Annotated in this window: 35 protein-coding genes; 27 read left to right on the forward strand and 8 right to left on the reverse strand. The window is 63.1% G+C overall.

Translation table 11 applies throughout. The features are described 5' to 3' along the window. The 3 genes from V7116_RS11825 to V7116_RS11835 form a co-directional block, all read left to right on the forward strand. On the forward strand, window positions 1-807 hold an 807-nt coding region (locus V7116_RS11825), incomplete at its 5' end, for a hypothetical protein (RefSeq protein ID WP_324392134.1). 358 nt (window positions 808-1165) lie between these two features. Beyond that, on the forward strand, window positions 1166-3022 hold the full coding sequence (locus tag V7116_RS11830) for an ABC transporter ATP-binding protein (protein ID WP_324392135.1): 1857 nt from the start codon (window positions 1166-1168) through the stop codon (window positions 3020-3022). Window positions 3023-3035: 13 nt separating this feature from the next. Further along, window positions 3036-4856 (forward strand): ABC transporter ATP-binding protein, encoded by a 1821-nt coding sequence (locus V7116_RS11835; protein ID WP_324392136.1) that lies wholly within the window; start codon window positions 3036-3038, stop codon window positions 4854-4856. Window positions 4857-4923: 67 nt separating this feature from the next. Here V7116_RS11835 and V7116_RS11840 read toward each other — a convergent pair whose 3' ends face one another. The 3 genes from V7116_RS11840 to V7116_RS11850 all read right to left on the reverse strand — a co-directional run bounded on the left by V7116_RS11840 (window position 4924) and on the right by V7116_RS11850 (window position 7382). Next, on the reverse strand, window positions 4924-5568 hold the full coding sequence (locus V7116_RS11840) for a hypothetical protein (protein ID WP_324392137.1): 645 nt from the start codon (window positions 5566-5568) through the stop codon (window positions 4924-4926). 53 nt (window positions 5569-5621) lie between these two features. Continuing rightward, window positions 5622-6587 carry an ROK family protein gene (locus tag V7116_RS11845; protein ID WP_324392138.1) on the reverse strand — a complete coding sequence of 322 codons (966 nt, stop codon included), beginning with the start codon at window positions 6585-6587 and terminating at the stop codon, window positions 5622-5624. Window positions 6588-6749: 162 nt separating this feature from the next. Then, window positions 6750-7382 (reverse strand): MerR family transcriptional regulator, encoded by a 633-nt coding sequence (locus V7116_RS11850; RefSeq protein WP_324392139.1) that lies wholly within the window; start codon window positions 7380-7382, stop codon window positions 6750-6752. Between the two features lie 347 nt (window positions 7383-7729). On the opposite strand from V7116_RS11850, the gene V7116_RS11855 reads away from it, so the two are divergent. The 4 genes from V7116_RS11855 (at window position 7730) to chaB (ending at window position 11840) form a co-directional block, all read left to right on the forward strand. Next, entirely contained in the window at window positions 7730-9742 is a 2013-nt protein-coding gene (locus V7116_RS11855) for a chloride channel protein (protein WP_324392167.1), read from the forward strand. Between the two features lie 217 nt (window positions 9743-9959). Continuing rightward, window positions 9960-10646 carry an HAD family hydrolase gene (locus V7116_RS11860; protein WP_324392140.1) on the forward strand — a complete coding sequence of 229 codons (687 nt, stop codon included), beginning with the start codon at window positions 9960-9962 and terminating at the stop codon, window positions 10644-10646. 46 nt (window positions 10647-10692) lie between these two features. Continuing rightward, on the forward strand, window positions 10693-11538 hold the full coding sequence (locus V7116_RS11865) for a YgaP-like transmembrane domain (protein WP_324392141.1): 846 nt from the start codon (window positions 10693-10695) through the stop codon (window positions 11536-11538). Window positions 11539-11609: 71 nt separating this feature from the next. Further along, a complete protein-coding gene (gene chaB, locus V7116_RS11870; RefSeq protein WP_324392142.1) occupies window positions 11610-11840 on the forward strand; it encodes a putative cation transport regulator ChaB in 231 nt (76 codons plus the stop codon). A gap of 67 nt (window positions 11841-11907) precedes the next feature. On the opposite strand, the gene V7116_RS11875 is transcribed toward chaB, so the two are convergent. Continuing rightward, entirely contained in the window at window positions 11908-12717 is an 810-nt protein-coding gene (locus tag V7116_RS11875; RefSeq protein ID WP_324392143.1) for an oxygenase MpaB family protein, read from the reverse strand. A gap of 32 nt (window positions 12718-12749) precedes the next feature. Next, window positions 12750-13151, reverse strand: coding sequence for a hypothetical protein (locus V7116_RS11880; RefSeq protein WP_324392144.1), 402 nt, complete (start codon window positions 13149-13151; stop codon window positions 12750-12752). 163 nt (window positions 13152-13314) lie between these two features. Here V7116_RS11880 and V7116_RS11885 point away from each other — a divergent pair, with 163 nt between their 5' ends. The 10 genes from V7116_RS11885 (at window position 13315) to V7116_RS11930 (ending at window position 29421) form a co-directional block, all read left to right on the forward strand. After that, on the forward strand, window positions 13315-14214 hold the full coding sequence (locus V7116_RS11885) for an aldo/keto reductase (protein ID WP_324392145.1): 900 nt from the start codon (window positions 13315-13317) through the stop codon (window positions 14212-14214). Window positions 14215-14350: 136 nt separating this feature from the next. Further along, window positions 14351-15091 (forward strand): SDR family NAD(P)-dependent oxidoreductase, encoded by a 741-nt coding sequence (locus V7116_RS11890; protein ID WP_324392146.1) that lies wholly within the window; start codon window positions 14351-14353, stop codon window positions 15089-15091. Between the two features lie 159 nt (window positions 15092-15250). Continuing rightward, window positions 15251-17665 (forward strand): GH36-type glycosyl hydrolase domain-containing protein, encoded by a 2415-nt coding sequence (locus V7116_RS11895; RefSeq protein ID WP_324392147.1) that lies wholly within the window; start codon window positions 15251-15253, stop codon window positions 17663-17665. 533 nt (window positions 17666-18198) lie between these two features. Then, window positions 18199-19215 carry a LacI family DNA-binding transcriptional regulator gene (locus tag V7116_RS11900; protein ID WP_324392148.1) on the forward strand — a complete coding sequence of 339 codons (1017 nt, stop codon included), beginning with the start codon at window positions 18199-18201 and terminating at the stop codon, window positions 19213-19215. A gap of 126 nt (window positions 19216-19341) precedes the next feature. After that, window positions 19342-20784, forward strand: coding sequence for an ABC transporter substrate-binding protein (locus V7116_RS11905; protein WP_324392149.1), 1443 nt, complete (start codon window positions 19342-19344; stop codon window positions 20782-20784). A 124-nt stretch (window positions 20785-20908) separates the two neighbouring features. Beyond that, entirely contained in the window at window positions 20909-21979 is a 1071-nt protein-coding gene (locus tag V7116_RS11910) for a carbohydrate ABC transporter permease (protein ID WP_324392150.1), read from the forward strand. A gap of 1 nt (window position 21980) precedes the next feature. Beyond that, a complete protein-coding gene (locus V7116_RS11915; protein WP_324392151.1) occupies window positions 21981-23453 on the forward strand; it encodes a carbohydrate ABC transporter permease in 1473 nt (490 codons plus the stop codon). After that, window positions 23453-25345, forward strand: a complete 1893-nt coding sequence (locus tag V7116_RS11920; protein ID WP_324392152.1) for a glycosyl hydrolase family 8 — start codon at window positions 23453-23455, stop codon at window positions 25343-25345. Before V7116_RS11915 ends, V7116_RS11920 begins: the two co-directional genes overlap by 1 nt. Before the next feature lie 134 nt (window positions 25346-25479). Further along, window positions 25480-27927: a GH36-type glycosyl hydrolase domain-containing protein gene (locus V7116_RS11925; RefSeq protein ID WP_324392153.1), complete on the forward strand. Its 2448-nt coding sequence runs from the start codon at window positions 25480-25482 to the stop codon at window positions 27925-27927. Between the two features lie 321 nt (window positions 27928-28248). Continuing rightward, window positions 28249-29421 (forward strand): flavin-containing monooxygenase, encoded by a 1173-nt coding sequence (locus V7116_RS11930; protein ID WP_324392154.1) that lies wholly within the window; start codon window positions 28249-28251, stop codon window positions 29419-29421. A 76-nt stretch (window positions 29422-29497) separates the two neighbouring features. On the opposite strand, the gene uvsE is transcribed toward V7116_RS11930, so the two are convergent. Both uvsE and V7116_RS11940 read right to left on the reverse strand, forming a co-directional pair. Next, window positions 29498-30391, reverse strand: a complete 894-nt coding sequence (uvsE, locus tag V7116_RS11935) for a UV DNA damage repair endonuclease UvsE (protein ID WP_324392155.1) — start codon at window positions 30389-30391, stop codon at window positions 29498-29500. A 374-nt stretch (window positions 30392-30765) separates the two neighbouring features. Then, a complete protein-coding gene (locus V7116_RS11940; protein ID WP_324392156.1) occupies window positions 30766-32055 on the reverse strand; it encodes a matrixin family metalloprotease in 1290 nt (429 codons plus the stop codon). A gap of 304 nt (window positions 32056-32359) precedes the next feature. On the opposite strand from V7116_RS11940, the gene V7116_RS11945 reads away from it, so the two are divergent. From V7116_RS11945 to V7116_RS11980, 8 genes are all read left to right on the forward strand, one after another. After that, on the forward strand, window positions 32360-33178 hold the full coding sequence (locus V7116_RS11945; RefSeq protein WP_324392157.1) for an MBL fold metallo-hydrolase: 819 nt from the start codon (window positions 32360-32362) through the stop codon (window positions 33176-33178). Between the two features lie 16 nt (window positions 33179-33194). Continuing rightward, a complete protein-coding gene (locus V7116_RS11950) occupies window positions 33195-33947 on the forward strand; it encodes a Mut7-C RNAse domain-containing protein (RefSeq protein WP_324392158.1) in 753 nt (250 codons plus the stop codon). Window positions 33948-34072: 125 nt separating this feature from the next. Further along, window positions 34073-34600: a DUF2867 domain-containing protein gene (locus V7116_RS11955; RefSeq protein WP_324392159.1), complete on the forward strand. Its 528-nt coding sequence runs from the start codon at window positions 34073-34075 to the stop codon at window positions 34598-34600. A 177-nt stretch (window positions 34601-34777) separates the two neighbouring features. Further along, a complete protein-coding gene (locus V7116_RS11960) occupies window positions 34778-34978 on the forward strand; it encodes a hypothetical protein (protein ID WP_324392160.1) in 201 nt (66 codons plus the stop codon). A gap of 33 nt (window positions 34979-35011) precedes the next feature. Beyond that, window positions 35012-35950, forward strand: a complete 939-nt coding sequence (locus V7116_RS11965) for a phytoene/squalene synthase family protein (RefSeq protein WP_119069490.1) — start codon at window positions 35012-35014, stop codon at window positions 35948-35950. Window positions 35951-35968: 18 nt separating this feature from the next. Continuing rightward, complete coding sequence (locus V7116_RS11970) at window positions 35969-37144, forward strand: lycopene cyclase family protein (protein WP_324392161.1); 1176 nt, start codon at window positions 35969-35971, stop codon at window positions 37142-37144. A 222-nt stretch (window positions 37145-37366) separates the two neighbouring features. Continuing rightward, complete coding sequence (locus V7116_RS11975; RefSeq protein ID WP_324392162.1) at window positions 37367-38902, forward strand: phytoene desaturase family protein; 1536 nt, start codon at window positions 37367-37369, stop codon at window positions 38900-38902. 147 nt (window positions 38903-39049) lie between these two features. Further along, a complete protein-coding gene (locus tag V7116_RS11980; RefSeq protein ID WP_324392163.1) occupies window positions 39050-41050 on the forward strand; it encodes a WD40 repeat domain-containing protein in 2001 nt (666 codons plus the stop codon). Window positions 41051-41185: 135 nt separating this feature from the next. Here V7116_RS11980 and rbsK read toward each other — a convergent pair whose 3' ends face one another. Continuing rightward, a complete protein-coding gene (rbsK, locus tag V7116_RS11985) occupies window positions 41186-42100 on the reverse strand; it encodes a ribokinase (protein WP_324392164.1) in 915 nt (304 codons plus the stop codon). Window positions 42101-42267: 167 nt separating this feature from the next. Here rbsK and panB point away from each other — a divergent pair, with 167 nt between their 5' ends. Both panB and V7116_RS11995 read left to right on the forward strand, forming a co-directional pair. Then, window positions 42268-43125, forward strand: coding sequence for a 3-methyl-2-oxobutanoate hydroxymethyltransferase (gene panB / locus V7116_RS11990; RefSeq protein ID WP_324392165.1), 858 nt, complete (start codon window positions 42268-42270; stop codon window positions 43123-43125). Between the two features lie 6 nt (window positions 43126-43131). Beyond that, a partial coding sequence (locus tag V7116_RS11995; RefSeq protein ID WP_324392166.1) for a ketopantoate reductase family protein occupies window positions 43132-43560 on the forward strand: 429 nt, incomplete at its 3' end.

Raw genomic sequence — 43560 nt, forward strand, 5'->3', positions numbered from 1 at the left:
CCGGAACCTACCGAGCCGGAGCCGCCCGTCGCGCAAACCCGTCCTTCCGATCAAACCGATCTGCGCGAGCGCATCGTGATCAGCGCCTATGGGCTGGCCGCACACGCGGGCCTCAGCGCCGTGGCGCTGGGAGCCCTGCCGCCCGGCATCATGTGGGGCACCGCCGGAAGCGGGCTGATCCTGATCGCGATCTACCTCGTCGTGCAGTATTCGCTGTTCCCCGAAGTGCGCCACAAACGCCGCCTGCTGCTGCGCCGCATCCGCCTGCGTCTGGACCGGACCGTCGCGGGCCAGCAGTTGTACTGGAACGCCATCGCCCGCAAGCGCGTCGAGGGCGAAGAACAGCAGCAGCTTGCGCGGCTGAACCAGAATCTGAACTACTACATCGAAGTGGAGCTGCGGCGCTACCCGGTCGCCTACCACGAGATCCCCGGCCTGGACCGTACGCTCGAACAGCGGCTGCGGTCGGCAGGCGTGATCTCGGCGGCGGACGTGACGTACTGGCGCGTGGAGCAGGTCCCCGGCATCGACGACGTGCGCGCCGAGGCGCTGGTCCGCTGGCGGCAGCAGCTCGAAAATCGCCTGAAGACGCAGAAGCTTCAGCCGCTCGTCTCGTGGCAGACCTCACAGCGAGCCGCGCTGCAAAACGTCTATGGGCACAAGCGCCGCACGCTGGCCGCGCGTGAAGCCAGCTTCCAGCAGCGCCGCGCCTACGCCGACAGCGACCTGTCGCGCATCCACGACGAGCTGATCAGCTACGGTGATGTGAACTTCCGCACCTATTTGCGCTGGGTGTTTTCCGGCTGAGGCCGCGTAGGATTACCTTTGTTCTTGGCATTCGCTAACCGCTGATCCCAGCTCGTCAAACTTTTAGGACTTTTTTACCAATCCACTGTTTACGCCCCTATGCAATTCCGCTATACTGTGAAGGCTCACCACACCTCACTGGTGGATAGAGGAGTTAATGCTTCGTGACTGAGTTACTCGCCTGAATTCACCCGCGGTCGGCCTCGTGCCCTCCGCCCCCCGAATCCGCTGCACCCTGATTGCGCGGCTCTGCCGGGCCATGTCTGCCCGGGTCCACCCTTTCGTTTCACCTTTTGACATTCGAACGTCTGTTCGATAAACTCTCTAGATGCGGCATCATCATTAGGAGTGACGCGCGATGAGTGTTTCCGCCTCCCCCTCGAAGAGCGAGTTCTCGGTTGAGAACACCTACCGCTACGACCTCTCTTCTGCGTCTCGCTGGATCTTTTCGCATGTCTGGCGCTATAAGTGGCTGTTCATCGGGGCCATGCTGTGCAGCATCATCGACTTCGCGGCCTATTCGCAGTCGCCGGTGCTGATCGGCAAGGTCGCCGGGGCGCTGCTGGAGTCTGACGCGAGCAGCAAGCTCGTGGCGCTCTCGCTGGGCGTGCTGGCCGCACAGCTTATCAGCAGCATCGCGTTCGGCGCGGGCAGCCTGCTCACGGAGACGACCGCGCAGCGCATGGAAGCCGATGCCCGCCACGAGCTGTACATCAGCCTGCTGGGCAAGAGCCAGACCTTTCACAACCGGCAGCGTGTGGGCGACATCATGGCGCGCGCCACGGACGACGTGCGCCAGCTCAACGGCATGGTCAGCCCCGGCTTCCGCTTCATCTATGAAACGGTGATCGGCATCATCGTGCCGCTGATCTACATCGCCACGCTGCGGCTGGAACTGCTGTTCGTTCCGGCGCTGTTCATCATGAGTTACGTCGTGTTGGCGCGGCGCTATATGAAGCAGTTGAACCCCGTCATGCACGCGCAGCGCGAAGCCTATGGCACGCTCAACGCCAGCGCGGAAGAGACCATTTCGGGCATCGAGATCGTCAAAGCCAGCGTGCAGGAAGCCTTCGAGCGGATGCGCTTCCGCCGCAACGCGCAGGCCTACCGCGACTACTTCGTGGCGCAGGGCAAGATCGAAGCGCGCTACCTGCCGCTGCTGGTCTACGGCATCGCGCTGGGCGGCGTCTTCCTGCACAGCATGCTGATGTACCGCCGGGGCGACCTGGACATCGCGGGCATCATCGCCGTGATGGGGCTGATGAACGTGCTGCGCTTCCCCACGCTGTCGTCGCTGTGGTCGTTCTCCCTGGTGCAGCTTGGCCTGACCAGCGCCCGGCGCATCATCAACATCGTCAAGGCCGAGACGGAACTGGACGAGAACTCCGGCGGCTTCGGCAAACCGGTCGAGGGCGACATCGTGTTCGACAACGTCTCGTTCGCGTACCAGTCCAGCAGCGAAGACTGCGACGAGTGCGAAGCGGCTGTGATCGAGAACATCTCGTTCCACATCAAGCCCGGCCAGACGGTCGCCATCGTCGGCCAGACGGGATCGGGCAAGAGCACGCTGGCGCAGCTCATCAATCGCACCTATGACGTGACCGAAGGCCGCGTGTTGATCGACGGCGTGGACGTGCGCGAGTGGGATCTGGACGCGCTGCGCTCGCAGATCTCGAAGATCGAGCAGGACGTGTTCCTGTTCTCGCGCTCCGTCGCGGAGAACATCGCGTTCGGCGCTCCCGGCACGCCCATCGAGCAGATCCAGCAGGCCGCGAAGGAAGCCCAGGCGCACGACTTCATCATGTCCTTCACGGACGGCTACGACACGAAGATCGGCGAGCGCGGCACGATGCTGTCCGGCGGGCAGCGCCAGCGCATCGCCCTGGCGCGCGCCTTCCTGAGCAACCCGCGCATCCTGATCCTGGATGACAGCACGAGCGCCATCGACAGCGCCACCGAAGACGAGATCCAGAAGGCTATTCGCCGCGCGCAGCAGGGCCGGACGACCCTGCTGATCACCCATCGCCTGTCCCAGATTCGCTGGGCCGACCTGATCCTGGTGCTCGACCACGGGCGGCTGGTCGCGGCGGGCTCTCACGAGTCGCTGCTGCGCACGTCGCCCGACTACCGGCGCATCTTCGCGCGTTACGACGTCGAACTGCCGCCGCTGGAAACCGCCGAGCCTGAGATCGCCTATTCATCTCAAGATGCCTAGGAGATAACCGCCGATGGGCTTCATTATGGATGGCCTCGACGCCGAGGCCTACGACCGCAGTTACAGTGACGGGGTGCTGGTCAAGCGCATCGTCAGCTACTTCCGCCCCGAAGCAACGCGTATGTCGGTGGCGGCGGTGATGATCGTGCTCACGTCGTTGTTCGACGCGCTGCTGCCGATCTATATCTCGCGCTCGATTGACGAGATCCAGCGCGATTCTTCCACGGAGACCCTGCTGCGCATCGGGGCCGTGATCACGGCGCTGGCCGCGCTGGGCTGGGGATTCAACGCCATGCGGCGCTGGCTGGCATCGGTGGCGGTGGGTAACGTGGTGCTCAACATGCGCGCGGACGCCTTCGACGCGGTGCTCAAGCGCGACCTGTCGTTTTACGACAGCTACCCGTCGGGCAAGATCGTCAGCCGCGTCACATCCGACACGCAGGCATTCACGCAGGTCGTCACGCTGACGATGGAACTGCTCAGCCAGATCCTGCTGATCGTCGTGCTGATCGGCTACCTGTTCACGGTAGACACGACGCTCACGCTGATCACGGTGCTACTGGCCCCGCCGATCGTCGCCATCGCGCTGGGGTTCCGCCGTCTGGCGCGTATGACCGTCACGCAGTCGCGGCGCATCCTGGCCGAAGTCAGCTCGCACATCCAGGAGTCGGTGAGCGGCATCGGCGTGGCGAAGACCTTCCGCCAGGAGCACGCCATCTACGAGGAGTTCCTGGACGTCAACCACCAGTCGTACCGGATCAACCTGCGCACGGGCTATGTGTTCAGCGGCATCTTCCCGATCCTCAACGCGCTGGCCGCGCTCGGCACGACGGCGCTGGTGTACTTCGGCGGGCAGCAGGTGCTGGACAGCGGCCTGTCGGCGGGTGACTGGTTCCTGTTCATTCAGGGCGTGGGCATGTTCTGGTTCCCGCTGACCAGCATCGCGTCATTCTGGAGCCAGTTCCAGCTCGGTCTGGCGGCAGGCGAGCGCATGTTCGCGCTGATCGATGCCGAGCCGAAGGTTGTGCAGACCGGCGACGAGCGGCTGGGCGAAGACAAACTGAACGGCGAGATCCGTTTCGAGCACGTGGCCTTCAGCTACAACGACAAGGAACAGGTGCTCAAGGACTTCTCGATGACGATCAAGGCGGGCGAGACGCTGGCGCTGGTCGGGCACACGGGGTCCGGCAAGTCGAGCATCGCGCGGCTGATCGCACGCTTTTACGAGTTCCAGAACGGGCACATCCTGGTCGATGGGCGCGACGTGCGCAGCCTGAACCTGGAAGCCTACCGCCAGCATCTGGGCATCGTGACACAGGTCCCGTTCCTGTTCGACGGCACCGTGATGGACAACATCCGGTACGGCAACCAGAACGCGAGCGAGGCCGAAGTGATGCTGGCAGCGGAGCGCGTGGGCGGCGGCGACTGGCTCGACAGCCTGCCCGACGGCCTGAACACCGAGGTCGGTGAGCGCGGCAGCAGCCTCTCGATGGGCCAGCGGCAGCTTGTCGCGCTGGCGCGCGTGCTGCTACAGAACCCGTCGATCTTCATCCTCGACGAAGCGACGGCCAGCATCGACCCGCTGACCGAGACGCTGATCCAGGAGGGCCTGGACGAGATCCTGGAGCACCGCACCTCGATCGTGATCGCGCACCGCTTGAGCACCGTGCGCAACGCCGACCGCATCATCGTGCTGCGCGACGGCGAGATCATCGAGGAGGGCAGCCACGACGGGTTGCTGGCGAGCGGCGGCTACTATGCGGAACTGTACAACATGTACTTCCGCCACCAGAGCCTGGAATACATCGAAAACGCGGCCTTCGCCGCGCGGTAGGAACAGAAATCGGATGCCGGGAAGGTTTTCTAACCTTCCCGGTTTTTTAGTTCAGCGGCGAAATGGATTATTTATTGCGACTGCGCTGATATTCCCAAATGCGCCAGTCTAGCTCGTAAACCTTGATGCCGGTTTCCCGCGCAGCTTTTTCCAATGATTCCACCGCGATTGCATCGCTGACAGAATAACCTAATACGTCGTAGATGAAGCGGTGAATCCACATATCAGGCTTAATCGTCTCGACGCCCTGCCGCATCACCAACCACTTGAAAATGGCAAAACCGGCTCCTTTAACCTTTCCTTCAAAGTCCTTCTCAAAATCTACTTTAGTGGCCCATTCCTGAAGCTGTTCTTGAGTTGTGACGCCCCGAATCTCAAAATAAGTGACCAACCTTCTCAGCAATTCAACCCGATTCCAATAGTTATATCCCCAAAGATATTGCGCGATCTGTAAATTCCCTTCTTTGGTATCGGGACAACTGGCGAGCAGTTTTTTGAGCGCCGCAAAATCCGATATTTTAATCCGGGCATGACGCCAATAATAATCCATCGCCCGCCCCACAGTTGTTCCCGTCATTTGGAAATCTAGGACGGTTAACAGCAGGTTCTCCACGTAATCGTGAACAAGATAGTTCCCTTGCGCAGGTGGTAAACGCCTGCACTCGGTCACAAGTCGCTGAAACTCCGACGCAGTGGGTTGTGGTTGAACCATGCGGTCTCTCCCTTTCGAGAAGCCAGAACCTTCCCGTCCACAATTCTTTATTGTTAATTTGCACTCTCCGCCAGAAACACCAGCCGCGCCGCGCCAAAGATGCCCGCGTGGTCGCCCAGCTCCGCGCGCACGATCGGGATCTCGTCCAGGCCGGGCAGCAGCCGCGTCCGTGCCCGCACTACCTGATCCAGACGCGGTTGCAGCACCTCCCAGCTTTCCATCACGCCGCCGCCCATGACCACGATCTGCGGCGCGAGAATGACCAGCAGGTTGGCGATGCCCACGCCGAGCGTATAGGCCGTGTCGTCCATGATGCGCTGCGCGGCGGGATTGCCTTCCATCGCCATCTGCGCGATGAGCGGCGCAGTGATCTTGGCCGGATCGCCCTTCGCGGCGGCCAGCAGGCCCGCATCCTCCGCGTCGCGGCCCATCCGCGCGATCGCTGGGCCGGACGCCAGCGCCTCCCATGCCCCGTCGAGGTCTTCCAGCAGCGCGCCGCCGGGCGCGACAGTCATCAGCCCGACCTCGCCCGCGTTGGCGTTATGGCCCCGGTGCAGCCGGTTGCCGAGGATGATCCCCGCACCGATGCCCGTGCTCACCGTGAGATAGATCATGTCTTCGCAGCCGCGCCCCGCGCCGAGCCAGTGCTCGCCCAGCGCCGCCGCGTTGCAGTCGTTGTCGAGCAGGGCAGGCAGACCGAACCGTTCCGAGAGCAGCGCGACGATGGGCACTTCATCCCAGCCGGGCATATTCCACGGGCTGGTGAACACGCCGCGCTTGACGTCGAGCGGCCCCGTCGCGCCGATGCCGATCCCGGCCAGTGCGCTCGTCCGGCACCCGGCCTCGTCCATCACGCGCTCGATCAGGTCCCCAATGCGACGCACGCCGCGCTCCGGCCCCTCCTGGGCGAGCGTCGGCTGGCTGGCAAGCGCCAGCGGGCGGCCTTCGGTACGCTCGATCACTGCCGCGCGCACGTTGGTCCCGCCCAGATCGATCCCAATGGCTGCCTCTGTTGTCATACTTAATAATCTCCGCCGTGCCGGCTGTTGGTGGGTCTTGAGTCGAACAGCGCTGCGATTATACAGAGATTTTAGAGGGGGTAGGATGGCGCAAACGCACAAGTCGGCGCGGCGCGATGGGCGCTGCGCGCGGAGATGCGGGGGATAGGTTGTACGGACCGGCTAGGTATTTTTCCCGTTGCAGCGGTCGTAGTAGTCCACCAGGGCGACCTGGAACACGTTAAAAACCTGGTTGATCTTACGCAGCAGGCGCAACTGCGCGTCCGTCTCCAACTGCGCGACCTGCGGCATTTGCAGCGCCACTTCCGTCATGGCGTCACGGAAAAATGCTGTGGCTTCCAGCCCTTCCGCTGCGGTCAGACCGGCCTGTTCGGAATTTTGAGCGTAGCGCACGGCGATGCTGCGCGCCTCCACCAACAGGGACTGCGCTTCGTCGGGGGCGGAAATGTGCTGCATGATGATGCTCATCAGCCGCCGTCCCAGCTCGCGCTTTTCCTCGCGGTGATCCGGGCTGAAAGCGGCCAGCCAACTGGGCTCGGGCCGGTTGATCAGGCGCTCGCGCGTCTCGACCAGCGCATAATCGTTCCAGACCCGTTCCGTCGTGAAGTTATCGACGGCGTTGTCGAGTCCGGTTTGAGCGACCAGCTCTTTACGCAGGAAGCGGCGGTGGCCGCCAGGGGTGACGTGTACGGGCAGCTTGCCGCTGTCCGCCCAGCGACGGATCGTTGTGGGATGCACGCCGAGCAGTTCAGCGGCCCCCGCGAGTGACAGCCATTCCGATTTTAACGTTGACATGTGGCGTTTGTCTCTCCCGCTGCACCAGGGCAGGTGATGACTTCCCGGTTCCGCCGCGTCGCTCGCCGCGATGTCAAACATGGGGAACCGGTATGAGGGGTTCAGCCTTTTATGCAGCGTTATACATCGGATTTTAACCTTGTTTGGCGTTTTAGCTACAGGGCGTATGTCCTAATTCGTCACCGGTCCGGTACGGCCCCCTGTACGGCGGGAGATGCCGTCCAATATGCCTCTGTTACGCTTAACAGGTGAGAAGATCGGCTACGTTCTACAGGCCGAACGCGCTATACTTCCATTACAATGTACGCACGTCGATTCATATGTAAGCGAACCAGGAGGGACTCTTGATGGGTTTAGCGGACGAGCGGCAGCGCCGGCTCGTCTTAGATTCACTGCTACTGGGCGTTGTCGGTGCGCTGGCCGCGCAGGCGTTTATTTTCCTGCTCGATTTGGCCGACAAACTGCTCATTCAAGGCATCGCTGGCTACTACGCGCCCGGCCTGCCAAATGAAGGGGGGAAGCTCGTCGAAACGATCGGGTCACACGGCCTGTGGCTTGTGCCACTGGTGACCACGCTCGGCGGGCTGATCGTAGGCATTCTCATTTATTCGTTAGCGCCCGAAGCCGATGGTCATGGCACGGACGCGGCCATTAAGGCCGTGCACCGCACCGGGGGATATTTGCGGCCCCGCGTCGTGCCGCTGAAGATGGTCGCCTCGGCCATCACAATCGGATCGGGAGGAGCCGCCGGGCGTGAAGGTCCGGCCTCGTTGATCGCCGCCGGGCTGGGTTCCATCTACGGCACGATACGACATCGGTCGGAAGATGAACGCCGCCTGTTGGTGATCATCGGTATGGCTGCGGGTCTTTCAGCGGTGTTCCGCACACCTATCGGCGCAGCGGTATTTGCCATCGAAGTGTTGTACAGCGAAATGGAGTTCGAAACCGACGCCCTGCTGTACGCGATCCTGGCTTCGGTGGTAGCATTCAGCCTGAACGGCGCGGTGTCCGGCTGGGAACCGCTCTTTAATCTGCCATCCAACATGGCCGTGTCTGGCCTGACGATGTACCTCGAATGCGCCGTGATCGGCGTGGCGGGCGGCGTCGTCGGCGCGATGCTGCCGGTGGCGCTCTACCGCACGCGCGACATTTTTCACGCCATGCGCATTCCGCCACACGTCAAACCGGCGATCGGCGGGCTGCTGCTGGGCCTGATGGCACTGGTTTGGCCGCAGATCCTGGGCGGCGGCTACGGCTGGATGCAGGAAGTCATCGACGGCGGACTCGGCTGGAAGCTGATGCTGGCGCTCGTCGTCATGAAAACCGTCGCGTTCTCGCTGACGATTGGCTCCGGCGGATCGGGCGGCGTGCTGGCTCCGGGCCTATTCGTGGGGACGATGCTCGGCGGCGTGTTTGCCGATATTTTCCACCAGTCGCCTGCGACTTTCGCCCTGGTGGGGATGGCGGGTGTCTTCGGCAGCGCGGGACGCGTCCCGATTGCGACGCTGTTCATGGTCGCTGAAATGACCGGCGGTTACCGGCTGCTGCCTGCGACCGCGCTGGTCGTGGCTCTGTCTTCGATCATCCAGATGACGCTCGTCGCGGGGTGGAAGTACAGCACGCTGCACGAGGCCCAGATCCCGACCCGCACCGGGCGCGATGTGGACCTGCTGGAAGGCGTTCAGGTCAAGGACGTCATGTCAACCGACCTGGAATCCGTTCCCCCGGATATGCCTATCGCCAATCTGTTGGACGAGTTCCAGCGCACGCACCATCACGGCTTTACCGTGTTGGACAAGGACAACAACCTCCTCGGGGTGATCACCGTGGGTGACATCGAGCGCGCGGTGCTGACGGACAAGACCCTGCAAGAAAACAAAACGGTTGCCGATATCGCCACCGTGGCCGGGCTGGCCGTCGGCTACCCGGACGAGACAATGAGTGTGGCGCTGTGGCGCATGGGCGTGCGCGGCATCGGTCGTCTGCCGATCGTCGAGCGCGGCAATCACCGTCACGTGGTGGGGCTGATTCACCGCGAAAACGTGATCCGCGCGTACGAGCAGGCGGTCGCGCGGCGCACCTATACCAGCTACCGGCTGAAGGAACTGCGCGAGGCGCACGAAGGCAACGTGCGCGTCGTCGAAGTAGATATCAACGACCGTCACCCGCTGGCGGGCCAATCGGTGCGCGAGATCGCGCGCAATCTGCCGTCGGACTGCATCCTCGTGTCGATCCGGCGCGGCAAGCGGCTGTTGATCCCGCACGGCGATACGGTCATCCAGCCCGGCGATCACCTTGTCTCTCTGGCAAGCGATGACGCGGCTTCTCAGGCGCAGCGGCTGCTGGCGCCCGTACGATAGATTCACTTTCCCGGCTCGCGTTATCTGTACGCGAGCCGGGTGTTTTTCCGCTGGTCGCCACCTGACCTATCCCCCGGTCCACCACTCAGCCTACTGTAAGTTCGTCCGGTTACCTCATGCCCGCAGGGCGGTTCGCGCCTAAAGTAGTATTCATGTGCGGAGCCGACTTTCAGGCGACCGCGTGTCACGTTCATTCAGGCTGTGAGGCATTCATTCTATGAGTCGGGTTCGAGGCGTCATCCTTGATGTGGATGGCACACTGGTTGACAGCAATGACGCGCACGCGCGCGCCTGGGTCGATGCGATGACCGAGGCGGGCTATATCGCGCCCTATGAAATCGTGCGGCCCCTGATCGGCATGGGCGGCGACAATCTGCTTCCGGCGGCGATCGGCGTGGGAAAAAACAGCGACGAAGGTCAACTGCTGGACGAGCGGCGCGCCCAGATTTTCAAAGCACGCTACCTGCCGGAACTGCGCGGCTTTGAAGGTGTGCCCGCGCTGCTGGAACGCTTGAAGCAAGACGGCGTCCGGCTGGTGGTGGCGTCGTCGGCCAAAGCGGACGAGCTGGAACACCTGCTCAAGATCGCCCAGGCCGCGGACTATATCGACGCACAAACGGCAGCGGACAATGTGGACGAATCGAAGCCAGAGCCGGACATCGTTCAAGCGGCGCTGGACAAGCTCGGCATGCACCCTTCGGAAACGGTGATGCTGGGCGATACGCCCTACGACGTAGAAGCAGCAGGTCGCGCTGGCGTGCCGATCATCGGGCTGCGCAGCGGCGGCTGGCGTGACGACCGGTTGGAAGGCGCGGTTGCGATCTATGACGACCCGGCGGATCTGCTGGACCATTACGACGAGTCTCCGCTCGCCAATGCCGCGCCGCGCAGCGTGTTGGCATGACGCTCTACCTGTTGTTTGAAGGATTGAAACCGGAAGGAAGGCAGCAATGGCTCTAGGCCAAACACTTAAAAATGCGAAGTCAGCCGCGACAAGCGTTAATGTCGCTGACAACGAACGGTATATCTCGCTGTTGGGCGGCGCGCTGCTGGCCCTGGTCGGCCTGCGCGAACGCGGGTGGTTCGGGCTGGCGCTGGGCGTCATCAGCGGCGACCTGCTTTACCGGGGCATAACGGGCCACTGCCATATCTATTCGGCGCTGGGCCTGAACTCGGCGCGCCACTCGACGCGCAGCCGCCAGCGGCAGGTCATCCGCCTGGAACAGACCGTCACCGTCGATCGCCCGGTGGAGGATGTGTACCGCTTCTGGCGCGAGATGGAAAACTTCTCGACGTTCTTTGAATACCTCAAGGTGAGCCGCCTCAGCGATGTGCACTCGCGCTGGGTGATCGACCTGCCCGGCGGGGCCAGCGCCGAATGGAACGCCAAGGTCATCAACGAGGCGGACAACGCATTGATCGCCTGGCGGTCGCTGGACAATGCGGACATCGACAATGCGGGCGCGGTGTATTTCATGCCGTCCGCGAATGGCCGCTCGACGGACGTCCGCGTGGTGATCAACTACACGCTCAGCGCGACCGGGACCGGCAGCGCGCTGGCATCGGTGCTGGGCCAGGATCCGGACCGGCAGCTTGCGGACGAGCTGCAGCATATGAAGGCGCTGGTCGAGGCAGGCGGCAGGGATGCGCTGCCGAAAGATGAAGACGAGTCGCGCGAACGCATCGTGGAAGCCGAGCATGATGCCGAACGTGAGCATGAAGACGTGGTCGAGCAAGCGTCGGACAGTTCATTCCCGGCCAGCGATCCGCCCGGCTGGACATCGACCACCGCCTGATCCGGTCGGCAACACAGGGACGTGGTGTATTGGAAGTCTCCGTACGGGAATAGTCGTTCAGGAGAGTGAAAATGCCGTACGATTCGATCAGTGAACTGCCGGACAGCGTGCGGGACAACGTGCCGAAGCACGCGCAAGAAATCTACAAGGAAGCGTTCAACAGCGCGTGGAAGCAGTACGACGAGCCGGAAGAGCGGCGCGGCGATGCCTCCCGTGAGGAGACGGCGCACCGTGTGGCCTGGGCCGCCGTCAAAAAGGAATACGAAAAGGGCGACGACGACAAGTGGCACAAGAAGAACTGATGCCGCCCCGTCGCCCATGACAACTGCATAACCCCATGCGGCAGGTTCAAGCCTGCCGCTTTTTGTGTCAATCGCCGGGATCGCGGTGCAGCGCGACAAGCTGACGCCCGTGCCCGCTGGGCAGCAGGACGGGATAGAGCAGTTTCAGCAGGCGTACACTGCGCAGCCGCCGGTAGAGCGGCAGCAGCTCATCAACATACCGCCTGCGCCGCAGATCCAGCAGCCCGCACACGTGGTCCGGCACGAGGCTCGCCTGCATGTCGCGCAGCAAGCGCATTCGCAGCGAGCCGATATGCCGCCGGTACTGCGCGTAAAGCTGGTCGGTGAATGGGGTGCGCGCGAGGTGATTGTGCAGGTGTTGAACGCGCGCCCGTTGATAGGCGTCGTACGTATCCGGCAGGCCGCGAATACCCAGCGCATGGCCCATCGCCATCGAGTCGCGCCAGAATGCCTCGCGCTCGGCGGGTGGCATCGGCCCAAAGACGACCTCGTGCGCTCGCTCGCCGTACTCAACCAACATGAACAGCGTGTCGCGGTGCGACCACTGCGGGATCACGCCGCCCCGCGCCTGCTCGACCGCGTGGTGCGCCTCACGTACAGCGCGCACGGCGGCGCTGGCAGTTTCCTCGTCGCCAAAGACCATCGCCTGCGCGAACCGCACCGTCTCGAAGAAGCGGCCAACAGGATCGTTGGGCAGCGCGTTGGTGAAGAACAACCAGTTCACGGCCTTGTTCAACGCAAACTCCGCTGCCGATCCCGCAAACATCAGCAGGATCGCGTCGCTGCTGCCCCAAAGTCGCCGCGTGACGGGGCTGGCAGCGTGGTATACGGCGGCCTCGTGCGGGAGTATCGTGGACTGAGTTTGATGAGCGATCATGCCTGAATCGTATCCGGCAGCCGCCTGTGGCGCTAGATCTCCGGTGCTTCGTGTTCGAGCGGCAGATCGTCGTCAAGATCCGCGATCGCCTCGTCTTCTACCGGGCGCTCGCCCTCGGAGTCGTTCACCATGCCGCGCAGCCGGTCGTTGGGATCGTCCTCGTCAACGCCCATGTCGGATTCCCAGCCCGGTGTGAATCCGGCGCCCGGCACGCTCACGATCTCGTCGTTGTCCATCAGGTCGTAGCCGTATTCTTCGAGGTTTTCCTCGATCACCTCAGGATCTTCGTCATCCGGCCCGATCACTTCGAGTTGGGGCGCTTCGTCCTCGTATTCGGCCTCTTGCTCTTCCCACTCGTGCACATCGTTCCGCGCGCGCCGCGCCGCGAAGCGTTCCAGGTCCCGATCGGTTGGTTTCTGATCTCGCGTACCCATGATTTCCTCGCTAACAATTCGTGTCTCATTCTCCCTCACTGTACCGGACAAAACGCCGCCCTACATGCCCTGTCTGGCGGGTTTGAGCATAGGCCATGTGGTGCATTCCACCCGATTCCGCTACTCTAAAATCAGACGACCGGCTGCGACGAAAGGAAACGCGATGGAACACCGGCAGATGGGAAAAGATGGTCCGCAAATCCCCGCCCTGGGGTTAGGCGCGTGGCCGCTGGGCGGCGGCATGGGCCGCGTGGACGAAAACACGGCGGTCGATACGATCCACGCCGCCATCGACAGCGGCATCACGCTGATCGACACGGCGCAGGCGTACAAGGACAGCGAGGCGTTCCTGGGCCGCGCGTTGGCGAACGGCTACCGCGATCGCTGTTTCCTGGCGACGAAGGCCAGCTTCGATTTTTCGTCGCAGGGCATCCGCGCCGGGATGGAAAACAGCCTGCGCGACCTGAAGGTCGATTACGTGGACCTCTACCAGCTTCATCGCTGGGATAGCGGCACGCCGATCGGGGCGCAGATGGAAACGATGGTGCAGCTTCAGGCCGAGGGCAAAACGCGCTACATCGGTGTCTCGAACTATACGGGCGCGCAGCTTGAGCAGGCGTACCAGGTTGCGCCGTTCCACTCCGACCAGCCGGGCTACAACCTGTTCGACCGCCACATCGAGGCGGACGTGCTGCCGGCCTGCCGCGAACATGGCATCGGCGTACTGGCGCACAGCCCGTTGGCGAAGGGCCTGTTGACAGGCAAGTACACCGCCGAAACTGTGTTTCCGTCCGACGACGAACGCTCGTGGCTACCGTCGTTCCAGGGCGAGAGCTTCCGGCACGATCTGGACGTCGCCGGGCGGCTCGAAGCGCTCGCGCGCGATAAGGGCCTGACACTGGTCCAGTTTGCGATCGCGTGGCTGCTGCGCGATCCGGCCATCACCTGCGTGCTGGTCGGCGCGAAGTCGCCCGCGCAGGTCGCGGACTACCTGCCCGCCGTGGGCGTGACATTCAGCCAGTCGGAGCTGGATGCCATCGACGCGGCGATGGGCCTCGCCTGATTCCCGACCCGATTTTATGCGAACGGCCCTGTTCGTTTGGCAGGGCCGTTTCTATAATGGCGTGCAGCGGAGGGAGTATGGCGCAGGGCCGCCGCCTCCGCTGGCGTTTCCCCCGCAGCAAAGGACAGACCGTTCCATGACTCATTCCATAACCCAATCGTCAGAAGCAGCACAGCCGCTGATCGCCGTCGTAACCGGAGCCGGACAAGGGATAGGCCGCGCGGTGGCGCTCAAGCTGGCCGGGCATGGTGCGCATATCGTGCTCGTTGGCCGCACGCAAGCCAAGCTGGATGCCGTCGCCGCCGAGGTAATTGCGGCAGGTGGATCGGCCACCGTGGTCGAGGCGGACGTGACGCGGGCCGGTGAAGTGCAGCGCGTGATGGATGCCGCAGCCGCCGTTGCGCCGCAACTCGACGCGCTGGTAAACTGCGTGGGCGAGGCGTTCATCGCGACGCTTGACGACACGACCGAAGCCGACTTCGACCGGCTGCTGACCGCCAACCTCAAGACGGCGTACCTGACCAGCCGCGCGGCGCTGCCGCTGCTGCGCCAGAGCGCCAACGCCAGCGTCGTCAATGTGGTGTCGAAGGTTGCGTTGGCGAATCACGGCACCGTGACGGCCTACACCGCCGCCAAAGCGGGCCTGCTGGGCTTCACGCATTCACTCTCCGACGAACTGAAGCCGGAGGAAATCCGCGCGGTGGCGATCTGCCCCGGCGCGGTCGATACGCCGATGCGCTGGGCCGCCACGCCCGACTACGAGCGGCGCATGGTGATCGATCCCGTGCAGGTCGCGGATCTGGCGTGGTACGCGATCACGCTGCCGCGCGGCACGACGACCGGCGATCTGGTCGTCACATCGATGTATTACGACTGAACATCATCCGTCCATTCACGCGTGATCCATCGGGCGGGTCTGTGACCCGCCCGATCTTCTTCTACTACCGCCATCCCCCAACACCTTCACAACGAGCGCAAAGTGGCAGTATGATGGAGGCGGGATCCAGGGGCTGACTTCCACACTTAGGAGCAGTTGATGACGATTTACGGCAGGTTTGACGACACGCAGCGCGAGTATGTGATCACCAATCCGCACACGCCGGTGAAGTGGATCAACTACGTGGGCACGCTGGCCTTCGGCGGTTTTGTCGATCACACGGGCGGCGCGCTGGTTTGTAAGCAGGACCCGGCCCTCAACCGCATCACGCGCTACCTCGCGCAGATGCCCGCATCGGAGTTCAAGGGCGAGACGCTCTACCTGCGCCTGAAGACGCCGGACGGGGTCCGGATCTTTTCGCCGTATGTCGTGCCCACGCTCGACCCGTACGACCGCTTCGAGTGTCACGTCGGGCTGGGCTATTCGCGCTTCGTGACGGAGATGCACGGCATCCGCGCCGAGATCACGGTGTTCGTCCCCACCGGCGAGAACGTGCTGGTGCGCGACGTACGCCTGACCAACCTGGGCACGGAATCGGTCGAGCTGGACGCGATCCCGGTCGTCGAATATTCGCACTTCGACGCGCTGAAGCAGCTCACCAACGCCGACTGGGTGCCGCAGACGATGCAAAGCCGCGCATATTACGAATCCGGCGGGCATCTCATCCTGGCGCAGTGCGCTTTCATGAAATGTGACACGGCGGTCAACTACTTGACCTCCAACTGGCCAGTGTCGTCGTTCGAGTCGGATCGCCGCCGCTTTTTGGGCGCCAACGAGTACGGCACGTGGCAGCGCCCGCTCAGCCTGCTAGAGCCTGAACTCGACAGCTACGAAGCGCAGCGCGGCGACAACATCGGTGCGCTGATGCACCATCTGGGCGCGATCGAACCGGGCGCGACGGTACGCCTGATCACGCTGCTGGGGCAGGCGGAAAGCGTCAAGGCGGCGCAGCCCACCATCGAACGATTCCGCGATCCGGCCCAGGTCGATGCGGCGCTAGAGGCAATGGCGCGCTTCTGGAATGGCTACCTCAGCCGCCAGCAGGTCGAGACGCCCGACGCCAGCATGAACAGCATGCTCAACGTGCACAACCCGCGCCAGTGCCACACGACGAAAAACTGGTCGCGCTACCTGTCGCTGTACCAGCTTGGCTACGGTGCGCGCGGCATCGGCTTCCGCGACAGCGCTCAGGACGCGCTCGGCGTGCTGGCGAACATGCCCGGCGAGGCGAAGGATCTGATCGCGCTGCTACTGCACGTCCAGCGGCGTGACGGCTCCGCGATGCACCAGTTCAACCCGCTGAGCATGATCGCCACCGAGGGCGACTCGCGCGAATACGAGGATCGCCCGCACTACTATGGCGACGATCACCTGTGGATCGTGCTGGCGGTATGCGGCTACCTCAAGGAAACGGGCGACCTCACGTTTCTGGACGAAACGATCCCGTACTACGAGAAAGACCGGAACGAGCAGCCGCTCGAAGCGGGCACCGTATTCGAGCACCTTCAGCGCGCGCTGGCCTTCACGCGCGATCATACCGGCGCGCACGGCCTGCCGCTGCTGGGCTTCGCGGACTGGAACGATACGGTCAATCTGCCCACCGGGGCGGAGTCGTTCTTCATCGCCAGCCAGTACGGGGTCGCGCTGCGCGAGATGATCGAGCTGTGCGAGCACCTGGGCCGCGCCGATCTCGCCGCGCAATACACAGCGGATTACGAGGCGATGCGCGACTGTGTGAATACGGTGGGCTGGGACGGCGCGTGGTATCTGCGCTACTTCGACGCAGACGGCTCCCCGATCGGCTCGCGCGCCAACGCGCAGGGGCAGATCTTTCTCAACGCGCAGTCGTGGGCGGTAATCTCCGGCTTCGCTACACCCGAACGCGCCCGCGCCGCGCTCGATTCGGCCCACGAGCGGCTCAACACGCGCCACGGCATTAAGCTCAGCGCGCCCGGTTATAACGGCTACGATCCGAACAAGGGCGGCGTAACGACCTATCCGCCCGGCGCGAAGGAAAACGGCGGCATCTTTCTGCACGCGAATCCGTGGGCGATGATCGCGGAAACGCTGACCGGGAACGGCGATCGCGCGTTCCGGTACTACGACCAGATCAACCCCGCCGCCAAAAACGAGATCATCGACCTGTTCGAGTGCGAGCCGTACGTGTACCCGCAGAATATCCTGGGCGACGAGCACCCGCAGTTCGGACTGGCGCGCAACAGTTGGCTGTCGGGCACGGCCTCGTGGACGTATCAGGCCGGGACGAAGTACATCCTCGGCATCCGGCCCACCTACGCCGGGCTGCTGGTCGATCCGTGCATCCCGCCCGCGTGGGACGGCTTCCGCGTGACGCGCGTCTTTCGCGGCGCGACGTACACAATCGAGGTGCGCAACCCTGAGCACGTGGCGAAGGGCATTGTCTCGCTGCGCGTGGATGGGCAGCCGGTGCCGGGCGCGGTGATTCCGATCTTCACCGACGGCGGCACGCATCATGTCGAGGCGGTGATGGGGTAAAAGCAGTTTTTAGTTGTTAGTGATTGGTTTTTAGTTCAGACTACAGGCGATCCGGGCGCGTGTCCGGTCATCGGGAAACCGCACCCCCAGTCCCTCTCCAATCGGATTGGAGAGGGAAGACAGGTAGCGCCCAACCGGGTTTTGTAGGGGCGGGTTGTAAACCCGCCCTGGTTTGTTTGTAGCCCCTGTTGTTCCCTGATTTCCGCTCCTGCTTCCGCTTCTGTGGGGCAGTGAGCAGCTCCGCGTTTGTGTATATGGCCCGATCCATCCATCTTGTTTTTCCGGCAAACTGCCCGATTCCTATTGACACACGCGTAAAAATACTTTTATAATGAATTCAACTGTTGGGAGCGCTCCCATTCTGGAACTTACATTTATGGGCCCCTCCCGCCTATTTCGGCACTTCAATGCCCTCCGGCATCGAAAATATGGGTCTAACCACGCGGTTTTGGGGCTGCGTGGTAGTCAGTGAGCTATTTTCTTTAGGCATTTTTGGGAGCGCTCTCACCAATGAGCGCACGGTCGGAATAATTATGACGCTGAAACTTGAGGACATCGCACGCATAGCGGGCGTGTCACGCTCTACGGTCTCCCGGGTCGTCAACGACGATCCGAACGTCAGTGAGCAGACGCGCCAGCGTGTCCTTGAGGTGATCGAAGAACACAACTTCACGCCCAATGTCGCGGCACGCTCGCTGGTGACCCAACGCACCCGCATGCTCGGCATCTACATCCCCTACCTCGTCGGCAACCTGTTCTCCGATCCGTACTTCCCGATGTTCATCCAGGCTACCACCGCACGCGCCAATGACCAGGATTACGACGTCATGTTGTGGCTGAAAAGCAGCACCATCACGATGGATCACCTGCGCCGCCGCGTGCTCGACAACCGTATGGCGGACGGTCTGATACTTGCTTCGACGCCGCGCAATGACCGTTTGACCGATCTACTGCTGGAACGCGGCAGGACGTTCATCCTAAACGGGCGTCCCTGGGAACACGAAGATTCGATCAACTACGTCGATACGTCCAACGTACGCGGCGCGCAGCAGGCCATCGAGCACCTCGTCCGCCTGGGACGCCGCCGCATCGCCACGGTCACCGGGCGCATCGACTTGAACTCCGGGTATGACCGCCTGATCGGCTACCGGCGCGGCCTGGAAGAAATGGGCCTCGAACTCGATTCCAAGCTGGAAGCTGACGGCGATTTTACCGAGGTCAGCGGCTACCTGGGCATGCGCAAGCTGCTGCCCGAAAAGCCCGATGCGGTGTTCGTCGCCAGCGATCACATGGCAATCGGCGTACTGCGAGCCATCCGCGAGGCAGGCATGACCGTGCCGGATGACATCGCCATCGTTGGCTTCGACGATATGCCGTTTGCTACCCTGGCGAATCCGCAGTTGACCACGGTTCGCCAACCGGTCCAACGCTTAGGATATCTGGCAGCGGAAGGGTTGATCGGCTTGCTCGAAAACACGATCACCCCGCCCTACCAGGTTTCACTACCAACTCAACTTGTGATTCGTGAATCGTGTGGGTTTCCCGCATGAAGTTTTTTTTCATGCCGTTGGGAGCGCTCCCAATGAAGGAGGTACGTGTATCGAAGAGCGCCGTCGAGAAACGCAATCCTGCCTTTTCGACCAGTGTTTATAAGTGCTATGAGGAGCAGTTACGCAATGTCTAAAATCAAGTCTTTGATCCCGATCGTCGTGATGCTGGCCCTGGTTGCCATGTCGGTCGTGCCCGGCATGCCCGCCAAGGCGCAGTCTGACCCCGTCACGATCAAGATCTTCGTTGGTCTGGGCACGGGTTACCTGCCCGAGCAGCAGGCTGCTCAGGTCGCACTCGCCGATGAGTGGAACGCCAGCCATGACGATATCAAGGTTGAATTCGAATTTCACGACAACGACACGGCCCGTGACGAGCTGCTGACCCGCGTCGCCGCCGGTGACGCCCCCGCGATCGTCGGCCCTGCCGGTGTCCGTTCCGTGTACGAAACCAGCGAACTGTGGGCGGACCTGTCCTCCTACATCGAGCGCGACTCGGCGGAACTGGGCCTGGACGACTTCGACGCCGCCAGCCTCAACCTGTACGAACTGGGCGACAAGACGATTGCCCTGCCGTTCGGTGTGTACCCCTCGTTCGTGTACGTGAACGAAACGATCTTCAACGACGCCGAAGTTGAACTGCCTCCCACCGAATACGGTGCGTGGACCTGGGCCGACCTGCGCGACAAGGCGATGGCCGTGACGCAGGACGCGAATGGCAACTTCCTGGGCGAAGAAGGCTTCGATCCGGACAACATCGAAGTCTACGGTTACTTCCCCTTCTGGACCAACTTCCGCGCCAGCACGATCCTGTTCAGCCCGACCGACGCCGGTGTCCAGCTCAATGACGACGGCACCGTGACCGCGACCTTCAACCAGGAAGCGATCCAGCAGGCGTCCCAGTTCTACCACGACGCGATCTTCGTCGATCACTTCGAGCCGAACGTCGACGCCGAGAACGCCATCAGTGAAGGCGTGACCAACCCGTTTGTGTCTGGCCGCGTTGCGATGGGCGTGAGCCACACCTGGCTCTTCGGCGGCATGAACGATGCTATCAGCAGCGGCGCGTTCACCGATCAGTGGAACGTCTACCCGGTCCCGGCTGCCCCCAACGGCATCACGACCGCCCGCGTTCACGCTGACACGTTCGCCATCATGGACAGCTTCGAGAACAAGGACGCCGCGTGGGAAGTCCTCAAGTGGATGACCTCCGGTGAACCGGCCCTCACGCTGGCGACCGTCTACGGCGCGATGCCCGCTCGCCTGTCGCTGCGCAGCGACTGGGAAGCTTCCTGGCTGGAAGCCTTCCCGCAGCTCAACCTCGACGTGGTCTACGGCGCGCTGGAATACCTCGACGCCCCCAACCACGAAAGCTACATGCCCAACTACGCCCGTGCATGGGACGCGCTGGAGCAGTACTGGAACAACCTGCGCTCGCAGCCGGACTTCGACGTCGTCGGTGAACTGGACGCCGTGAACGCCCAGATTCAGACGCTCTTCGACGAAGCCCTGTCTGGCGAAGCGACCGACTACGTGCCGACCGCCGTTGCAACCGAAGAAGCGGCTCAATAACTCGTTCGCGTAGCAGCATATGCGGTGGCCTTCGGGTCACCGCATATGCCTTCCTGTACTGTCCTCTCGTTTTCCGCAGCACTCTCCGGCTCTGTGAAAACCGAGTGACGCCGAGGTTAGAAGCATGTCCCAAGTCGAATACGCAGTCAACGATGAAGTGAAGCCCGGCGCTGACAGCCGCCGATGGACCCTGTCGCCTCGGCGCGCCCAGGTTTTATGGGGCTATCTCTTCCTTGCGCCGTGGATCATCGGGTTTCTCGTCTTTGTGTTTGGCCCCATGATCGTCTCGCTCTACCTTTCGATGACCGACTACAACATCGAAAAGCCGGACGAGATGCATTTTATTGGCCTCGATCATTACCAGCGAATGTTCTCAGTCGATATCGTCCGCGAAGACGATAGCGGCGCTGTTCAGCTCCAGTCCGGTTATCAAGACGTTTTTAGCATTGCCGATTTTCATCTGGTCGCCAAGGACCAACGGTTCTGGAAATCGATTCAGGTGACCCTGACTTTTGCGCTGGTTTCGCTGCCGATCAATCTGATTCTGGCGCTGACTTTTGCGGTCTTGACTAATACCAAGGTCCCCGGCGTGACCTTGTTCCGAACATTGTTTTACTTACCCAGCGTGATTCCGACCGTCGTCGCGGCGTTCGTGTTCCAACAATTTTTGCGCACGCAGGACGGCTGGCTGAATATGTACGTGCTGCACCCCTTAGGGCTGGGCAATCCCGGCTGGCTTCAGGATCCCACGTGGGCCATCCCCGCGCTGACACTGGTCGGTACGTGGGGCGTGGGCACGGCGATGCTGATGTTCCTCGCCGGGCTTCAGAACGTCCCCACCGAGCTGTACGAGGCCGCGCGCGTCGATGGCGCGGGCTTCTGGTCGCGGCTGCGCCACATCACCATTCCGATGATTTCGCCGGTCATCCTCTACAACCTCGTGATCGGGCTGATCGGCACGTTCCAATATTTCGTCATTGCCTACACCATCACCATCCCGGCGGGACGCGGCGGCAACGAGCTTTCGATGTACGTCTACAACCTGCACGTCTACCGCGAGGCGTACGTGTTCTTCGACATGGGCTATGCGTCGGCACTGGCATGGTTCCTGCTGGTCATCGTGCTGGTCGTGACGGCGCTGGTGTTCCGCAGCTCCAGCAAGTGGGTGTACTACGCAGCAGGAGGAAGGGCGTAACATGGACCGGCTGCGCAGCATTTTAAGCGGTGAAAACCGCCGCGACTATCTGAAGGTCGAGGCGTATAAGTACCTCGGCACGGGATCGCTGCTGATGCTCCTGATCGCGCTGGCAGGCGTCTACCTCAGCCCACTGCTGTACATGGGCAGCACGGCGCTCAAGAGCGAAGCACAGCTTGCCGACCCCGACGACCCGATTCTGCCGCAGACGCCGAAGCTGTATCACTACACCAGCGACGAAACGCAGACTTTCCGCTATACGTGGCGTCATGCCGAAAACTTTGAATACGAGGGGCAGGAACTTCCCGTCTACGAAGTGATCTCGCAGGGCAAGATCTATAAGTATGCGCTGATCGAAGATCGCGGCGAGAGCGGCCTGTTCATCGACACCGAAGATCCCGACGCGGGGCCAATCGAGGTGGATACCGCGCCGTCGAGTCTGAAGGCGTCGATGGCGCGCGAGCAGCTCGAAGTCACGCTGTACACCGTCGAGGTGGACGGGGCCAACAAAATCATGGGCCTGGTGGACGAGCTGAACGACGGCTCGACGCTGTGGATGGACCCGGAGAACGTGAGCGCCGATCCGATCCGCCTGCCCATCACGAAGGATGAAGCGAAGCTGGTCCGCGACGAGCAGGACCTCACGCTGTACAACGTGCCGATCGATGGCGAAACGCGCGAGCTGGCCCTGCTGGAAACGACCCGCAACGGCGCGACCTTCGTCGATCCCGACACGAACGAGCTGATCAAGGTTGACGAGCGTGTGCGCGGGCTCGACCCGGTGTACGAATTCGAGATTCACCCGGAAAACTTCAAGACGGCGGTCGATACCATCAACTACCCGCGCCTGTTCATGAACACATCCATCGTGGCGCTGGTGGGGGCGTTGGGTGCGATGGTTTCCGCGACGCTGGTCGCCTACGGCTTTACGCGGTTTAATATCCCCTATGCCAACCTGCTGTTCATGATCCTGCTGGCGACGATCATGCTGCCCCAGCAGGTGACGCAGATCCCGACCTACATCCTGTTCCGTAAGTTGGGCTGGGTGGGCACGCTGGCGCCGCTGATCGTGCCGCACTTCTTCGGCAACGCCTACAACGTGTTCCTGCTGCGGCAGTACATGATGGGCATCCCGCTGGAACTGGACGAGGCCGCCCGCGTGGACGGCGCGAACCCGCTTCAGATCCTGTGGCACGTGATCATCCCGGCGGCGCGTCCCGCGCTGGTGGCGGTGTACCTGTTCCACTTCCTGTTTGCCTGGAACGAGTTCCAGCAGGCGCTGATTTACATCGGCGGCAACGAGAAGAATCAGGTGTTGGCGGTCGGTTTGCAGCGGTTCTCGCAGATCTATTCGTCGCAACAGAATCTGATGATGGCGGCGGGCGTCCTGACGATGCTCATTCCGCTGATCGTCTTCTTCCTCGCCCAGCGCATCTTCATGCAGGGCGTGGTTATCACAGGAGTGGAGAAGTAATGAAGCGCTTGCTGGTCTGCCTGCTGGTCCTGACGCTCGCCGTGCCGGGCTTTGCCCTGGCCCAAGGCGGAACGCCTGTTCCGGCAGGTGTGACCGGCGAGCTGCTTTATATTCCCTTCCCGGTGGCGATCGCCGTGGAAGGGGATCTGTCCGACTGGGCCGACGTGCCGCACTACACGGTCGATAAGGGGCCAAACCTGTCCGGCGACCCGGCGGAAAACGGCTCGTTCACGGTCGCGCTGGCGGCCAGCGCGGACACGTTTTACATCACCATGACGATGGCCGACCGCAACATCGTGGCCGGGCAGCACGGCACGAACTTCTGGAACGAAAACTCGCTGGAGTTCTACCTCAACCTGACCGGCGATTTCTACGCACCCGTCTACACCAAGGGCATGTATCAGGTCAACATCAATGCCGCTGACATCGGCAACACCGATCCCGGCGCGCTAACGCTGACCGGCACGAACAGCGACACCCTGCCCCTCAGCGGCTACGTCTTCAAAACGGACGAGGGCTGGGGCTTCGAGGCGGAAGTGCCGCTGGCGGGCCTGTTCGAGATCGCGCACGGCGCGGAGATCGGCTTCCAGGCGCAGGCCAACGGCGCGACGCAGACCGACCGCGACGTGAAGCTGATCTGGTCCAATGCGGATACGGGCGACACGTCGTGGCAAGACCCGACGGTCTTTGGCCGTGCGATCTTCTACGAGCTGGGCCAGACCGACGTGCCCCAGCCGAGCGGTCCGCCCGCCGACGATGAATCGAGCGGCGGGTTTGACTGGGCGGGTCTGCCCTGGGGCGAGATCGTGCGCGCGACGTGGGAAGGCTACAAGGCCAACTACATCTTCTGCGGCGAGCAGTGTGGGAACAACCTGGGCCTCGTCTTCGACCCGAACATGGGCTATCAGGCGGTCAGCGAAGGCGTTGGCTACGGGCTGCTGATGGCCGTCATGATGGACGATCAGGCGACGTTCGACACCGTCTACGACGCCGCACACGACATCATGCTCGACCCGGCGACGGGCCTGCTCAACTGGCGCGTGGATAATACCGGCGCGATCACAGGCGAGACGTCCGCGACGGACGCCGAGGAAGACATCGCCGCCGCGCTGATCTTCGCGCAGTCGCGCGTGGATCGCGGCGAGTGGGCGCAGCACGCGGAACGTCCCTACGGCGACAGCGCCAATGCGCTGATCGACGCGATCTACACCTACGAAGTCGCGGACGGGCGCTACCTGACGCCCGGCGATGCCTGGGACGGCGAGGGACAGGAGATTTTGAACCTCTCCTATTTCGCGCCTGCGTGGTATCGCATTTTCGACGACTTCCAGGGCACGGATCGCTGGCAGCCGGTGATCACCTACGGCTATCGCTCGCTGTTCACGACGGACGGCGCGCCGCTGGGCCTCGCGCCCGACTGGTCCACCAGTGACGGCGGCCCCGCCTACGACTACTGCGACGCGCACGGACGCGAGCGCAGCGCGTGCCTGTACGAGATGACGTTCGATGCCATCCGCGTGCCGTGGCGCATCGGGCTGGACTGCCTGTGGTTCGATGAAGCGCGGGCGTGCCAGTGGTCGGGGCGCACCGCCGAGTTCCTCAAGGCGCTGCCGCCGGATCAGTTCGGGCGGCTGTACGACATGGACGGCGTGCCGGTCGTCAGCTACCAGAACGAGATGATGGACGGCATGTGGCTCGTGGCGAGTTTGGCATCTGGTGATGAGGAATTACAACAACAACTTGCACAACAGTTGTATACTGTAACTGGGAACGCTCTCACAGAGGGATATTGGGGCGGCAGCGCGCAGTATTATTTCAACCAGAGCCTTGCCTGGTTCGGTGCGTCGCTGCTCTCGGGCGATTTCCAAAATCTATACTCTTCTGCCGATTAATTCCCGGCGTCCTGCCTGACTGTTCGGGGTGGCAGTCAGGCGGACGCCTGCCCGTACGATTCGAGCAATCCCGGCGGCTTTAAATCCCCGGTGGACTGCGCCACAGCTTACTACGACATTCGGAGATTGGACCTATGCGCTACGGCTCATTTGACGATGTGCGCCGCGAGTATGTGATCACGCGGCCCGACACACCTTTGCCCTGGATCAACTATCTGGGCAGTGAAGCTTTCTTCGGCCTCATCTCGAACACCGCGGGCGGTTATGCCTTTTACCGCGACGCACGCCTGCGCCGCCTGACACGCTACCGCTACAACAACGCCCCGCTCGACAACGGCGGGCGCTACCTGTACCTGCGCGACAACGCCAGCGGCGCGTACTGGTCGCCGTCGTGGATGCCCACCCGCACCGAGCTGGACGATTACACCTGCCGTCATGGCCTGGGCTACACCATCATCGCCTCGACCTACCAGGGCATCCACGCGGAAACGCGCTACTTCGTGCCGATGGGCGCGGACCTGGAGATCTGGCAGGCGACGATCACCAACCAGCGCGCCGAACCGGCCTCGCTGTCGCTGTTCGGCACGGTCGAGTTCTGCCTGTGGGACGCCTACGACGACATGACCAATTTCCAGCGCAACTTCAACACCGGTCAGGTCGAGATCGAAGACGGCGCGATTTACCACAAGACCGAATACCGAGAGCGGCGCGATCACTTCGCGTACTTCGCGTGCAGCGCGCCCGCGGCGGCCTACGACACGCAGCGCGAGGCATTCCTGGGCGCCTATCGCGGCTGGGACGCGCCGCTGGCCGTCGAGCGCGGCGCGTGCACCGGTTCCGTGGCGCACGGCTGGGCCCCCATCGCCGCGCAGCAGGTGAAGCTGGAGCTTGCGCCCGGCGAATCGCGCACGGTGATCTTCCTGCTGGGCTACGGCGAAAATCCGCAAGCCGAGAAGTTCGACCCGCCGGATTCGCAGATGGTCAACAAGCAGCGCGTGCGCCCCGTCATCGCGCGTTACCTCGATCCGGCCCAGGCGGACGCCGCCTTCGAGGATCTGCGCCGCTACTGGGAAGGGCAGCTCGCGGGCCTGCAAGTTTCCACGCCCGACGAGCATACCAACCGCATGGTCAACATCTGGAACGCCTACCAGTGCATGGTGACATTCAACCTGTCGCGCTCGGCCTCTTACTTTGAATCCGGCGTGGGGCGCGGCATGGGCTTCCGCGATTCGGCGCAAGACCTGCTCGCTTTCGTGCAAATGGACCCGCTCCGCGCCCGCGAGCGCCTGCTCGATCTGGCCGCGACGCAGTTGGAGACGGGCGGCGCGTACCACCAATACCAACCGCTGACGAAAAAGGGCAACGACGCGGTGGGCAGCAACTTCAACGACGATCCGCTGTGGCTAGTGCTGGCGGCGGCGGCGTACGTCAAGGAGTCGGGCGACTGGACGATTCTGGACGCGTCCGTCCCCTACGAAAACCGCCCCGGCACGGAACAGCCGTTTTACGAGCACTTGCAGCGCAGCCTGCAATACACGTTGGACCGCCTCGGCCCGCACGGCCTGCCGCTGATCGGGCGCGCAGACTGGAACGACTGCCTGAACCTGAACACGTTCTCCGACACGCCCGGTGAGAGCTTCCAGACGACCACCAACAAGGATGGTGCGGTAGCCGAGTCGGTGCTGATCGGCGGGATGTTCGTGCAGGCCGCCGAAGAAATGGCCGATCTCGCCGCACGCTGCGAAAACGAGGAGGACGCCGGGCGCTATCGTGCCGCCGCGCGGCAGATCGAAGCCGCCGTGCGCGAACATGGGTGGGACGGCGCGTGGTTCCTGCGTGCCTACGACGCCCTGGGCGACAAGGTCGGCTCGCACGAGTGTGCCGAAGGGCAGATTTACGTCGAGCCGCAGGGCCTCTGCGTCCTGGCCGGGATCGGCGTCGAGGATGGGCTGGCCGAGCGCGCGCTGGATTCGGTCGCGGAGCGGCTCGCCACGCCCCACGGCGTCCTGCTGCATCAACCGGCCTATACGCGCTACTACCTCAATCTGGGCGAAATCTCGTCGTACCCGCCCGGCTACAAGGAAAACGCCAGCGTCTTCTGCCACACGAACCCGTGGATTATGATCGCTGAAGCGATGATCGGGCGCGGCGACCGCGCGTTCGACTACTATTCGCGCATCTGCCCCTCCGCGCGGGAGGTGATCAGCGACGTGCACCGCAGCGAGCCGTACGTCTACGCGCAAACCATTGCCGGGCGCGACGCACCGACCTTTGGCGAGGCGAAAAACTCATGGCTGACCGGCACGGCGGCCTGGAACTACGTCGCCATCACCGAGTGGATTCTGGGCATCCGCGCCACGCATGAGGGATTGCGCGTCTCGCCGGTCGTCCCGGAAACGTGGTCCGCCTTCACCGCCACGCGCACGTTCCGGGGCACGCCCTATCACATCGCCGTAACGCGTAAGGGACCGGGCAATGCGCTGGCGCTGACGGTGAACGGCGAGCCGATCGAGGGCACGATTGTGCCGCCCGCCGACGGCCCCGATCCAGTCACGGTCGAGGTGGCGCTGGGTGACGCATAAGCCCGCCCATTCCCCACATGCCTGCTCAAAACGCCCCGGTTCGCGGGGCGTTTTTGCTGCCTGCGGACGACCGGAATGCGCCTTTCCAGCACGCATTACTACGGAGGTGCCGCAGCAGGCGTGACGGCACAGCGTCTTACCCCCTATCTGGCCCTCGAAAAAACAGGAATATCAGCCCATGCGCCCCGTGCCATCCGACCCTTGCTCGCAAGCGGGCTTTGCGCGATCATGAAGGGACGTGGCGGACGGTCTCCGTGGGAAGCCGCCCGGCCACCTTTTGAAGCTCATAGAACTGCGGGCACGCAGGTAAGTTGGGACTCGATGGCTGAAGACGTTCTGGTGATTGGAGCTGGCCCCGGCGGGCTTGCCAGCGCCTACTTTTTAGAGCAGGCCGGTATCTCGTACCGCGTGATCGACCGCGCAGACGTGATCGCTTCGACCTGGAACGGCCTGTACCCGTCGCTGCGCCTGAACACGACGCGGTTTTATTCGCACCTGCCCGGCCAGCGTTTCCCGCTCAGTTTCGGCCTGTTCCCCACCGGGCGCGAGTTTCACACCTACCTGGAACGGTACGCCCGGTCGAACGGCTTCAACATCCACCTGGGCGTGGAAGTAATCCGCGTCTGCCCCGAAGAAGACGGCTGGCGCGTGATCACCAACCAGGGTCCGGCGTGGTATCGCGCGGTGATCTCTGCCACGGGGCGCTTTTGCAAACCGTGCGCGCCCACCTTCCCCGGCGAGGACGACTTCCGGGGCCAGATCCTGCACGCGTGCGACTACGTGGGGCCGGAACCGTTCGCGGGGAAGCGCGTGATGGTCGTGGGAAACGGGCCAAGCGGCGTAGACATCGCGGCGGAGTTGGGGCGTCATGCCTTGCGGCCCGTGCTGCTCTCGCAGCGGACCGGCGTCTACCTGCGCCCGCGCTACCCGTTGGGCCTGCCGATGCACATCTGGATGATGATCGCGGACATACTGCCGGATCGTCTCGGCCAGTCGCTGCTGGACCGGGTGAGCGCCGTAAAATTCGAGAACCTGGACGAGATCGGGCTGAAAGTGCCCAAGACGCCCGAAGATACGTCCGCAGCAGGCAGCACGCGCGGTTACGCGCTGATCGAGGCAGTCAAGGCGGGACGTGTGAAATCGGTCGATGCGCCGCAGCACTTCGAGCCGGACGCGGTCGTGCTCACCGACGGATCGCGGCAGGAGGTAGACGCCGTCATCATGGCGACCGGCTACCAGCCCGCGCTGTTCAATTACATGGACCTCGACGTGGACTGCAACCGCGACGGCTGGCCGGTGCGCGTGAATGAACATCTCGATGACGTTACCAGCGGCAGGCGCGAGGTGAAGGATTACCCCGGCCTGTACCTCGTCGGCACGTTTTACCAGGGCAAAGGCGCGCTGCATAACATGGGCATCGAGGCGCAGCAAGCCGTGCATGAGATCAAACAGCGGCTCGCCGCGACGCAGCCCGAAGCGGCAGGCGAGCGCTAACCGCTCCGGCATTCCCACATTAAAGTAAAAAGCGCGGCGACCGGATGGCCTGCCGTGCTTTTATTTTGCCTCTGAATCAAACCGCTTTCCCGCTGTACTGCGCCGCCAACACCGTTTGCAGCGCGGTGTCCTTTGCTTTGGCTTCCAGCATCAGGTCGAAGTCGCCGTAACGCCCGCACAGGTCGAGCATCGCGTGGAACTCGCCCGCGTCGGCAAATGCGGCATGTTTGCCGGGCCGCTCGCCGGGCGCCTGCGACGAAAAATGCACTTTCGGCACACCGTGTGCGCCGCCCCACGTCGCAAAGACGTGCGGCAGCAGCGCTTCCGGCGGCTGGGGCGAGGGATTCATGCGGTCGTGCAGGTTATCGAACACGACCGGCAGCCCGGTCCGCGCGGAGATCTCCAGCGCGTCCGCCAGCGTATAGTGCCGGTCGTCGTTTTCGACCACCAGCCGCCGCCGGATCGCATCCGGCAGGCGGTTGGCTTCCGCCGCGAAGCGCGCCAGCGCGGCGGGCTTGTCGCCGTAGACGCCGCCGACGTGCAGCACCAGTTTATGCTCGGCGGGCAGGCCGAGCGCGTCCAGAAAGCGAGCGGCATAGGCCAGCTCCGCCACCGATGCGCGGCGCACGTCGGGGTTGGGCGAGTTGATGATCGTGTACTGGCCGGGGTGCATCGAGAGGCGCATGTCGTGGCGCAGCGCAAAGCGCCCGATCGCCTGAAGCTGCGGGGCAAACTCCTGGTCCCAGGTCAGCGTGTTGACCGGGTGCGAGCCGAAGGGGATCACACCCGAGCCGATGCGGAACAGACCCCAGTCGTGCGCGCGGTTGTGCTCAAGGATCGTCATCAGCGCGGACAGGTTAGTCTCGATCAGCGCGCGCAGACGGTCGGGCGTGGCCGACGCGAGACGGCAGGTGCGGCTGGTCGTCACGCCGAGCAGGTCGGAGATGCAAGCGTAGCCAAAGCGAGTCATGAGTCGAGTGTCCTTAAACATGGACCGGGCGCAGTGGATCTATTGTGCTGGGTGGGCGTGAGATGGCTCTGTGCGGCACATGAAGGGCGGTTTAGAGGATATGAGGCACGCCGGGCGCATGGAGGCTGCTTCATAAGCGCCGGATGAGCGGGCCTCTAGCAGTGCGCCAGGCGGGAATTGAGGGACAAAACACAACCCGGTTGGCGGATGGGTTGTGTAGGGGCGTATTGCGATACGCCCCGGTGGGATTGGCGCACCTTAACCTTTAAATCCGGACAAAACCAGGGCGGGTTAGAAACCCGCCCCTACACCCCCCCGTTGGCGCTGCCGCTCTTGAGCCAATCGCTAACGGCGAACTGCGGCGCGCCGCGTTGCTACTGCGCGACCATGGAGGTCGGGTAAACGACCACCTCGGTATCGTCCGCCACGACGACGAAATACAGATCCAGCTCGTTGCCGAAGCAGTCCCCCACGGTGATGTCGTACGCATCGGGCGCGACTTCCCACCACGCGTACAAACCCGAGGCGAGGCTGGTCACGCCTGCGCTGGGCAGCCAGTCATCGCCCCAGTCGTCGCTGCTCGACGGGCTGATCCACACCCCGCACAGATCCGTGCCGCTGGCGTTGGTGATCGTCAGCACGGGCATGGTGTCGCCGGGCGAAATGCTCGGCGTGTCCGGCCCGGAGCCGTTGCGGTAGGCGCGCAGGCGGTACGAGCCGGAGGTCGTGCCGTTTTCCAGGTCGTAGCGCGTCGCCACCACCATATACAGATCGGTAGTCGGGAAGGTGTAGGTGATCGTCGCATCCGTGCCGCCCAGACTGTCATCGTCCTCGGCCAGCACAACCCCGCCATTCGGCGTCATCAGGCCCAGGTACGCGTCCAGATCGCCGCTCAGCGCTTCCATCGTAAAGGTGATCGTCTCGTTGGCTCGGGCGTCGATCGTCCACAGCTCGTAATACGTCCAGTCGCTGATCTGCCCCTCGATCTCGTCCACGGCGGCGGTATCGTCCGGCAGCGAATTGGGCGTCACCGGGACGATCACCGTCGGACCGTCGCCCATCTCCGCGCCGTATAACTGCTGCGCCCCCGCGATGTCATCCGGCCCCAGCGAGATGTGATCGGTCAGGTACGGGAACATGATCGCGTTGGGATCGTCAGTGTGGTCCAGCCCGATGGCGTGCCCGATCTCGTGCAGCGCCGTCGCGTAAAGGTCGCTTTCGCTGCCGACCGCCCAATATTCCGCGTCGTCAAAATACATGTCGCCGCCATAGCTGGGGAAGTAGGTGTATGCCAGCACGCCGCCCGGCTTGCCGAATCCGTCGCCCACCTGCGACCACTCGATCTCGATGTCGGCCCGCGCAGCGCTCGAAGCCTCGCTGAAGCTCAGCGCGATGATGCCATCCCAGGTCGCAAACGCCTGCCGCACGAGACTTTGCGCCGTCGCGCAGTCGAGCGTGGAAGGGCAGTTGTGGAAATAGTAGGTGATATCCGTTTTATCCCAGCGATCCACCAGCGAATACCGGCTCGAACCGGTTTCGCCGGGCAGCGGGTAGGTGTCGATGGGCGTGGGCTTGTCGTCGCCGGACTGGGCGAAAGCGGGCAGCGGGAACAGCAAGGTGACGATCAGCAGAATGCCGAGGACGGACGAACTCACTTTGGTCATGGCCGGAACCCTTTCCGCGAACTTATCCTTCGTTTCGAAACAGCCGGGGCCAGCAGATCGCCCGCGCTGTGGAGGCATCGCTAACAGGTCTGAACCGGTCGATAGCGCGCCAGCTTCACGACGCTGAAACCAGTATCGCGCCCCGCCGTGACCGCAGCGTGACTGCCGGAAATCCGGCCCTGAGCCAGCCTTACCCACTCGTGACGGAGAAACATTATGATATGCATAGATGCTCACACGCACGGGCTGCCAGACGTCACCGCACGCCAGCGGGTGACCGGACAGTCTGAAACAGGAGAGGGACATGGCTTACTACGTTTGCGCAACCTGCGGTACGCAGTTCCCCGACAGCGACGCGCCGCCGGTAGAGTGCCCGATCTGCCAGGATCAGCGGCAGTATGTCGGGGCGGGCGGGCAGCAGTGGACCACGCTGGACGCGCTGAAGGCCAAACATCACAACCACATCGCGCCGGAGGAACCGGACCTCTACGGCATCGGCATGGAACCGGGCTTCGCCATCAACCAGCGCGCGCTGCTCATCCACAGGCCGGAGGGCAACATCCTGTGGGACTGCATCACCGTGCTGGACGACATGGCGATCATGACGATCAATGCCCTGGGCGGCATCAAAGCCATTGCCATCTCGCACCCGCACTACTATTCCGCGATGATCGAGTGGAGCCATACCTTCAACGCGCCGATCTACCTGCACGCAGCCGATCAGCAGTGGGTGATGCGCCCCGATCCGGCAATCCGGTTCTGGGACGGCGATACCTGCCCGCTGGGTGACGGGATCACGCTGGTGCGCTGCGGTGGGCACTACGCGGGCGGCACGGTGCTGCACTGGGAAGTGGGCGCGGAGGGGCGCGGCGTGCTGCTGACCGGGGACATCATCAACGTCGTGTCGGACCGGCGCTACGTCAGCTTCATGTACAGCTTCCCCAACCTGATCCCGCTCAACGCCCGCGCCGTGCGGCAGATTGTTGAAGCGGTCGAACCCTTCGAGTATGATCGCATTTACGGTGCGTGGTGGGGCCGCGTGGTCACGGACGACGCCAAAGAAGCGGTTCGCCGCTCGGCGGATCGATATATCCGGGCAATCGAAGACGGTCTGCCCGCGTAACAGGACAAAACCACTCATGGCAAAGGCAACCATCCGGTTTTATGCGGACCTGAACTTTTTTCTCCCCCAAAACCGGCGGCAGGTTGCCTTTACCCTCCCCTTTGCGGCGCACCAATCGGTCAAAGACCTGATCGAGTCGCTCGGCGTACCGCACACCGAGGTCGAGCTGATCCTGGTCAACGGCGAGCCGGTCGATTTCAGCGCCCTGCTGAACGACGGCGACCGGATCAGCGTGTATCCCACGTTTGAAGCGCTCGACGTGACGCCGCTGCTGCGCGCCCGCTTCGATGCGCAGCACCGCCCCGGCTTCGTGCTCGACCAGCATCTCGGGCGGCTGGCGGCCTATCTGCGCGCACTGGGCTTCGACACGCTTTACCGCAACGACTACGACGATCCCGAACTGGCCGAAACGTCTGATCTGGAAGAACGCATTCTGCTCACGCGCGACCTGGGCCTGCTCAAGCGCCGCCGCGTCACGCACGGCTACTACGTGCGCTCGACCGATCCGCGCCAGCAGGTGTCCGAAGTGGTGCGCCGCTTCGACCTGTACCACCTGATCGAGCCGTTCCGCCGCTGCGTGCACTGCAATGCCCCGCTGGAATCGGTCGATAAGGCCGACGTGGCGGACCAGTTGGAACCGCGCACGCTCGAATATTACGACGAGTTCCAGCGCTGCACGGGCTGCGGGCGCGTGTATTGGAAAGGCTCGCACACAGTGCATATGCAGCAGCTCATCGACGACCTGCTGCGCGAGGGCCTCGCGGAGTAGCCCCGCCGCATACCATCTTTCGCGGCTATTTGTGATTTTTATCACTTAATACCCGATCCGGCACAACGCCGCCTCGACCGTCCCCGTATAGGTATGTGAGTGAACGACTTCTTGAGGAGGCAGTCATGGATCACGGAATCGAGTACGCTCACCAATTCCCCGCCCTCGCGGCATATATGGACGATGCCGATCACATCGACATCAAGCACATTGACGCGCGGTTGGATCTGCGCGCGTTCGTCGCCGCGACGATGTCCTACGAGCCGGGCTGGATGGTTGCGCTGTACCGCATACGCGAGCGTCTCGTGCGGGTGTTGGGCATTCCGTCCGACGGCGTGCCGATCGGCCAGGGACAGACCCGCCCGGAGGATCTGGTCTTCGCGCCGGGCGGCAAGGTGTCGTTCTTCAATACGCTGGCGGCGGAAGAGGATCGCTTCTGGCTGGGCGCCGTCGATGATACGCACCTGAGCGCCGGGGCGGCCATCGTCGCGGAGCCGCTGGGTGAGGGCGTCAACCGCTTCTACACCATAACCGTCGTGCATTATCACAACCAGCGCGGGCGGGTCTATTTCAACATCATCCGGCCCTTCCACCATCTCGTCGTGTATACCTCGATGCGCAGCGCCATCCGACGCAGCCACGCCGCCGCCTAAGCGCGCGATCCGGTCCATGCTCCCAAAGCCCTATGCCGCGCATGGGGCTTTTTCGTGCCTGTTCGCCTCACGAGTTACTCAGATTTGTGATTTTTATCACTTCTTTATCGATCCCGGCGCAACGTGACATTTGCCCACTTCGTAATAAGGAGTAGTTGACCTTTGAGGAGGGACACCATGGAAACAACCACCATCACCGACCAGGACCGCGAACTCGCCAAGCGATGCGTGAACTGCCCCGTCTGCCGCCGCGCGCGTGACAAGCAGAAGGGCGTCGCCTATTTCTTCGTGAAGAACATCGAAGGCAGCTTCTGCCCGGCCTGCCAGGCCTACGAAAAAGTCTACGGGCGCAAGGCGCACAAAGCGCTCAAATCGTAAAGTCCGCCATCCGACCGCTGCGGGGAGCACATCATGAACGCCCTTCACGTGACAACCTGGGAATACAACCTGCTGGCGCTGGCCTCCGACGTACGGGCCATCACCGCCGCCCCCGCCGGGTTGGACGTGGACCCCACGCTGTTGGAGAACGCCTACGCGCACTGTGAGGCCCTGACCGCCGAGCACAGCCGGTCGTTTTCGCTGGCCTCACGCTGGATGTCCGGCGATAAGCGCCGCGCAGTGCGCGCACTCTACGCCTTCTGCCGCACCACCGACGACCTCGTAGATCACGCCCAGGGCGACGCGGCGGGGGCGTTGGTCGCGTGGCGCGAGCGGGCGCTCTCGCCCGAGCCGACGCTGGACGATCCGGTCGCGCTGGCCTGGGCTGACGCGCGCCTGCGCTATCACATCCCGCTGCACTTCGCGGAACAGCTCATCGACGGTGTGGCGCGCGACCTTCAGCAGTCGCGCTACGACACCTTCGCGGAGCTGGCGGCCTATTCGTACGGCGTCGCCTCGACGGTCGGGCTGATGAGTATGCACATCATCGGCTTCGCGGGGTCGGCGGCGCTGCCCTACGCGATCAAGCTCGGCGTCGCGCTCCAGATCACCAACATCCTGCGCGACGTGGCCGAAGATTGGGACGCGGGGCGCGTCTATCTGCCACGCGAAGATCTGGCCGCGTTTGACCTGACGGATGATGACCTTGCGCGCGGGCAGGTGGACGATCGCTGGCGCGCGTTCATGCAGATGCAGATCGCGCGCAACCGCCGCCTGTACGCCGAAGCGGAGCCGGGCATCGCCCTGCTGAACCGCGACGGGCGTTTCGCGGTGGCCGCCGCGAGCGGCCTCTATCGCGCCATCCTGCGCGACATCGAAGCGCACGACTACGACGTTTTCTCCCGTCGCGCCCACGTGGGCACGCTGGGTAAGCTGGTACGCCTGCCGGGCATCTGGCAGCACAGCCGCTAGCACGAAGGACCGACGATCATGCAGCAGCGTTACGACATCATCATCGCGGGCGGCGGGGTGGCCGGGCTGAGTCTGGCCTACGCGCTGACGCAAAGCCCGCTGCGCGATCGCTCGATCCTGATCGTGGAGCGCAGCATCGCGCAGACCGCCAACCGCACCTTGAGCTATTGGGCGGACCGTCCCACGCCGTTCGACGCCATCGCCGCGCGCAGTTGGGACCGCCTGCAAATGATCCACGAGGATGGCAGCGCGCAGGCCATCGGCCTGGACGAGTACCGCTACCACACGGTGCGCGGCGAGGATTTTGTCGCCTTCGTGCACCAGGCGATCGCGGCCTGCCCGCATGCGGAGATCGTGACGGGCACGGTCGAGGCCATCGAGGACGGCGCGCACGGCGCAGCGGTGACGATCGACGGGCAGCGCGTGCAGGCGACGTGGGCCTTCGACAGCCGTTTCCGTCCCAGTGACTGCGACCCGGATGGCACGGCCCGCACGCTGTACCAGCACTTCAAGGGCTGGGAGATCGAAACGGCGGAACCCGTCTTCGATCCCGGCGTGGCGACGCTGTTCGACTGCCGCCTGCCGCAGCGCGGCGAGTGGCGCTTCTTCTATGTGCTGCCCTACACCGAACGGCGCGCGCTGGTCGAGGTGGTGGCGCTCAGCCGTGACGGGTTCGACATGCTGCTGCGCGGCTACATCGAGCGCACGCTGGGCATCAGCCAGTACCGCGTGCTGGCGAAAGAAGCCGGGGTCACGCCGCTGAGCGACTGGCGCTTCCCGCGCCGCGCCGGGCGGCACGTCATGACCATCGGCGTGCGCGGCGGGCAGGTGAAGCCCTCATCGGGTTACGCCTTCCAGCGCATTCAGGACGACTCGGCGGCGATCGTGCGCGCGCTGCTGCACGACGAGGATCCGTTCGGCGTGCGCGAAAGTCGCTGGTTCCCGCGCCTGTGCGACGCGGGCACGCTGCGCGTCATGGACCAACGCGGTGAGTGGCTGAATCCGCTGATGGCCGGGCTCTTCGCGCAGAACCCGCCCGATCGCATCCTGCGCTTTCTGGACGAGCGCGCGGGCTGGATCGAGCGGCTGGCCGTCGGCGCGTCGGTGCTGTCGGTGCTGGTGCGGCAGGCGCTCACGCCGCGTCCCGCCGTGCCGCAGCCTCGCCCGGATTGGTGCCGCACGACGAGCCAGTAACACGCCATGTTTCGTAGGGGCATATCGCATGCGCCCACAGACCCGACCGCACCCGTAGGGGCAATTCATGAATTGCCCCGTCGCAGACCGCTGGGTATCCGTTTTTCTCCCCTCTCCAATCAAGTTGGAGAGGGGTCGGGGGTGAGGTGATTTGCGCCCCTGCCCGGCCCAACGACCAGACATTAAAAACCAATCACGAGCACGATCAGGAGCAAGCACATCATGGGGCGTTCACATTCAACCGCACTCGTCATCGGCGCAGGCATAGGCGGCATCGCGGCAGCGGCACGGCTGGCGCAGCAGGGCTATAGCGTCACCGTGCTCGAAAAGAACGCCACCCCCGGCGGACGGTGCAGCCGCATCATGCACGACGGCCACCGCTTCGACGTCGGCGCGACGCTGTTCCTGATGCCGGAAGTCTTCGCGGAGACGTTCGCGGCGCTCGGCGAGCGCATGGAAGATCACCTCGATCTACGGCGCATCGACCCGACTTACCGCATCCACTTCCACGACGACACGACCCTGGCGCTGACCGCCGATCTGCCCGCGATGCAGGCGCAGGTCGAGGCGTTGGAGCCGGGCAGCTTCGGCGGGCTGCTGCGTTATCTGGCCGAGGGCGAGCGCCACTACCGTCTCGCGCTCGAAAAGTTCGTAGGGCGCAACTTCACCCACGCCGTGCAGTATTTCAATCCCGCCAATCTAAAGCTGATCTGGCAGATGAAGCCGCTCGCCAAGCATTACAACCACATCGGGAGCTTCTTCAAACATCCGTACCTGAAGGCAGCGTTCACCTTCCAGAACATGTACCTGGGCCTCAGCCCGTTTGACGCCCCGGCAACGTACTCGCTGCTGCAGTACACCGAGCTGGGCAACGGCGTGTGGTTCCCCATCGGCGGCATGTATGCCGTGATCGAACGCCTGGAAAGCATCGCCCGCTCGAAGGGCGTGCGCTTCATCTACAATGCGCCGGTGACCCGCATCGAGACGGACGGATCGCGCGCGACGGGCGTCACGCTGGTCGACGGATCGCGCCTGGAAGCGGACGTGATCGTCGCCAACGCCGATCTGCCGACTGTGTACCGCAATATGCTACCGGACGCGCGCGCCGCGCAGAAGCTCGACCGCAAGCAGTACACCTGCTCAGCGATCATGTTCTACTGGGGTGTCGATAAGCGTTACGATCAGTTCGGGCTGCACAATATCTATCTGGCGGAGGACTATCGGGGCAGCTTCGACCAGATCTTCAAGCAGCGCGGCCTGCCCGACGAGCCGAGCTTCTACATCCACGCGCCCGCGCATATCGATCCGGGCGCCGCTCCGGAAGGCCAGGATACGCTGTTCGGGCTGGTCCCGGTGGGCCACCTGGACGCCGCGCACCCGCAGGACTGGGACGCGCTGCGCGACCGCGCCCGCGAGGCGATCTTCGCGCGGCTGGCGCAGGACGGCATCACCGATCTGGCGCAGCACATCAAGTTCGAGCTGACGTGTTCCCCGGTCGAGTGGGAGCAGAATTACGGGCTGGCGAAGGGCGCGACGTTCGGCCTCAGCCATACGCTGTTCCAGGTGGGCTATCTGCGCCCGCACAACCGCCACGCCCGCTACCGCAACCTGTACTTCTGCGGATCGAGCACGCACCCCGGCGCGGGTGTGCCGATGGCGCTGCTCTCGGCGCGGCTGGTGTCGGAACGCATCGCGCAGGAGATCCGCGCACCTCACGCCATCCGGCGCACGGCGACGGTTCCGGCGGTCAGTGGGTGAGCACCGCCGCTGACAACCGTAAGTAACACACAGGGGCAGCCCGTTGAGTGGGCTGCCCCTTCTCATTTCCCTAATTCGTGAAACAGACTGGCACAAGTATCTATTTGACCCGATACTTCGTGTCGTGAACAGGTTCTAGGAGGAAATATGCGACGTTTACTTATCCTGTGCATGGTCTTATCTTGCATTGCAATCGGGTCCCCTATCTCGGCACAAGGTGATCCGCAGCGGATCACGCCTGAAACTGTTGACCACCTGACGTCGCTTGCACACTTTGGACGCGGACAAGTAAGGGTAGCCGGCTGGACACCGGATAATTCTCGATTTGTGCTGGCAGGGATTCAGGGTCTTTGGTTCTATGATGCGCAAGACCTGGATGCAGACCCAAACCTGGTAGTACCTTTTCCCGGTTGGGTCTGGAACTTTGCCATTAGCCCGGATGGTCAAACAATAGCGATGGCTAACCCAAATGGCTCCCTATATACAGGCGAGTTCAATCCTGATGCCCAAGAAATCACAGATGTCACACTGCTAGAGGAGTCGGTAAGAGACTTTAGCTTCAGTGCGAACAGTGAATGGTTGGTCACCCTCACCAACACGGGGTTAACGGGTTGGCGGGTAAAAGGTGGGCACGACAATGAGCCGTTATTCGGACGTCTTGAGGGCGACCCGAATGATGCTTTAGCCAGCCTGTTCGGCCTTCAGGCGCTTGCGTTGAGTCCAGACAACTCGACGGTCGCTCTCTTGGTTGGGAGCAGTGTACGGATGATGGATTTGGATTCAGGCACAATACGTGTATTGCTTGATGTCCAGGCGAATCCCGAACTGGAAGAGTATTTAATGCCGGAAGATGTCGCCTTCAGTCCCTTGGGTGATTTATTGGCCATTACCTGGGCGGCGGGGCAACTGACGTTAGTCGATGCCGCGAGTGGTGCTATCGATCACGTCATCCAAACCCATGGAAATCTTCAGCAGGTGTCATTCAGCCCTGACGGGCAGATGGTAGCATGCGTATGGGCTTCCATGATAAGGGGCGGCGGATTTGCGGTTAAAGTGTGGAACAGCTCGACAGGCGATCTGGTTGCTACACTGGATTCAGCCAACCTCCCAGACTCGTTCGCCTTCAACCCAGATGGTACTCAGGTTGCAATCGTCGAAGGCTTTATCCCTCACGTATGGGATATCGCCACGCAAACCCAAATCGCACTGCCCGACGTACACAGCGGTCCGTTTTGGGCAGTAGCGGTACATCCTGAGGGAGACCAAATTGCTGTAGGCAGCCGGGATGGTATTGCGCGCATCTTTGATATTAAAGGCTTTACAGTGCTGCAGAAGTTTGATGGCAAAGCGGGGCCGGTTGTTGATGTGGCTTATAGTCCAGACGGCGCGTTGTTGGCTACTACGGCTGCTGACGGGAATGTGCGCCTATGGGATGTTGTTACAGGTGAACTGAACACAGTTTTGGAAGGTAGTGGCGCACAGGTAATCGGTATTGCTTTTGACTCTGCGGGAGAACTGTTGGCAGGCGGTGGAATAAATGCTACGCTCCGCCGCTGGGACGTTTCAACCGGTCAAGAAATCGACGTGCTCTGGCAGACGACCGCTCTAGAGGCGCTATTTGGTGTAGCATTTAGCCCTGACGGAAGCTTGCTGGCTGCAGGAAATACAAAAGTAAACGATCCGTCTGCTGCTCATGAGGTAAAGGTGTGGGACGTAAATACCGGCGCACAAACTACCTCGTTGATGCATCCGGGGGCAGTCAGCGGGCTGGTGTTTCATCCCACTCGTCCCCAATTGGCCATTAGTCACACGACCACTCTGACGGCAGATGTGTTGGGGTATCAGGAAAACGTGTTTAAGGATGCAAGGACTACCATCTGGTTATGGGATGCAGAATCCGGCAGCGAACAGATCTTCGCGCAACTGAGTGGGTCCGTTAGTGATTTGACATTTAGTCCCGACGGTAGGCTTCTGCTAGGCATTGAGGGAACACACCTCCATATTTGGGACTTTGAAAGCGGAAATGAATTGGCTGTGCGAGAGATCGCCCCTCCGATTGTCTTCACCGATATCGCGTTTGTGCCAGACGGAACTCTACTGATAACAACAAGTGATGATGGCATCATTCAATTGTGGGGCATCTCTTGAAACCGGCTGTCTGATTTTATCCGTGCATCAAGTCAGTAAGCGCCACAGTTGCCCACCATAAGCATGACACAGGGGCGGCCCGCTGGATGGGCCGCCCCTGGCATCACTTCGTGTTCAATAACTCCGAGTTAAATGCTACTTACTCTTCGCCAGCAGCGCATCGACCTCGTCACGGTGCGGCATACTGCGCGCCGTGCCGGGCCGCGTGCAGGCCAGCGCCGCCGTCGCGTTGCCGAACGCCAACGCGTCGCGCAACTCTAGACCCTCCGCCAGCGCGACAGCCATGCCCGCGTTGAACGCGTCGCCCGCGCCGGTCGTGTCCACCACATCCACCTTGAAGCTGGGGATCAGCGCCGAATCGGCCTTGCGCACGTACTGCACGCCCTTCGATCCCATCGTCACCACGACGGTTTGATCGTCGGTCGTCAGCAGCGACTGCGCCTGCGCGGTGAACTCGCCGCCGGGCATCTTGCTGAGCACTTCCAGTTCCGTCTCGTTCGGCGTGATGTAGTCCGCCAGGGCAACCACGTCCGGCGGCAGCGTTCCGGCGGGCGCGGGGTTGAGGATGGTGCGCAGACCCTTTTCCTTGCCGAGCTTGAGCGCGTAGGCCACCATGTCATAATTGATTTCCAACTGCGTAACCAGCACGTCCGCCTGCGCGATGATCTCGACAGCGGCGTCCAGGTCCGCCTTCTGGATCGCCTGATTCGCGCCCAACGCCACGACGATCACGTTCTCGCCGCTGTCTTCCACGAAAATCGGCGCAACGCCCGTCGCGTGATTGGGATCGCGCACGATGAAGTCGGTGTTGATGCCCTCATCCTGCCAGATCTTCAGGCCCATCTCGCCAAACACGTCCTGTCCGACGCGCCCGATAAAGGTCACGTCCGCACCCAGACGGGCAGCGGCCACCGCCTGATTGGATCCCTTGCCGCCGGGCCCGATCACGAATTCGCGGCCATAGACCGTCTCGCCGGGCCGGGGCATACGCTCCATATACGTCGTCAGGTCGGTGTTGAAGCTGCCGACAATCACTATTTTGGCTGCCATAGAAAATCCCTTTCTTCGGGTAAACAAAGTGCATCGAACCGGACGCGCCGCGCGCTCATTATAACCCAGGTGCGCGCGATCGAGCCGCGTTCAGGGGTGACAAATCCCGGCGCGGTGGATATGCTAAAGTGCCAGGGATGCAAACGCATCGAAAGGTGCCCAACGCGATGGACAAGGTCACGATTCACACCCTGCGGCAAATGAAAACACGCGGCGAGCCGATCTCGATGCTCACCGCCTACGACTACCCGACCGCGCTGCTGCTCGATCAGGCCGGGCTGGAAATGGCGCTGGTCGGGGATACGCTCGGCATGGTGGTGCACGGCTTCGAGACCACGCTGCCGGTGACGATGGACATGATGGTGCTGCACTGCCAGGCGGTGCGGCGCGGCCTGAAACGCGCGCTGCTGGTGGCCGACCTGCCGTTCATGAGCTACCAGATCAGCCCGGAGCAGGCTAAAGCCAACGCCGCGCGCCTACTGGCCGAAGGCGGCGCGGACGCGGTCAAGCTGGAAGGCGGGCAGACCGTCGCCGCGACTGTGCGGGGCCTGACCGAGACGGGCATCGCAGTGATGGGCCACGTCGGACTGACGCCGCAGAGTGTCAGTGCGATGGGTGGCTTCAAGGTGCAGGGCAAAACGCTCGAAGCGGCGCAGCGCGTGCTGGACGATGCGCGCGCGCTGGAAGCGGCGGGCGTCTTCGCCATCGTGCTGGAAGGCATCCCCGCGCCGCTGGCGGACATCATCACGCGCGCCGTGAGCGTGCCGACCATCGGCATCGGCGCGGGCGCGGGCTGCGACGGGCAGGTGCTCGTCACGCACGACCTGCTCGGCCTCTACGACCGCTTCGTGCCCTCGTTCGTCAAGCAGTACGCCGACCTCGCCGCCGCCATGCGCGGCGCGTTCGAGGCGTACCGCGACGACGTGCGGGCGCGGACCTTCCCCGCCGCCGAGCACGAATTTTCGCTCTCGGACGAGGTGCTTCGGGCGCTGCGCGCCCACCTCGATGCGCCGGAGACGGAGTAAACCGCCGTGCGCATAACGATTTTAGGCGTCGGGGCGCTGGGCTGCCTGTTCGGGGCGCGCCTCAGCCGCCACGCGGACGTCACGCTGATCGGCCACTGGCCGGAGCAGATCGACGCGCTGCGCGCCGGGCTGCGCTACATGCACCCGGACGGGCACGAGGACGTGATCCCGCTGGACGTGGCGTGCGGAACGGACGGTGTCGCGCCGTGCGACGCGGCCCTGATCCTGACCAAAGCCTCGCAGATCGAGACGTCCGCGCGCGAAGCGGTCCAGGTGCTCAAGCCGGGCGGCGTGGCGATCACGCTGCAAAACGGCCTGGGCAACCGCGATGAGCTGGCAGCAGCGGTCGGGGACGAGCGCGCCGCGCAGGGCGTCACGCTGCAAGCCGCGTCGCTGCGCGGGCCGGGGCTGATGGTCTACGGCGGCGAAGGGCCG

The organism is Aggregatilinea sp., assembly GCF_036822615.1.
Lineage (GTDB): Bacteria > Chloroflexota > Anaerolineae > Aggregatilineales > Aggregatilineaceae > Aggregatilinea.

Bases quoted from the DNA above. Each gene is read 5' to 3' on its own strand.
- V7116_RS11830 (WP_324392135.1), top strand. From the start codon at position 1,166: ATGAGTGTTTCCGCCTCCCCCTCGAAGAGCGAGTTCTCGGTTGAGAAC.
- V7116_RS11835 (WP_324392136.1), top strand. From the start codon at position 3,036: ATGGGCTTCATTATGGATGGCCTCGACGCCGAGGCCTACGACCGCAGT.
- V7116_RS11840 (WP_324392137.1), bottom strand. From the start codon at position 5,568: ATGGTTCAACCACAACCCACTGCGTCGGAGTTTCAGCGACTTGTGACC.
- V7116_RS11845 (WP_324392138.1), bottom strand. From the start codon at position 6,587: ATGACAACAGAGGCAGCCATTGGGATCGATCTGGGCGGGACCAACGTG.
- V7116_RS11850 (WP_324392139.1), bottom strand. From the start codon at position 7,382: ATGTCAACGTTAAAATCGGAATGGCTGTCACTCGCGGGGGCCGCTGAA.
- V7116_RS11855 (WP_324392167.1), top strand. From the start codon at position 7,730: ATGGGTTTAGCGGACGAGCGGCAGCGCCGGCTCGTCTTAGATTCACTG.
- V7116_RS11860 (WP_324392140.1), top strand. From the start codon at position 9,960: ATGAGTCGGGTTCGAGGCGTCATCCTTGATGTGGATGGCACACTGGTT.
- V7116_RS11865 (WP_324392141.1), top strand. From the start codon at position 10,693: ATGGCTCTAGGCCAAACACTTAAAAATGCGAAGTCAGCCGCGACAAGC.
- chaB (WP_324392142.1), top strand. From the start codon at position 11,610: ATGCCGTACGATTCGATCAGTGAACTGCCGGACAGCGTGCGGGACAAC.
- V7116_RS11875 (WP_324392143.1), bottom strand. From the start codon at position 12,717: ATGATCGCTCATCAAACTCAGTCCACGATACTCCCGCACGAGGCCGCC.
- V7116_RS11880 (WP_324392144.1), bottom strand. From the start codon at position 13,151: ATGGGTACGCGAGATCAGAAACCAACCGATCGGGACCTGGAACGCTTC.
- V7116_RS11885 (WP_324392145.1), top strand. From the start codon at position 13,315: ATGGAACACCGGCAGATGGGAAAAGATGGTCCGCAAATCCCCGCCCTG.
- V7116_RS11890 (WP_324392146.1), top strand. From the start codon at position 14,351: ATGACTCATTCCATAACCCAATCGTCAGAAGCAGCACAGCCGCTGATC.
- V7116_RS11895 (WP_324392147.1), top strand. From the start codon at position 15,251: ATGACGATTTACGGCAGGTTTGACGACACGCAGCGCGAGTATGTGATC.
- V7116_RS11900 (WP_324392148.1), top strand. From the start codon at position 18,199: ATGACGCTGAAACTTGAGGACATCGCACGCATAGCGGGCGTGTCACGC.
- V7116_RS11905 (WP_324392149.1), top strand. From the start codon at position 19,342: ATGTCTAAAATCAAGTCTTTGATCCCGATCGTCGTGATGCTGGCCCTG.
- V7116_RS11910 (WP_324392150.1), top strand. From the start codon at position 20,909: ATGTCCCAAGTCGAATACGCAGTCAACGATGAAGTGAAGCCCGGCGCT.
- V7116_RS11915 (WP_324392151.1), top strand. From the start codon at position 21,981: ATGGACCGGCTGCGCAGCATTTTAAGCGGTGAAAACCGCCGCGACTAT.
- V7116_RS11920 (WP_324392152.1), top strand. From the start codon at position 23,453: ATGAAGCGCTTGCTGGTCTGCCTGCTGGTCCTGACGCTCGCCGTGCCG.
- V7116_RS11925 (WP_324392153.1), top strand. From the start codon at position 25,480: ATGCGCTACGGCTCATTTGACGATGTGCGCCGCGAGTATGTGATCACG.
- V7116_RS11930 (WP_324392154.1), top strand. From the start codon at position 28,249: ATGGCTGAAGACGTTCTGGTGATTGGAGCTGGCCCCGGCGGGCTTGCC.
- uvsE (WP_324392155.1), bottom strand. From the start codon at position 30,391: ATGACTCGCTTTGGCTACGCTTGCATCTCCGACCTGCTCGGCGTGACG.
- V7116_RS11940 (WP_324392156.1), bottom strand. From the start codon at position 32,055: ATGACCAAAGTGAGTTCGTCCGTCCTCGGCATTCTGCTGATCGTCACC.
- V7116_RS11945 (WP_324392157.1), top strand. From the start codon at position 32,360: ATGGCTTACTACGTTTGCGCAACCTGCGGTACGCAGTTCCCCGACAGC.
- V7116_RS11950 (WP_324392158.1), top strand. From the start codon at position 33,195: ATGGCAAAGGCAACCATCCGGTTTTATGCGGACCTGAACTTTTTTCTC.
- V7116_RS11955 (WP_324392159.1), top strand. From the start codon at position 34,073: ATGGATCACGGAATCGAGTACGCTCACCAATTCCCCGCCCTCGCGGCA.
- V7116_RS11960 (WP_324392160.1), top strand. From the start codon at position 34,778: ATGGAAACAACCACCATCACCGACCAGGACCGCGAACTCGCCAAGCGA.
- V7116_RS11965 (WP_119069490.1), top strand. From the start codon at position 35,012: ATGAACGCCCTTCACGTGACAACCTGGGAATACAACCTGCTGGCGCTG.
- V7116_RS11970 (WP_324392161.1), top strand. From the start codon at position 35,969: ATGCAGCAGCGTTACGACATCATCATCGCGGGCGGCGGGGTGGCCGGG.
- V7116_RS11975 (WP_324392162.1), top strand. From the start codon at position 37,367: ATGGGGCGTTCACATTCAACCGCACTCGTCATCGGCGCAGGCATAGGC.
- V7116_RS11980 (WP_324392163.1), top strand. From the start codon at position 39,050: ATGCGACGTTTACTTATCCTGTGCATGGTCTTATCTTGCATTGCAATC.
- rbsK (WP_324392164.1), bottom strand. From the start codon at position 42,100: ATGGCAGCCAAAATAGTGATTGTCGGCAGCTTCAACACCGACCTGACG.
- panB (WP_324392165.1), top strand. From the start codon at position 42,268: ATGGACAAGGTCACGATTCACACCCTGCGGCAAATGAAAACACGCGGC.